This window comes from Corynebacterium sp. H128 (genome assembly GCF_037482625.1).
In the GTDB taxonomy this organism is placed as follows: Bacteria; Actinomycetota; Actinomycetes; order Mycobacteriales; family Mycobacteriaceae; genus Corynebacterium.
Genome location: NZ_JBBHKW010000001.1, coordinates 1 through 57,671 on the forward strand (window position 1 = coordinate 1; position 57,671 = coordinate 57,671).

Sequence of the window (57,671 nt, forward strand, 5' to 3'; positions counted from 1 at the left end):
GACCACAGTTACCCGTCGGCCGGCAAGCACCGAAGCCACCGCATGGTCCCTTATCTTCTGTGTTGATCGTTGAACCACCACGAACCACCTTTCTGGTTTGTGGTGCATTCACAGCTTGACACCGCCCAGGGGAGTTCGGCAACAATGGTTCGCTAGTCCCGGCGCCAACGCATGCCGTGCTGCAAAGAAACTCCGCACTCTGCTGGTAAAGTTTCCGACTATGACTGAACCAGCTGCACGCAAGCAAAAGAAAGAAACCCCGTGGTACATCGAGATCCCGCTCGTTGTCGTCATGACTTTTATCCTCATTGCGCTCGTGCAGACATTCATCGGACGCCTCTATGTGATCCCCAGCCAGTCGATGGAACCTACGCTGCACGGTTGCCCCGGGTGCACCGGTGACCGCATTTATGTGGACAAGATCGCCTATCGCATGAGCGAGCCGGAGCCAGGCGATGTGGTGGTTTTCAAAGCCCCTGATTCGTGGAATAGTTCTTTCCGTCAGCAGGACACAGGCGGTTTGTTGCGCGGCCTGCAGAACCTAGGTTCCTACGTGGGGCTGACCTCGCCCGATGAAAACGATATGGTCAAGCGTATTATCGCCACCGGCGGTCAGGAAGTTCAGTGCCTCGCAGGTGACGAGGGTATTAAGGTCAACGGTCAGCTTGTCGATTCTTCCTACCAGCTCCAGCCGCCGACCTACCCGGCGAATCCGCAGCGTGGCTCCGAGGCATGCAGTGGCGATTACTTTGGCCCTGTGAAAGTCCCGGAAGGCAATTACTTTGTCATGGGAGACAATCGCACTAATTCGGCCGACTCCCGCTTCCACCTCGCTGACGAGCTGCAGGGTACCGTTCCGCGCGACAATATTGTGGGCAAAGTACAGGCGATCGTGTTGCCGTTTGACCGCATCGGCGCGGTCGAGGATTTGGATATTCAATAGCGATCCGCACTAGCTCATGATCGAGCAAACGCTCATAGCGGCCGGTTTTGGCCCCGTTGCTGGGGTTGATGAAGCTGGTCGCGGTTCGTGTGCCGGACCAATCACTATCGCGGCCTGCATCTTGCCGACGACATTGCCGGAGGAACTGGCTGGGCTAGACGATTCCAAAAAGCTCAGCCCGGTGCGTCGCGCCCGGTTGTTTCCGCTTATCCAGAACTTGGCGCTTAGCTGGAGCATCGTGCATCTTCCCGCCACATTTGTGGACGAATGGGGCATCCAGCACGCAAACATCTCCGGCATGCGGCGCGCAGTAGCCAGGTTGGAGCTGCGGCCCGCCTACGCGCTTATCGACGGCTTTGGCGTACCCGGCCTCACTCAGCCTTCACTACCGATTATCGGGGGAGACGCTTACGCGCCGTGCATTTCCGCGGCCAGTATCCTTGCTAAGCACTCCCGCGATGTGCTGATGGCGGAGTACGCGCAGCAGTTTCCGGGCTATGGATTTGAGGCTCACAAGGGCTACGGGACGAAGGTGCACATGGACGCGGTGCGCCGCCAAGGTGCAAGCCCCATTCACCGCTATAGTTATGCCAACGTTGCTGCAGCACATGCACATTGGCTAGGTGAAAAGGAGACACGGTGAGCGCTGAAGAGCTGGAAAACTACGAGGCCGAAGTTGAGCTGTCGCTGTACCGCGAGTACCGCGATGTGGTGAGCCAGTTCTCTTATGTCGTCGAGACGGAGCGCCGGTTCTACCTGGCGAATGCAGTGGAGCTTATCCCGCACACTACTGGTGGCGATGTGTACTACGAAGTGCGCATGTCTGACTGCTGGGTGTGGGATATGTACCGCGCAGCCCGTTTCGTGCGTTTCGTCCGCGTGATCACCTTTAAGGATGTCAACATCGAGGAACTCGACAAGCCAGAAATGATCATCCCAGACTAGAACTAGGGGCAGGGGATACGATCCCAGTTTTCAAGTCCCTTGATCCGTACGCCGTCGATCTTGCATGTCGCTACATTACTGGGGAGCTCTCCGGTGATGATCTCATGCCGTGGCGGAAAGCACGCTGCGCCCTGAGCAAGATTGTGGAATCGGTGTGTACAGCCGAGCACCTGGGCTTCGGTTAGTGCGAAGCCACCGAAGTCTATGAGCCGATGATGGGGACGATGAATTAGTCAGCGTCAAGCGGGAGTATGCCCTAACGATGCGCAGCTGTGGATAGCGGGGGTCATCCACAGTTAGGCACGGCTCGCAGTCGTCCCTTGTTACTTCCTATGGAATCGTCCCAGGTGATATAGCACGATCACGTACTTGGGGGACACAGTGACAACAAAGCTCGGCAGTTTTGGGGAAGCACAGGCAGCTGACTACTTTCTTGACCGAGGTGGAATTATTCTCGGGCGCAACGTGCGCTACACCTGCGGTGAAATTGACCTTATCGTTCAATTGAACGGGCAGGTGGTGTTTGTTGAAGTCAAGACTCGGTCTACAGCTGACTTCGGGGCAGCAGAAGCAGTGACACCTCGAAAATTCTCGCGGCTCAAGCGCGCCGCCGCACGATGGTTGGAGGGGCAGCCCTACCGGGAAGTGCGCTTCGACGTCCTAGTGTTCCTCCTCGATGAAGGCACCGTGCAACACTTTGAGGGGATTGACTGTGGCGCTTGCTAAAACCAACTCCGCGACGATTGTAGGAGTCAGCGCGGTGCCCGTTGGAGTTGAGGCCAATATCGGCCCTGGGCTCCCCGGGATGTTCATCGTCGGTCTTGCGGGGGCGGCGCTGGCGGAATCCAAGGATCGCCTTAAGACTGCGATGCTTAACGTTGGACTTCCATGGCCCAAAACCAAACTCGTGGTCAATTTGTCTCCCGCAGATATTAGAAAGTCGGGGAGCCATTTCGATCTGGCCATATGCGCGGCGGTGCTCTCCGCAACCACTCAGATCGACCTTTCAGAGATCATGATCCTGGGTGAGGTGGGGCTAGATGGCTCGGTAAAGCCTGTGCCCGGAGTTCTTCCAGCGTTGATCGCCGCTCGAGAAAGCGGGATGTCTCTTGCCATGGTACCGGCAGGTAATGAGGCTGAGGCAGCGTTGCTAGCGGGACTAAATATCCTCTTGGTTTCGCATCTGCAAGAGCTAGCCGAATGGATGATGGGGATGCCGGCCCTGCAGCGGCCGCAGCTGTTAAACGAAACAGCTCCTGAACAGCCGGACATGGTGGATGTGGTGGGGCAGCCCGACGCCAGGCTCGGTGCTGAAATCGCAGCGGCAGGCGGGCATCATTTGTTCTTGGTGGGCCCTCCAGGATCGGGAAAATCGATGATCGCTGCTCGTCTGCCGGGGCTCCTGCCGCCGTTGGGTCCAGAACAGGTTATTGAGGCCACAGCCGTGCATTCGGTGTCCGGTTTGAGTTTCAACGGGCCGGTTACAGCAGCTCCCTTCGTGGCACCACATCACAGTGTGTCGCAGTCAGCGTTGCTCGGTGGTGGTTCCGGACACCCTGTGCCGGGCGCTGTCAGCTTGGCACATCATGGGGTGTTGTTTCTGGACGAAGTCAGCGAGATTCCCGCGCAGGTGCTTGATAGCTTGCGCGTCCCACTAGAAGCCGGCCAAGTCCGATTGTTGCGCCAGCATCGCGAGGTGGTGTTTCCAGCGCAATTGCAACTAGTCCTTGCAGCTAATCCCTGCCGGTGTGGCGCAGAAGAGGCGCCCGCCTGTACTTGTAGCGCTAGTACGCGTCGTCGCTATTTGAGCAACGTTTCCGGCCCGCTGCGTGATCGCATTGATTTATGCGTTCGTACCTATTCGCAGGGGTCAGTGTTGGGCGGGGAGGCAGAACCAACGGCCTGCATCGCGGAACGGGTGCAGGCAGCGCGGGAGCGGGCGCAGCATCGGTGGGGTGTGTTGAATGCGCGCATTGATCCGCGCCGGCTGCGACGGGATTTTGTGGCCGATGACGTCGCCATGGCGTATCTGTCTGCGCTGCTTGCCGACGGCAGCATCAGCCAGCGCGGAGTGGACAGATCCCTCAAAGTGGCGTGGACGTTGGCCGATCTCGCGGGTACGCCTTGTCCCGGACTTGATGAAGTGACACGTGCTATCGAATTGCATTCCGGTGGATTGGAGGCAGCATGACGACACGGGCGCAGGCATGGGCCTATCTGTCACGGTGTTTGGAAGGTCCTAACCGGACACTCCAGAGACTTCTTGCTCAAGGCCGGGATGTGGAGGCCATTGCACAGGCGATAAAGCGTCGAGAGTCATGGATTGGGGACCTGTTGGGACAAACACAGGCACGATACGCTTTGGATCAATCAGCCCAGGACTTGGCGCATATCCAGCAACTAGGTGGGCGTCTGCTCACTCCGGAATGTCAGGAATGGCCGTCCACAGAATTTGCGCAGTCTTTCGGTTTCGCTGCCTCCGGTAGGAGTGACTGTGCGCGCTCGGTGCAGGAGGACGCAGTTCCGCCGCATGCCCTGTGGGTGCGGGGAAGCAACGTGAGTGAATTGCTTGCGCAGTCTGTAGCAGTGGTGGGCACCCGCGCGCACTCGCGTTATGGAGCGGAGGCTACTCGCCAGTTGGTTTCGGGGTTGTCGTCTCATCAGTGGACGATTGTTTCGGGCGGCGCTTTGGGCATCGATGCGTTGGCGCACAACGCTGCTCTTTCCGCAGGAGGAAAAACTGTAGTGGTTGCGGCTTGCGGGTTGGATCGAAACTATCCGCAGGCGAACTCTGCGATGTTCGATCGTGTAGCAGGCGACGGTGCGATTATTAGTGAGTATCCGCCTGGTACTCCGCCGGCGCGACACCGCTTCCTTACGCGAAATCGTTTGGTCGCAGCGATGACTGCGGGGACTGTAGTGGTAGAGGCCGCGTGGCGTTCGGGAGCGTTGAATACGTTGACCTGGGCGGAAGGTTTTGGTCGGGTAACAATGGCCGTTCCAGGACCGATCACCACCGCTGGCTCGCTAGGGTGTCATGATCGAATCCGCAATGGTCACGCGCAGTTGGTGGTCAGTGCGGATGAAATCCGGCAGCTGCTATCGGCGGTGGGGAAGCTAGACGTTGAAGCACAGTATGAAATTCAGTTTGCAGCTGACAAGATTCAAACCCTGTCAAGGAATGAAATGCGTGTGTTTGACGCGATGTCTGAAACTGCGCTCAAGGCAGAGGACATAGCTGTGAATGCGGGATTGAGTATTCAACTTACCGTCCATTTGCTCGTTGACCTGGCTAAACGTGGGGTAGTAGAGCGGGAGGGGAGCCAGTGGAGGCGCGCGGAATAATCTCGCAGAAAAATAACACAACAAAAACCTTGCGTAATTAGAAACGGCAACCTAACATAGGTTAGGCAAGCCTAAGTGAAGGAGTTGTAGTTCGGGCTGGTTCTGCAACTCCGACCATTCCTACTAGTTGTGGGCAGTGTGGCACCTCCAACCACCTGCACGCGACGCGCGCTAAGGTTATGCATTATGGGTGAGTTCAAGGTAGTGGCGGTACGACAAAAAGTCGTGCCGCCACTTGCTTTTGGAGTGTCATGGCTGCATTAATACCGCTTATCGACGACTATTGCGAAGCGCTCCACTTGGTCGCAGGAAAATCCCCGGCCACAGTCAAGGGTTACCGTAGCGATCTGACACTCCTGGCAGAGGTTGTGCCCTCAACCGCAGAATTTCAGCTCGTTGCTTTGCGTGCCTGGCTTGGACAAGCCGTGGCCGAAGGGAAAGCCAGATCTACTCTTGCCCGTCGGACAGCTGCAGTGAAGGGGTTTTCTTCCTGGCTGGTCAAACATGGAGAGATTGAAACTGACGTTGCAGCTCGCCTCGTGAGTCCGAAGCCGGGTCGTCATCTTCCGCGGGTCTTGGCTGCCAAGGAAGCAGGGGAGCTGATGGGGAATGCGGCCTCGCGCTCAGAGGCTGAATTCCTGCGCGATTCTGCCATTTTGGAACTCATGTATGCCGCAGGCATCCGCGTTGGAGAGCTTGTGGGCCTCGATGTGGATGACTTGAGCCTGAGCTCAAAAACCGCACGGGTAACAGGTAAGGGGAACAAGCAGCGCGTCGTGCCCTTTGGTGCTGCGGCTGCTGATGCCCTGGGGCAATGGTTGGGATCGGGCAGGAAAGAGTTAGCGGCTGCCGGGGAAGCTGCTCTCTTTGTCGGGGTGCGGGGAAAACGGATTGACCCACGTCAGGTGCGAAGAGTAGTAGAACAGGCTGCTGCAGTATCCGGGATTTCTGGACTCACCCCGCACGGACTGCGACATTCCTCCGCGACTCACTTGTTGGACGGAGGAGCCGACCTGCGTGTAGTTCAGGAAATGTTGGGACATTCCTCTTTGCAAACCACCCAGATTTACACCCACGTCAGCGCCGATCGGCTCAAAGCGGCTTTTGATCAGGCGCATCCACGGGCTTGAGCCGGATCGTTGGGGCATCAAGTAGCGAGAGCGGATTGATGTAGTCATCCTTCGCCTTCAGCGCGCCCCAATGCAGCCCCTCTGAGCCTGCTAGTGTGCCGATGACTTGGCCGCTGCCCACCGACATTCCTGCCGCAACATGTGGGTGTACAGGCTGATATGTAGTTCGGATGCCGTCCCCATGCTGAATGGATATGGTGGGTTTGCCGGCGATGCTTCCCGCAAACACGACTTCCCCTGTTTCCGCGGCTCGGATTGGGCTGCCAGGCGGAGCGGCGAGGTCTACTCCTCGATGCCCTGGCAACCAATTGCGTTCCGGTTTGTCAAAAGGGCGCTGGATCCCTTGGACAAATGCAGCGCCGGTGGTGGGGGAAACATAAGCATGGGCAGGATCTGGCAACGCGAAAACTAGCAGCAGTCCTACCAGGAACCAGGAGAGTCTCATGGCTAGTAGGGTGATGGGTTGAGTGGGCGTCGACAAGCGTTGTGGCGCCAAAGCTGTGGAAGATGGTGCGTTTGGGGCTAAAGTCGCCTGACCTGTGGAGAACCGGTCGTGTTCATTTGGAAAAGCCGGTGCCAACCGCTAAAGTGATCCCTAGCAGTGTGTCCGCACATTGACTACGCGCGTCCAAACACAGTCTTGCGCAACGAGGTCCCTGTGGATTTTCACCGGGTGTTGTGCTGCGGCTTGGTCGCTAGGAGCAGGAGAAAAACCTGCACAACTTTTAAAACCGAAACTTCTACTTGAAAGGAAGCACCCATGGCAGTTGTAACCATGCGCGAGCTTCTCGACGCTGGCGTCCACTTCGGACACCAGACCCGTCGTTGGAACCCAAAAATGCGCCGTTTCATCTTCACCGATCGTAACGGTATCTACATCATCGATCTCCAGCAGACGCTGACCTACATCGATCAGGCCTTCGAGTTTGTCAAGGAAACCGTTGCACACGGTGGCACCATCCTTTTCGTTGGCACCAAGAAGCAGGCTCAGGAAGCTGTTTCTACCGAGGCTGATCGCGTCGGTATGCCATACGTGAACCACCGTTGGCTCGGCGGTATGCTGACCAACTTCCAGACCGTCTCCAAGCGTCTGCACCGCATGAAGGAACTGCAGGCCATGGACGCAGCCGAGAATGGCTACGAGGGTCGCACCAAGAAGGAAATCCTCATGCTCACCCGTGAGCGCACCAAGCTGGAGCGTGTACTCGGTGGCATCGCGGAAATGAGCAAGCTTCCTTCCGCAATGTGGGTTATCGACACCAACAAAGAGCACATCGCCATCAGCGAAGCTCACAAGCTGTCCATCCCTGTGGTAGCTATCCTGGACACCAACTGTGACCCAGACGTAGTTGACTTCCCAATCCCAGGCAACGACGACGCTATCCGCGCCACCGCACTGCTTTCCCGCGTCATCTCCACCGCTGTGGAAGAGGGCAAGAAGGCTCGCGAAGAGCGTCAGCTCGCCGCAGCCAAGGATGCCGCAGGCGAGAAGGAAGAGCCTGCAGCAAAGGAAGAGCCTGCTGCAAAGGAAGAGCCTGCTGCAAAGGTAGAGGTCGCCGCTAAGGTTGAGGCAACCGAAGAAGTAGCTGAAGAAAAGGCTGCTGAGTAAAACAGTACTTTCAAATCCCCTTGTGCTTACGGGCGCAAGGGGATTTTTCGCGTTCTGCGCTGTAAATCGGATTAGGGAAGTCGGATTTCGGGGCGAAAAGTGAATAAAACAATCAGGTTGACAGATCTGCGCCCTAATTCCGACTTCCATAATCCGACAAAGACGTTCGCCAGGCCCAAATGAGATTTGTGCAAAGGACTGTGCCGGGCCCGAACTCAGACCGTAATCCCTGTTAGACCGAAAGGGTTCGTACACCACTCCACCGGACTTGACCCTCTGTCAAGGGCGACGGAAGTAAAAGCGTTGTTTCTGCGATTTAAAAACCCAGAACTTTCTGAGAATCCAGCCACAGGCAATTGCCGCATAGCGAGAAAAACTAGCCGGCGATCATTTGCTGGACGGCTAGTTGGTGCACCTGGAGATTACCCCGCCCCATGCTTTACTTGTCAAAATGTACCTAGAGGGTGACGAAAACCATGGGCGTTATCATTGACCCTGTATTCTATGGGGTGGGGGTAGATCTCTTTCGAGACGTGGTATGAATTTTCCTATTTGAACTCACTGCTATGCGTTACCAAGTAAGCTGTAGTCCCAATGATAAACATGGCAGCGATGATACTTGCTATGCGGCTTAGAATGGTTTCTGGATGAAAGACTGCGTAGACGCAGAATCCGACAGAAACTAGCCCCCAAAGAACTAAGAGCTTCTTTTTCAATCCCTTTCATCCTCTCACTTGGTTACTGAGACCAGCACATTCCAGTGGGGAACAGCCGAATTCCATTGCCCCAAGCGCCACAAATGCCTACTAGGGAAGCCTCTGCAGCGAGAGCGGTTGCCACCGGCGTGGCAACCACAATGGAAACACCAGTACTGTCTTGGGTTGACAGTCGTCAGACTATGCGCGGAAGCCAAGTGAAATTCATTTCAATGTGATAACAACTCCGACGATCGTGGACGCAGGGTGACGTATTATTTTGAGGAAGTAGCTTCACAAGGCTGCTTCGAAGATAGTTGGTTATACAAGACGTGCTTTTGTTCAGTAGTTCTGGCTCGTTTTTGACCACCCGCTGCGCGCACTTTTCCGAACTCTAAGCTAGACTTCAACAAGGAAAATTTCTTCTAAAATCAAGGAGGATCGCCCCAACATGGCGAACTACACTGCTGCAGATGTCAAGAAGCTGCGCGAAATGACCGGCGCTGGCATGATGGACAGCAAGAAGGCTCTCGAAGAAACCGCTGGTGACTTCGAGAAGGCTGTCGAGCTGCTCCGTATCAAGGGCGCTAAGGACGTCGGCAAGCGTGCAGAGCGCACTGCTGCTGAGGGCCTGGTCGCTGTTTCCGGTAACACCATGGTCGAGATCAACTCTGAGACCGACTTCGTTGCTAAGAACGCTGAGTTCAAGGACTTCTGCGCCAAGATCGCTGACGCTGCTGCTGCAGTGAAGGCAAACTCCGCTGAAGAACTTGCAGCCGCTGAGGTTGACGGCATGACCGCTGCAGAGGCTATCCAGCAGCTGTCCGCAAAGATCGGCGAGAAGCTCGAGCTGCGTCGCGCCGTTACCCTCGAGGGCGAGAAGATCGCCGTCTACCTGCACCACCGTGCATCTGACCTGCCACCAGCAGTTGGTGTCATGGTTGCTTACACCGGTGATGATGAGGCCGCTGCTAAGGCTGCTGCCATGCAGGTTGCTGCGATGAAAGCACAGTACCTCTCTCGTGAAGACGTCCCGGCTGACGTTGTTGAGAAGGAGCGCGCAACTCAGGAGAAGATCACCCGCGAAGAAGGCAAGCCAGAGGCAGCCGTCGCAAAGATCGTGGAAGGCCGCATGAACGGCTTCTACAAGGATGTCACCCTGCTCGAGCAGGCTTCTGTTTCTGACAACAAGAAGACCGTGAAGCAGCTCATGGACGAAGCCGGAGTTACTTTGACTTCCTTCGCCCGCTTCGAGGTTGGCCAGCACTAATCCAGTGCTCAATCAAAGCGTTCCGTACCAAGCGTGCGGGGCGCTTTTTTCGTGTGTAAACCATGTAAACTGTTCCTAGTTAAACGCCCAAAAGGAAGGTAGAACATTCATGTCGGAGGATTCCGCAACCAAGCGCCAAGGATACAAGCGAGTGATGCTGAAACTTGGCGGTGAAATGTTCGGCGGCGGAAACGTTGGTATTGACCCAGACGTGGTGCAAAACGTCGCGCGGCAGATCGCTGAGATCGCGCAAGCAGGCACCGAAGTGTGTGTAGTCATCGGCGGCGGAAACTTCTTCCGTGGCGCGCAGCTACAGCAGCGTGGCATGGATCGCGCGCGCTCGGACTACATGGGCATGCTCGGTACCGTCATGAACTGTCTCGCTCTGCAGGACTTCCTGGAAAAGCAGGGCGTAGAGACGCGCGTGCAGACTGCCATCAACATGGCCCAAGTTTCCGAACCTTATTTACCACTGCGGGCAAAGCGTCACCTTGAAAAGGGCCGAGTAGTCATCTTCGGTGCGGGCATGGGAATGCCATACTTTTCTACGGATACCACCGCTGCGCAGCGCGCCCTCGAAATCGACTGTGAGGTGCTGCTCATGGCGAAAGGCGTGGATGGCGTCTACTCCGATGATCCTCGCACCAACCCTGAGGCCACCATGTACACCGAAATCACGCCACAGGAAGTCATTGAAAAGGGCTTGAAGGTGGCTGATTCCACTGCTTTCAGCTTGTGCATGGATAACAAGATGCCGATTCTGGTGTTCAACCTGCTCACTGACGGCAACATCGCCCGGGCGGTACGCGGCGAGAGTATCGGAACCTTGGTTCGTTCCTGATATCTTAAAACACTAGCGCTAACTAACGACGAGACTTGAGGAACAGCATGATTGACGAAATCCTTTTTGAATCCGAAGAACGCATGAACGTTTCGGTCGAGCACACCCGTGAGGATCTGACCACCATCCGCACCGGTCGTGCAAACCCTGCAATGTTTAATGGCGTCATGGCGGAGTACTACGGCACCTTGACCCCGATCACTCAGATGGCCACTATCGCAGTACCAGAGCCACGCATGCTGCTGATTAAGCCATATGAGATGTCTGTGATGAACGAGATTGAGAATGCGATTCGTAACTCGGATCTCGGCGTCAACCCAACCAATGATGGTCAGGTACTGCGCGTCACTATCCCGCAGCTCACTGAGGAGCGTCGTAAAGACATGGTGAAGCTGGCTAAGAGCAAGGGTGAAGACGGTAAGATCGCCATCCGCAACATTCGCCGTAAGGGCATGGAGCAGCTCAAGAAGCTGCAAAAGGACGGCGACGCAGGCGAGGACGAAGTTGTCGCAGCCGAAAAGGAACTGGATAAGGTAACCCAGAAGTACGTCGCACAAATGGACGATCTGGTAGCCGCCAAGGAAAAGGAGCTCATGGAGGTTTAGTCCTACCTGCCATGAACCATTGCGCTGTTAATCATGCAGCGCTTTTCTTATGTAGGAGCGAACGTGGAGCATATTCGACCCAAAAACTCGGCTGGTCGAGACTTAAAACAGGCCATCGGGGTAGGCGTGGGTTTGGCAACCCTCGTTTTGCTGTCGATATTTGTCAGCACGTTCGCGTGGTACCCGCTCGTGGCTGCGGCTGTGTTCGTGGCTACCTGGGAAGTTCATGCGCGACTTAAAGAACACGGCTATGTCCTGCAGCGCGCTGTGCTCCTCATCGGGGGACAAGCAATGGTGTGGCTTTCCTGGCCCTTCGGTACCACCGGATTAGTGGCCGGTTTTGTTACTAGTGTGTTGGCGCTGATGTTCGGTCGACTGTTTCATCACGGTCATAACACCGCCCCCCAAAACTACTTGCGCGATATGTCGCTGGGAATCTTCGTGCTGACGTGGATCCCGTTCTTCGGCTCCTTCGCCGCGATGCTCTCCCTCATCGAGCGGCCCGGCGTGCCTTATGGCATGGTCATCATCACTTTTATGCTGTGCGTCATCGCCTCGGACGTTGGCGGCTACATTGCAGGCGTGATGTTTGGCACGCACCCAATGGCTCCGGCAGTGAGCCCCAAGAAGTCCTGGGAAGGCTTCGCCGGATCCATCATTCTAGGCAGCATCGCGGGGGTACTATCGGTGCATTTTCTGCTGGGCGCGCAAGCGTGGCTCGGGTTGCTGCTTGGCATTGGCCTCGTGGTATGCGCGACGCTTGGAGACTTGGTGGAAAGTCAGTTTAAACGAGAGCTAGGGATTAAAGACATGTCCGCCATGCTTCCAGGGCACGGCGGACTAATGGATCGATTGGACGGCATGTTGCCATCCGCAATGGTCACATGGCTGATTCTCAGCCTGACCTAGGACTTTAGGACTTATAAGCCTTCTTAACCTGGCGACGCAGCTCAAGCATGCGCACACCGCCGACCAGCGCCATGATCAGGGCACCGGAAATCGCGGAGAGCAGGAACCCGATACCAGCCGGGAACTGGAAGGTCCACATAAACAGGTTCAGATCAACTTTCTGCTGATTCTGCATGATGAAAACCAGCAGCAGGATAAGTAGCAGCGCACCGAAGATTAACGCGACCCACGTGCCTCCTGCGAGCGAGCTGTTGACCTTGGTTGGTTTAGTCTGCTTTGGTTCTACGCGCTTTTCGACGTCCGTTGCGGGCGCACTCTGTGGCTGCGAAGCGTCGTCCGGTTGAGCGTCATACTGAGTTAAGTCATCGTTGTTCGGAGTAGTCATGCCTTATATTGAACGCGGTGTGGCGGAAAATCGCCAATTGGCGCTCAGCGGGATACGTGGAAAGATGGGGGCTACTATGGCTGAAATCCCTCTCGTATTTAACGCCCCAAAGCGTGGCATGCCGCCGAAACACTTCGCTGACCTCACTGCTGAGGAGCGCATTGCGGCGGTGCAGGAACTTGGACTTCCGAAGTTCCGTGTTGATCAAATTGCACGTCACTACTATGGGCGGCTAGAAGCCGATCCAATGACGATGACAGATCTCCCGGAAGCAGCTCGCGCCAAGGTGAAGGAAGCACTCTTCCCAACACTGATGACATCGGTTCGAGAGATCTCCACTGACAATGGTGAGACCACCAAAACCCTGTGGAAGTTGCATGACGGCACACTTCTAGAATCTGTGCTGATGCGCTACAAGGACCGCGCTACCTTGTGTATCTCCTCCCAAGCAGGTTGCGGTATGGCGTGTCCATTTTGTGCTACCGGCCAAGGGGGCTTGGATCGAAACCTATCTTGCGCGGAGATCGTCGACCAAGTGCGCGCCGCTGCGGCGACGATGCAGGCCGAAGGGAGTCGACTTTCCAACATCGTGTTCATGGGGATGGGGGAGCCGCTGGCCAACTATAAGCGCGTGGTTTCTGCGGTACGTCAGATTACCTCGCCTGCCCCACAGGGCTTTGGTATTTCCCAGCGCAATGTCACCGTATCCACAGTCGGACTCGCGCCAGCGATTCGCAAACTTGCTGATGAAGAGCTCTCCGTCACCCTCGCTGTTTCTCTTCACACCCCTGATGATGAGCTGCGCGATACCCTCGTGCCGGTGAATAATCGTTGGACTGTCACTGAGGTGTTGGACGCTGCCCGCTATTATGCGGACAAGTCGGGACGCCGCGTCTCCATCGAGTATGCGCTGATCCGAGACATCAACGACCAGGGCTGGCGCGCAGACATGCTGGGGAAGAAGCTCCACAAGGCGCTCGGCCCCCTCGTCCATGTCAACCTGATTCCGTTGAACCCAACCCCTGGTTCTAAATGGGATGCCTCGCCGAGGGACCGCCAGGACGAATTCGTTCGGCGGGTCAGTGAACAAGGTGTGCCGTGTACCGTGCGCAACACCCGCGGCCAGGAGATCGCTGCGGCCTGTGGCCAGTTGGCAGCTGAAGAACGATAATTTCATTAGGCTGTAGCCTATGACTGAGGCTACATTTGAAGTTCGCAATTTAAGAAAGAGCTTTGGCACCCAGGTCGCGGTAAATGACCTGAGCCTCAAAGTTCCCCGGGGCAGCATTTACGGCCTAGTTGGGCCTAACGGCTCCGGAAAGACCACAATGATTTCCATGGCCACCGGATTGCTACGTCCAGATGCTGGTACCGCCAGTATCTGTGGCTTCGACATCTGGGAACAGGGTATGGAAGCCAAGCAACGGTTTGGGTTGCTTGCGGACGGAATGCCCGTGTTCGATCGGCTCACAGGACGCGAATTCTTGGAGTACTTGGGCAGTCTCCGGCGTATGCCGCCAGAAGTTACCCAGCAACGCGCCACCGAGTTGTTGGCCGCGCTCGGGCTCACCCCGGCGGCAGACAAACAAATCGTGGACTATTCCGCGGGCATGACTAAGAAAATCCTGCTGGCGTCGGCACTGCTGCACAACCCGCCGCTGCTCATCCTTGATGAGCCATTGGAGGCGGTGGACCCGGCTTCTGCACAAGTGATCCAGCAGATTCTGCGACGCTATGTTGCCGCTGGCGGAACGGTGTTGTTGTCTTCCCACGTGATGGAGCTCGTGGAAGGACTGTGCGATCACGTCGCCATCATCAAGGATGGTCAAGTACTGCGGCAAGGACACGTTGCGGAAGTACGGGGAGATTCCACCCTCACACAAGTCTTTGTCCAGCTCGTCGGCGGAGGTGACCTCGCAGCGGAGGCCTTGGGGTGGTTGAAGAGCGATGACTAAGACCCTATTGAAACTCCAATCAACCCTGTGGCGACGCAACCTCAAACACAACCCACGCCAGGCTTTCATGATCATCCTGGTCACGGTCTACGCCGTGGGCGGGGCCATCGGGATCTATCTGGCGACGGCCGCTAACCTACACGAGGGCGTGGTGACCGCGTTTCCCGCTCTCTTAGGAATCGGCTGTCTGTCATATCTGCTGGCGGGCTTCGCCATGCCGAGCGCAGAGGATAATCTCATCCCAGAGAGCTTTTCCGTGCTGCCACTGCCGGCAAAGGATCTGATCCAAGCCTGTGCCATAGCCACCCTGATGCAAAGTCGCGGGGTACTTGCTTTGTCATTCACCATCATTTCGATGGTGTTTGGGGCAGCGATGTTGGGTTTTGGCTGGGTAGTGGTGCCAATGCTCGTGCTGCAGCTTGCGATCACGCTCTTTGCAGGGCAGCTGGTGACGGGGTTGCTTTCGGCAGGTGGCGGACGCCGGAGCCAGGAACGCTCAGGGATGATCTCAGCAGTGCTCGGCTTTGTCTTTATCATCGGCTATAGCCTTGTTATGCAGATGTTGCCGGAGGATGGTGTGTTCCCGCTTGGTCCCTTCGGTGAAATAGCGCAGTGGACCCCCATCGCGGCAGCGCCAGCCGTGGTTTCTTCGATGGCAGCGGGCAAATATGGCGCCGCCGGGGTGCAGCTGTTGATTGCAGTGCTCAGCCTGGTAGGGATTTGGTGGGCGTGGCAGCGCACCATCGCCCGTCGATTAGCAGCACCGATCGTTGCGGAACAGGGAGCGGCGGACTTCAAGCCTTCCGAGACCTTGTTGATGCCTTGGGCGCCGCGCACGCAGGGTGGCATGATCTACTCCCGCGCCTTCCGCTATGTGCGCAGAGACGCGAAGCTGACCGCTTCTTTGGCGATCTTCCCGCTTTTCGCCGCTGTCTTCCTGATCCAGGGGGTGACGATCGGTCCGTCTCAGCTCTATGTCGGGGCTTTTCTCATGGCCTATTTCGGCGCTGCGGTGAGTTCAAATGATTTTGGTTATGACGGCCCCGCTAACTGGGTGCATATCGTTACTGGGCTGTCGGCGAAGACGCTGCTTGTCAGCAGGCATCTTGCGATGGCTGGAATCGTCTGGGTAGCGGTGGCAGTCTATTGCGCCATCATGTTAGTCATCGCCAAGGGGGACAGCATCGCCTGGTGGGTCTCTGGTGCTGCTGTAGCTGCTGCATTGAATGGCGCAGCCTTTGGCCTGATTTTCAGTGTGCATAATCCCTTCGCCACTGCGAAACCAGGCACTAATCCTTGGCAGGATAAGTCCGGATACTCCAGCGCTGCTTTCGCATCCAGCTTTGGTGCATTGTTGCTCGGATGGATACCGCTAGTCCCTGGTGCCGGCTTGTTGATCGCGGGCTTTGTCATGGAGAATATGCTGCTGAAAGTCGCCGGTCTAGTTCTGATGCTGGCGCTCGCGGTGGTGTTCTACCTAGTCACTATCCACCTGACTTCGCGCAAGCTAGCAAACAGCTATCCAGAGATTTTCCAGAAGGTTAAGGCCTGGGTGAACTGATACTGGGCAGAAAAAATCCCCACTTCACCGGAAACGGGGAGTGGGGATTTAGCTGAAGAATTAGGCGCGAAGCTCGCCCTTAACGCTCACAGGATCCACGTTGAGCGCACGCATCTGAGATTCAGAAAGGCCAGCGTAAGTGCCGGTCATGGCGTGCTGATCGTAGGTCCAGTGTGGCTCTACGTGATCCTGTGGCTTGTTGTGTGCGGTAACGGTGCGCACCTGAGAGAGCTTTGGCTGGAAAAGCTGGAGGAGCAGTCCAATGGCGATCAGTGCAGCAATTGCGATCAACCAGATAGTCTCCACGTGGCCACGGTGGTTACCAAAGTTCATGCCGAGCAGGAATGCCACGGAGATCCAACCAGCGATTTGGATTGGGCGACGTCCGATGTTGTGCCAGCCCCACGCTGCCGATGGCTCGTCTAGGGTAGACACGCCATTGTGAACCTCAGGCTCAATCTTGTGAGAACCAGCCACGCTCATAGCTCCTTCAGTGAGAAAACGTTTTTAATATCTTCGCATATTGTAGGGCCCGCAGCCCATAAACTCGACAACGACCCTGTCCTTTCGCAGCGACGCTACACCCAAAAGTGGTCAACTTCATGTTTGAGCGGTTCATCCGGGTGCAACAATGGAGGGCGTGAAAAAGCGCATCGTGGTTTTGGGGAGCACCGGATCAATCGGCACGCAGGCCCTGGAGGTGGTGGCGGAGAATCCGGATAAATTCGAGATCGTCGGCATCGCTGCCGGAGGTGCGCATCCAGAGGGCGTCGTTAAGCAGGCGCGAGAGTTGGGGCTGAGTGCATCGCAGGTCTGTGTTGCGCGTCCCGAAGCTGCAGCACAGGTGTCTGAGGCACTCGGCGGCCGGGTGCTGGAGCATGCCCATGAGCTTGTCGACGCCATCGATTGCGATACCGTCCTGAACGCACTCGTCGGTTCGATGGGACTGCGTTCGACCTTGGCGGCCCTGGATCGGGGTGCCACCCTGGCGTTGGCAAACAAAGAGTCTTTGGTCGCCGGTGGACACATTGTGCTGGAGCGTGCGCAGCCTGGGCAGTTAGTACCAGTGGACTCCGAGCACTCGGCGATGGCGCAGTGCTTGATGAGTGGGCGCCGGGACGAGGTGGCGCGTTTTGTACTTACCGCCTCCGGAGGCCCGTTTCGCGGATGGAATCGCGAAGAAATGTGGGAGATTACTCCGGAACAGGCTGCGCAGCATCCGACCTGGTCGATGGGGCAGATGAACACGCTGAATTCGGCGACACTGATTAATAAAGGTCTGGAACTGATTGAGGCCAGCCTGTTGTTCGGGGTGGATCCAGCGCTCATTGACGTCACTGTGCATCCGCAGTCCATTATCCATTCGATGGTGACCTTCCATGATGGTGCCACCATCGCGCAAGCCTCGCCCCCCTCCATGAAACTCCCAATTTCCATGGCATTGGATTGGCCAAACCGAGTAGCAGGGGCGCAACCCGCGCTTGATTTCACGGATGCAATGAATTGGACCTTCGAGCCCGTCGACGATGCGGCTTTTCCGGCGGTCCAACTGGCTAGGGAGGCCGTCGGCGCGGGCGGCACATTCCCAGCCGTATACAACGCGGCGAATGAAGAGGCAGCGGCGGCCTTCCTTGCTGGGCGAATTAAGTTCCCACACATCGTGGACACTGTTGCTGCGGTACTTTCAGCTGCCGATCAGTTCGCTGGTGTACCGTCAAACGTCGACGATGTCATCGCGACGGAAACCGAAGCCCGGCGAAGGGCAAACGAGGTCGTGGACAGCTTGGACACATAATTAGGGAGAACACTTAAGTGAGCTATTTTGCGGGAGTATTCCTGTTTGCTCTTGGTATTGCCGTGACCATTGCCCTGCACGAGCTCGGCCACCTGGGGGTTGCGCGGGCTTGTGGGATGCGAGTGCGTCGTTACTTCATCGGGTTCGGCCCTACTGTCTTCCAATTCACTAAAGGCCACACTAGTTATGGCCTGAAAGCAGTTCCGCTAGGCGGTTTCTGCGACATTGCGGGAATGACTGCCATTGATGAGGTCACCCCGGAAGAAAAGCCTTACGCAATGGTTGATAAGCCCTGGTGGGCGCGCATCGCGACGCTGCTTGGTGGTGTGGCAATGAACATGCTCATCGGGCTAGTGGTGCTGTACGCCGTGGCGGTCGGCTCTGGGCTGCCCAACCCGAAGGCTGATTTCAGCCCGGTTGTGGGGGAGACTACCTGCGTCACACCGGAGTGCACGGATGCAGGTCCCGCTGCGGCTGCCGGCATCAAGGTGGGGGATAAGATCTTGGCTGTCGACGGCCAGTCAGTACCGACCTTCATGGACGTACGCAAGATCGTGATGGACAAGCCGGGGCAAAGCGTTGCGGTTGATATTGAGCGCGCCGGAGAACGCCAGCACATCACGGTCGTGGTGCCGGCTGTGGAGCGGGAAACCCAGGACGGCCAGAAAATCACTGTCGGTGTCATGGGAGTGACCGCGGCTCCTATCAAAGACGACATCAAAAAATACGACCCACTAGCTGCGGTTCCAGCGACTTTTGCATTCACCGGTGAATTGATCTCCGCAACCGTGCATGGATTAGCTGCCATGCCAGCACAAATCCCCGGAGTGCTCGCATCGATTTTCGGCGCTGAGCGCGCGGACACCAGCCCGATGAGCGTGGTCGGTGCCTCCCGCGTCGGCGGCGAAATGGCAGAGCGTGCCCAGTGGGCGATATTCCTGTTGATGCTGGCCAGCCTGAACTTCTTCTTGGCTCTGTTCAATCTGATTCCACTGCCGCCTCTGGACGGCGGACATATTGCCGTCGTGTTGTGGGAGAAGCTCCGGGACTGGGTGCGCGGACTGCGGGGCCTGGCTCCAGCGGGCCCTGCGGACTACACCAAGCTCATGCCTTTGACAGTCGTCATGACGGGCACCTTGTTGGTTTTAGGCGTAGTGGTGATCGTGGCGGATATCGTCAATCCGGTTCGCTTATTTGGCTAGTTGCGTCGCGGATGTCTGCTGGCCCGGTGGTAGAGTAGTGACCACTTAATTCTTGTGTTTTTCAAAGGAGCACCTCACGTGTCAACCCCAATCGGCCTCGGAATTCCAGATGCACCGCTGCCAACCCTCGCACCGCGCCGCAAGACGCGCCAGTTGATGGTCGGCAAGGTGGGTGTCGGATCCGATCACCCGATCTCGGTGCAGTCCATGACCACCACGAAAACGCACGATATCAATGCCACCCTGCAGCAGATCGCTCAGCTGACGGCCTCGGGTTGTGACATCGTGCGTGTTGCATGCCCGAAGACGGTGGATGCTGAGGCGTTGCCGATCATTGCTAAGAAGTCTCCGATCCCAGTGATCGCAGATATCCACTTCCAGCCGAAGTACATCTTCGCCGCGATTGATGCCGGATGCGCCGCAGTGCGTGTTAACCCGGGCAACATCAAGGAGTTCGATGGCCGAGTGCAGGAAGTAGCCAAGGCCGCCGGCGATGCGGGCATCCCCATTCGCATTGGCGTCAACGCTGGTTCGCTGGATAAGCGCATCATGGACAAGTACGGGAAGGCTACCCCAGAGGCGCTTGTCGAATCCGCACTATGGGAAGCCGGGCTTTTCGAAGAGCATGGCTACGGAGACATCGCGATTTCGGTTAAGCACAATGATCCGGTGATCATGGTCGAGGCTTACCGGCAACTTGCGGCGAAGTCTGATTACCCGTTGCACTTGGGCGTTACCGAAGCAGGTCCTGCTTTCCAGGGCACCATCAAGTCCTCAGTGGCCTTTGGTGCGCTGCTCGCAGAAGGTATCGGCGATACCATCCGCGTCTCGCTGTCTGCGGATCCGAAGGAAGAAATCAAGGTAGGCGACCAGATCCTGCAGTCGCTGAACCTACGTCCTCGCAAATTAGAAATCGTCTCTTGCCCGTCCTGTGGTCGTGCCCAGGTGGACGTGTACAAGCTGGCTGAAGAAGTCTCCGCTGGCCTCGAGGGGATGGAAGTCCCACTGCGTGTTGCTGTGATGGGGTGCGTAGTTAACGGTCCAGGTGAGGCTCGCGATGCTGACTTGGGTGTTGCTTCCGGCAACGGCAAGGGCCAGATCTTTGTTAAGGGCGAGGTTATTAAGACCGTCCCTGAGTCCCAGATCGTGGAAACCCTGATTGAAGAGGCAATGAAGATTGCAGAAACCATGGAAGACACCACGGTGACTGGCGCTCCTACGGTGAGCATCACCAAGTAACAGACTCTGTGTACTCGGCCGAAGTGGATGAAATCCGTCGGCCGAGTTTTTCTGTGTCATGCTACGAAAGCGGGGGATCTTCCGATACACGCCGTAGAGGTACCCAAACAACCTAAAAGAGCCTGTTAGATTCGTTTTTATGAAGAAGCTTTCCGTACTGGTGGTTGGGGCTTTGGTGGCTGCGTCGATGTCTTCGTGCACCCCAAAACCGAATGTTGCCGACCCCGTTGCGGAAGACTTCGTGGCTGCCGTCGAGCGTGGCGACGTTGAGTCGGCGGCGGCGCTGACAGATAACCCCGAACAAACACGACAGCTGCTCAAAGCCACTATCGACGGCATGCAGGCGGAAGGCCTCGATGCTGCTGTGACGTCGGTAACGAATCAAGACACCATCGCGAACGCGAATATCCACATGGACTGGCGGCTCCCGCGCGAAAGAAACTTCACTTATGATGCCCCGATGACCCTCACCAAGGTCAAAGAGGAATGGAAAGTTCGATTCCTCCCCACGGTGATCCATCCGAAGCTAGGCAACAACCAGCACCTCGAGCTGCGAGCCCTCGAAGCGGAGAAATCCCGCGTGGTCAGTGCAGACGGAGCCGACGTTCTCAAGCCTGGGAGCGTCCAGCGCATCCTGATCAACACTGATGAAGCCGGGAACCTTACCGGCGCTGCCGCTCGTGTGGCCACTGCAATCAATAATGCACACGCACAAAACAAGGCGGTGCCGAAGATTGACCAGCAAGAACTGTCCAAGAACCTTGCAGATCACAAGGGTAGGTATTCCGTTGCCGTCATTGGTGGGCCGGAGGGCAAAGCTGTCGCAGACGACCTCCGTGGTATCCCCGGGGTGATTGTGAACGAAGAGGCCGCGATGGTGCGCACCGACCCCACCTTTGCGCCGGAAATCATGTCCCGCGTGGAGAAAATCGTGTCCGATGATTTACAAGGCGCCAACGGCTGGCAGATCGCAGTGGTGAACCAAAACGGCGCCGCCATTGAGTCGCTTGAACGCCACGAGCCACAGCTCGCCCCCGCCGTGAAGATCAGCCTGGATCATCGCATGCAACAAGCAGCGCAGGAATCGGTTGACCTCCGCCAAGGGATGAAGGCGATGATGGTGGCCATCCGGCCGTCGACAGGCGAGATCCTCGCGGTGGCGCAAACCCGTGCCGCTGATGAGGACGGTGACCCTGCACTGATGGGCCAGTATCCGCCCGGCTCGACGTTTAAGATCATCACGGCGTCGGCAGGCATGGCGCACCAAGGGGCCACCCCGGGGACGACGGTGCCCTGTCCGGGCAGTATGGAAGTCGGGCCGCGCATCGTGACCAACTACAACAGTTTCTCTCGCGGTAATACTTCGCTTGAGGACGCATTCGCGCAGTCTTGCAACACCACCTTTGCTGACATGTCTTCCCGTCTTGCGCCGGGAGAACTTGAGAATATGGCCAAGAGCTTCGGGCTCGGCTTGGATTACCACATCTCGGGTTTGGACACCATGACAGGTAGCGTGCCGCGTGGTGATGAGTTCATGGAGCGCGTTGACGAAGGCTACGGCCAGGGCAAAGACCTGGCGAGCCCCTTCGGCATGGCGCTCGTCGCCGCGACCGCAGCTGCAGGAAAGACGCCACTGCCACAGCTGATCTCTGGACATGAGACGACCGTGGACCAGCAAGTTTCACCACCGGACCCCGGAGTGCTGGACAACCTAAGGTCTATGATGCGTTCCGTGGTTACCTCTGGTACCGCTCGCGGCATGGGCCAAACGGGTGGCAATATTTATGCCAAGACCGGTGAAGCGGAGTTCAGCGGAGGATCGCATGCGTGGTTCGCCGGCTATCGCGAAGATGATGTTGCCTTTGCCACCCTCATCGTTAACGGCGGCGGATCTGAGTCCGCGGTGGCGTTGACCGACCACTTCTTCAAAACCGTCGACGGCGGTGACAAGCCATAACTGGGATCGCGCTAGCATGTATTACATGAGTACGCGCGGAAAATTAACCCCAGGACAATCAACCCCCATCCGGACCGTTCCGAACCACATCGCACGACCGGAATATGCTTGGAAGTCCGAAGTCCAAGAGGCAATGGGGGAGCCTCTCATCCAGACCCCAGAGGTAATCGAGGCCATGCGGGAAGCCTCCAAGATCGCTGCGAATGCGCTAGTGCTGGCAGGGCGGGCAGTGCAGCCAGGGGTCACTACCGACGAAGTCGACCGCGTAGCGCACGAGTACATGTGCGACCACGGTGCTTACCCATCAACCTTGGGCTACCGGGGATACACCAAGTCTTGCTGTGTTTCCCTCAACGAGATTGTTTGCCATGGAATTCCCGATACCACGGTGATTCAAGAGGGGGACATCGTCAACATCGATGTCACCGCTTTCAAAAATGGTGTCCACGGAGATACCAACGCCACCTTCCTGGCCGGCGAGGTTTCGGAGGAGCATCGGCTGTTGGTCGAACGCACCAAGGAAGCCACAATGCGCGGCATTAAAGCGGCGAAACCAGGCCGGCAGGTCAACGTGATCGGACGAGTCATCGAGTCCTATGCCAAGCGCTTCGGCTACAACGTAGTGCGTGACTTCACCGGTCACGGTGTCGGCCCAACGTTCCACAACGGGCTGGTGGTGCTGCACTACGACTCCGACGTCTACACCGATCTCCTTGAACCAGGAATGACACTGACCATCGAACCGATGATCAACCTGGGCTCCCTGGATTACGACATCTGGGATGATGACTGGACGGTGCAGAACCGCGATGGCAAGTTCACCGCGCAGTTCGAGCACACCATCGTCATTACCGACGAGGGCAACGAAATTCTGACCCTCCCAGACGAAGACATCTAAGTGTCTGCGCTCCTCATCGCCGGTACCACCTCCGACGCGGGTAAATCGGTAGTCGTGGCTGGTTTGTGCCGCGCCCTTGCCCGACGTGGAATCCGAGTCGCGCCATTCAAGGCGCAGAACATGTCCAACAACTCGGTGGTGTGCCCTGATGGGGGAGAAATCGGCCGTGCCCAAGGACTGCAGGCGCTGGCCTGCGGATTAGAGCCCTCCGTAGATTTCAACCCGGTGCTGCTCAAACCGGGTTCGGATCGGACGTCGCAACTGGTGGTGCGCGGACAAGCGCGCGGCAGCGTGAGCGCACGAAACTACATCGAACACCGTGCCCACCTGCGCAAAGTCTCGGCGGATTGTCTCGCGGATTTGGAACGACGCTTTGAGCTAGTGATCTGTGAGGGGGCGGGATCCCCTGCGGAAATCAATCTGCGTGAGACTGACGTAGCTAACTTCGGGCTCGCTGAAGCCGCTAACTTGCCGGTTTATATCGTTGGCGATATCGATCGCGGGGGAGTACTCGCGCACCTCTACGGCACTTACTTCATTTCCGCGCCCCGGGATCGAGAACGCATCAAAGGCTTTGTGATCAACAAATTCCGTGGCGATCAAAGCATCCTCGACCCAGGGCTGGTACAGCTGGAAGACCTGACCAGCGTGCCGACCGTCGCGGTGCTGCCTTTTATCGAAGGCCTGTGGATCGATGCCGAGGATTCCCTGCAATCGGTCATCGGTACCAGCGTCGGTCCCCAGACCCGTGCACTGGGCAGCCAACACCTGCGTGTAGCAGCGGTCCGGCTGCCGCGGGTATCCAATGCCACGGACATTGAGGCATTGGCCTGTGAACCGGGCGTCAGCGTCACCTGGTCTGCGGATCCGGACTTCATCGCGGATGCCGATCTCGTCGTCCTACCAGGCTCCAAAGCCACCGTCTCTGACCTACAGTGGTTGCGCTCGACAGGGATTGCGGAGGCCGTGACCAGCCGTACCCTCCCGACCCTGGGCATCTGCGGCGGGTTTCAAATGATGTGCACGCTTATCGACGACCCAGTCGAATCTTCCTCCACCACCGCAGGCCTCGGGCTGTTTGATATCGATATTGCCTTTGCTCTCGAAAAGACACTGATCAAGCACGATGGAGGCGCCTACGAGGTACATCATGGGCAAGTAGCACGCTCTACAGAGAAACCATGGATTGGTTCAGAAGGCGCCGCCCGGGGGTCGCTGCGCGGAACCCACCGCCATGGCCAGCTGGAAAACGATGCCTTCCGACGGGAATTCTTGGAATGGGTGGCCGCTGCAGCCGCCAAACCCGGGTTCCAGGTTGCCCCAGACGTGTCCTTCCAAGCCGAGCGGCTACGGCAGCTGGATCTGATCGCGGATGCTCTTGAGGCGGCGTGGGATTTGGATGAGCTGCTGAAAGTGGCTGGGTCTAAAAGCTAAACACAGTTGATACTGCAGCGGGACCGGCTTCGGAATACGCTGAGATGATATCTAAGTCACTGGCAGGGAAGGCAAACGATGAGCATCGTTGAATGCGCCGATGTGTGGCGAAGTGCGCGCAGCGAGCAAGCGAATTCGCTGTGGGCAAAGTCAGGTCGGGAAGATGCCTACCTGCGACTGCCACAGCACCTTATTGATGCCGCATGCGTCGCGGAATGGCTGTGGGAAAATTGGGTGGCTGGATCCCTAAAGAACACGCTAAGCGCACGTTGGAAGCTGAGCCAAGAGCAAGTAGGCCGACTCTACTGCTTCTATGCCGGTACCCATGACGTCGGCAAAGCCACATTGTCGTTTCAACGACTATCCGATTCTAGCTACCTATTGGCTCCAGTGGAGGCCGCTGGGCTTCCTCTTAATTGGGCTCTGGGAGAAGGGGAGAATATCAAATTCCCACACGGCACGGCCTCGGCTCTGATAATGGCTTCCTGGCTCGAGCGATGGGGAATGAGCAGACTACGTAGCATGCGGATAGCTTCAGTAGTGGATGCGCATCACGGTTTCACGTCTAGTTCGGATTTGCTTAGAAGTCACGTTGAAACAATTGCAGAATACCCGCCGGCTTGGTCAGCGATTCACACCGAGTTGTTGGACTCAATGGCTGAACTCATCGGGGTTAATGATGTGTTAGATCAGCTGGACCAATTGCGAGGTCCTTATCCAGAGGCGCTTCAGCTATTAACTGGTCTGGTGATTATGGCGGATTGGATTGCCTCCAATGAAGACGCCTTTCCGTATGATTTCGTGCACCCGCAACGACAACGGCTAGATCAAGCGATGGCTGTTATCGATCTGCCTTCTCCATGGGCGCCAATTGATGTCTCTAGCAGTCTTGAAGAACTATTTCGATACACCTTTGGTTGGCCTGAGGATTTTGAAGTCAGGCCGGTACAAGAAACCGCGGTGGCAGCCGCCCACGCGGCTCCTGGCCCAACCTTGATGATTATCGAGGCCCCCACTGGAGAAGGGAAAACCGAGGCAGGCTTAGCCTGCGCACATGTGCTTGGAGCGAATACCGGTGCACAAGGAGTCTTCTTAGCCGCCCCAACGATGGCAACAGCTAATGGCTTGTTCGAGCGAACCGTCGATTGGGCTCAGCGAACCTCGGTTGGTGGGGAGGTGGCCTCGATGTTCCTGGCGCATTCCAAGAACCAGCTATCCAAGCCCTATCGGGCATTAAGGTATTCCTCAATTGGAGCGGACACGACTAAGTATGGTTCTGTGATTGCTTCGCAATGGCTCAGTGGGCGCAATAGGGGAATTCTTGCTGACTTCGTTGTCGGAACTGTAGATCAAGTCCTGATGATGGCGCTGCAAACCCGGTTCTCCATGCTTCGCCATGTTGGCTTGGCTGGAAAGGTCATCATTATCGATGAAGTGCACGCTTATGATGCCTACATGTCGCAGTATCTCTATTGCACACTTGAGTGGTTGGCGCGCTATGGGGTGAATGTGATCCTGATGTCGGCGACACTTCCGCCTCAGCAGCGCAAGAAATTGGCGGCAGCTTATGCATCAGAGCTTGCGAGTGAAGCCGAAATGAAAGCCTTGGACAGCGCTGCATATCCGCTAGTGAGCGTGGTAAACGCCGAGGGAGTCCAAGCCATCCAGGTTCCGCCGCGTCCGACTGATCTCATAGCGACCGTAGAACGCATCGAAGACGAATTGCCTACCCTGTGCGGAGAGGTATCTGCACTGCTTATCGACGGCGGCATTGCTCTCCTCATTTGCAATACCATCAAGCGAGCGCAAGAAACATTTGATGCGTTGATCGAGGTTTATCCGGGAGAGGTTGAGCTGCACCATGCGGCCTTTATCGCTTCTCAACGCAGCGACAAAGAAGACACGTTGCGTGCGAAGTTAGGGCCGAAGGAGCGCCGTGGCGCGAATCGACCATTGCGCCAAGTCGTAGTGGCTACACAGGTAGCTGAGCAGAGTCTGGATATTGACGCAGACGTGTTAGTGACAGATATTGCTCCAATCGACTTGTTGATTCAGCGCGCCGGCAGATTGCACCGGCACCAGCGCCCCAACACCGATCGGCCAAAACTCGTGCAGCAACCTAAGATTTTTATTCGCGGTGTTGAAAGAGTCGAGCCAACGCCGGTATTTGAGGCCGGTGCAGTTGCGATTTATGGAGAGAAGCTGTTGTTAGCGACGCTGGCTAACTTGCCGTCTGTTTTTCAGCGTCCCGATGATGTGTCACCCCTAGTTCACAAGGTGTATTCCTCGATGCCTGGGATTCCAAAAGAATGGCAACAATCATGGCAGCAAGCGTGCGATTTGGATCAAGCCAAATGCGACAGTGCTGAACGTCGAGCGCGAACTTTTAGGTTTCCCGCTCCTAGTCAGGCTTCTGATTTTAACTCCCTCTTTACAGAACTGCATTCTGTTTCCGAGCGCGGTTCAGATAATGAAGAGCGAGGCTGCGCTCAAGTTCGAGATGCTGAACTCACCGTTGATGTAGTAGCTATACAAAACACCCAATACGGGTATATCCCTCTTGGCGGTGAGTCGGAGGTACTTGAAGGAACGGAACCGACCTGGAAACAAGCACAAGGATTAGCAGGGAACACCGTAAGGTTGCCTGCACGCATGACGCGAAGAGAAAGGGACTTTGAGGAAATTATCGGTGAATTGGAGCAGCAAACACCATTCGAATGGCGGAATTCTGGGATGCTCAAAGGGCAAGTTGCGTTGCGTTTTGATTCCGATGGGGAAGCCTCAATCGGACGTTTCGTGGTGCGGTACACCGACGTGCGTGGACTTGAAGTGCTAGATAATGCCACCTGATTGAAAGAGGTTAACCTAAAGCCATGTTGGACAACCTTTTAGGCATTGCTGATGACGTCGCGCTGGCGCGGGAAGAAGAAAGGCTGACTAAACTGCGCGCGGTTGAGCTCTTCGATGACAACCTGCTGAAGCAGTGGGCGCCTGGTACTTTTGGGACCTTGGCTGCTATTCATCATCAGTTGTTCCAAGATATTTATGCTTTCGCTGGCCAAATGCGCACTGAAGATATCTCCAAAGGCAACTTTCGTTTCGCCTCCGTTATGTATCTGCCTGCCGCACTAGATTCAATCGACGAGATGCCACAGAAGACGTTTGCAGAGATCGTTGCAAAGTACGTTGAAATGAACATCGCGCATCCTTTTCGAGAAGGGAACGGACGCAGCACTCGGATCTGGTTGGATCACATAATGAGTAGTTCCCTTGGGAAAGCCATCGATTGGACGCAAATTTCAAAAGAGGACTATCTGCTTGCAATGGAGCGAAGCCCCGTTAAAGACATTGAAATTAAGTCGCTGTTGCAGGCGGCGTTATCAGAACAAGCACTTGAACGCGCAAGTTTCATGAAGGGCATCGATGCTAGCTACAAGTACGAAGGATATGCTGCTTACACTGCGGAGGGACTATCTGGGAATGGTGGACTATAGAATCGAAATAAAAAGCCCCGCTAGTGCGGGGAAAGATACTCGATCTATGAGTACATGGGCTCATCCCTGATACAGGGAACGTTGCCTAGCATACGAGGCCATTTTCAGCATTCCAAATCCATCGAGTGACGTAAGCGCCTTGTACAGACGTCTAGCTCTGTTACCCCAAAGGCTACCCCCATAAAATAAATGAGGAATATGTATTCATATATCTGGCGAAGAAGTCTATACTTGAAAGGTATTACAAGAACAAACTAAAGGAGTCGGTAGTGTTTTCGCTCATTGATGACCCCTGGATTCTGGCCCTTGATCTTAAAGGTAATCAGATTTCAGTCGGGTTGGGAGATATATTCGCGGGGGAGGTGAGGATCGCGGCGTTACAGGGGGATTCGCCTGCACAGGACTATGCGGTCATGAGGCTACTCTTGGCAGCGTTTTGGAAGGCGCATGCCCCGGAAAGCCTAGTTAAAGCTGGCGAAACATTCGATTTTGCGATGTGGTTTGAAGACTCTCGTAATAGGCTGCGGCGTAACGGTTCGGACCCCTTGGTTCTCGACTACCTGGCAAGATTCCGCGATCGCTTTGAGTTGTTCGACAAGGAATACCCCTTCATGCAGGTTGCAGATTTGCATGTAGCTTCGGGGGAGTTAAAGCACATCACGACCATCGTGCCGGAATCGCAGGATTCCTATTTTTCGATGCGAGCTGGTAGTAAGCGAGATTCCCTTTCTTACGAAGAGGCAGCGCGTTGGCTAATTTATGCCCAGGCTTTTGATTACTCGGGAATTAAGTCTGGAATGGTAGGAGATTCTCGTAACAAGGGTGGTAAGGGCTATCCAATCGGTACTGGTTGGACCGGAATGACGGGTGGCACGCTCGTGAAGGGGGCTGATCTGCTTGAGACCCTACTGCTCAACACAACCCTAGAATCGCTTACTCGCGCTGGAGATCTCCCTGTATGGGAACGGCCTCCGGATGGTCCTGATTCACGTGTCGCCATGGGGGGAAACCCCGAGCCTCAAGGACCTGCAGATCTGGCTACGTGGCAGTCACGGCGTATCCGTCTCGTTGCAGAAGGAAACGAAGTTGTGGGTGTCGTTTTGGGTAACGGTGACAAAATCCCGGATGCTGGCGCCAACGTCATGGATGATCCTATGACGCCCTACAGGTTTTCCACCAACAAATCGAAAAAGGGCCTTGATGTATATTACCCGCGCCCTTATGACGTTGAGCGCACGATGTGGAAAGCTCTGGATGCACTTGTAGTAGCCGAAACCGACGGTGGTTTTAGCGACAAGGAAAAGGCGCCCAAGCGGCCTAAGAACCTCGACAGCCTAGCTCAACTTTCCGCATTGGGAGTGGACGTACCTGCGGTGCTCAACGTCGACTTAGTTTCCATCGAATACGGTCCACAGGCTTCGTCTGTTGCGACGACCTATGCCACTCAGATGAGCATGCCAGTCGTGTTGCTCCTTACTGACGCTAAGCACCTGCGAAGCAAGGTCAGGGAAGCGGCAAAGGCTACAACGAATTGTGCTATTGCCCTCGGTAGATTCGCAGGACAGCTTTTGGATGCAGCAGGAGGCTCTTATGAATTCCAGCCTCCGGCTACAGACCGAGTGCTGGCAGAACTAGAGCCTAGATTCAACGCATGGCTTGACAGTTTGAGCGCGATTTCCAAAGAACAAGCCAAAAACGAGCAGTCGCCGCTCGGCCCGCTACTCGAAGCATGGCAGAAAACGGTACGGGAGGTCATCGGTGAACATGCTCGGATTTTGCTTCGTGGCGCAGGTCCGAAAGCCTTTGCCGGGAGGATCCAACGTAAGGATGCGGAAGACAAGAAGGGGCGTGTGGTATCTGCTGCCAGCTACTACCGCATGCTTCTGCACACTTTAGATCAGGAGCTTCCACTGACTGTGAATAATGAAAAGAAGGTTACGGTATGACCGAGAAGAACGATGCTCTACGAAGCGCCGTGGGGTCGACGTGTCATAGATTGCAAAAGGACTATTTGAGCGATCCACAGTCGTCTGCGCATCACAGTGCACGTGCGACACTAGCGGAACTGCGCCGCGGATCAAGCCTCGACTTTCGAAAAGACCCACTGTGCCTAGGGAAAGTCCTCTTTGCAATGCAAGGCGAGTTTTCTGACCGGCTTTCAGGCAAAGGCGACGCCCCGTCGCCATCAGAGGAAGCCGCATACATAGCACTGACCCTGTTTGGAATCCACATGCAATCTGCCGCGGAAGGGATGCATCAACCAGGAACCAGTTTCGCTGCTGCCTGCGGTAAATTGCACGCTCAAGAAGTCTCAGAGTCAATTAAGCCACGAATCGACGCCATGCTACTTGCCCATGATGAACGCGCAAGGCTGACGCACATTCGATCGCTGGTTACATTGCTGCGATCTAAAAAGATCGGGTTTGATTACGGTCTGCTTGCACGCGATCTGCGGGCGCTCGGCGATTCGAAGACGCGATCTGGGATCCAACTGCGGTGGGGGCGTGAATTCGCCACTGGGCATTTTCGCAGCTCTAAAGACACTGAAGCTCTTGAAAACAACTCAAACAAATAATGAAAGGCAACTGAAGTCATGACTCTCGTCGTAGATATCCACGCATTGCAAACCATTCCGCCAAGCCTCATCAACCGTGATGACATGGGCGCGCCAAAAACTGCTATTTTCGGCGGTGTGCCACGTCAGCGCGTCTCCTCCCAGTCGTGGAAACGTGCAGTCCGAAAGTACTTCGAAACAGAAGTCGACGCCAGCACAGTTGGCCTGCGCTCCCGTGAACTTCCAGAATTGATCGCCGGGAAAGTCAATGAAATCGCGCCCGAAATGACTGCAGAACAGGCACTCGATGGAGTCCGGGCGCTTTTCAAAGCCACTGGTAAGGACGGCATCAAGCTGGTAGAGCCAAAGGCACCTAAGAAGGGTGAAGAAGCACCAGAAGGTATGCAGTATCCAACTACTGGCTACCTGTTGTTCTTAAGCCCGCATCAGATTGAACGAGCAGCACAGGCCATAGTCGAAAAGGACGGGGAGAAGTTCTCCAAGAACGAAGCGAATGACATTTTGGATACAAAGCATTCGGTAGATATGGCTATGTTTGGACGCATGCTTGCCGACGCCCCCGCGTACAACGTCGATGCGTCCGTGCAAGTCGCTCATGCGATCAGTGTCCATGAATCGCAGCCTGAGTTTGACTACTTTACCGCGGTAGATGACGTAATTGAAGATGCTGAAGAAAGTGGTGCCGGAATGATCGGTACCACGCAAATGATGTCCTCAACCTTGTACCGGTTCGCTACGGTCAACGTAGAAGGACTTACTGCTAACCTTGGGGATGCTGGAATTGCACAAGAGGCTACGGGAATGTTCATCAAAGCATTTGCGGAATCGATGCCAACTGGAAAGCAAAATTCGTATGCGAATAACACACTCCCGGAGCTTGTGTACGTTGCCGTACGCGACACTCGATCAATTTCGCTTGTCAACGCATTTGAAGATGTCATTGAGGGCACAGGCGGAAGCCGTCGACAAGCAGCGGTAGCGGCGCTTGCTAAGGAAGCCAATGATGTTGAAAAGGCTTATGGTATGAAGCCAATCGCGGCGTACGTGGTTGCTCTCGGTGACCTTGGAAGCCAATTCGAAGGCATCGCAGAACCAGTAACTATCGCCGAACTGACAGCGAAAGTCACTGAGACGATTGCTAATCAGAAAGCAGAGTAGGGCATATGTCGTATTCCCTTCTTCTGCTGCTCAAAGGACCATTGCAGTCTTGGGGTGACGAGTCTCGCTACAGTACGCGCGCCACTGGCAGTACTCCAAGCAAATCGGGCGTGATCGGACTTCTAGCTGCTGCACAAGGACGGCAGCGCACTGATCCGATCGAGGATCTTGTAGAACTCGACTATGCCGTTCGTGTCGACCAATCCGGTTCTTTGTTGCGCGACTATCAGACTGCGCAGCCTTGGCAAAAGGACCCTGGGGCGAATGCGAAGCTCGTCACCCGGCATTTCTTAAGCGACGCCGCGTTCGTTGCGGCAATCGGTTCCGAAGATAAAGGGCTGCTCGAGGGGTTTCAAAAGCAACTTCGGCAGCCAGCCTATCCGCTATTCCTAGGACGTCGTTCTTGTCCAGCACCAATCAACTTGGATCTGGGGATTATCGATTTGCCTGTCGTGGAAGCCTTGAGAGCGCACGAAACTTGGCATGCAACATCCGTTCACAAGCAGGAACGAGCCACAACCGTCGAACTCCCAATCTACCGAGATGGAAAGCCCGGCGAGAAAGGCGAGCCCCGTCAAGATGTGCCTATTTCATTTGCTCAAGAACATCGACGCTATGGATGGAGAACCGTGGTCTATGCCGGTTCTAAGACAGTCCAAAACGAAAAAGGAACGAACAGTGACCCATTCTTTGAGGCGGTGCTCTCATAAATGACAACGTTCACGAAAGTGCTCATAAACCCAGCTCGTAGGAAAGGGCGCAGCTATCTGACCAACCCTCACACGCTTCACGCTGCAGTGATGAGCTCTTTTCCCCCTGATATGGATCTCAGCACTGAACGGGTGCTGTGGCGGTTAGATAAGCGTGACCACGAGCACATCCTGTATCTAGTTGGGCCAGAGAAACCCACTGCAGCTCACATCGTTGATGAAGCAGGCTGGGATGTGCGCCCTCAACAGACTGCTGATTACGATCGTTTGCTTTCTCAACTAGTCAAAGGCCAACGATGGAGCTTCGAGCTCGTCGCGAACCCCACCTACAGCGAGACCGTCGCGAACAAAGAGCGGGGAAAAGTCAAAGCACATGTCAGTGCGCCGAAGCAACTGGAATGGTTGCACAAAAAGGCGGAATACATGGGCGTTAGCTTCGGGCCTTTGGGGGAAAGTAGCGCTCAGGTTGTGGGAAGAAAGACACTCGATTTCAACCGAACCCGGCCAGATGGAACTCGTGGGAATCGGGTCCACCTCGTAACTGCACGCTTTGCTGGGCAGCTCGAGGTTACGGACGTCGAAAAGCTGCGGCGCACTCTCGTAACAGGCATCGGGCGAGGCAAGGGGTACGGCTGTGGCCTACTAACCCTTGCGCGCGGACAGTAGCTGCAATGTCTGGAACCGCGGGGCGAACTCCTATCGATCGGCTTTTGCTGACCCGCATGGAGGAACGACTCTCGTTTCTCTATGTGGAACGGGCGGTGCTTAATCGAGAAGGAAACGCGTTAACGATTCAAGACTCACGAGGCATCGCACACGTACCGGCAACTCAACTCGCAGTAGTGCTTTTGGGGCCCGGGACAAAGGTAACTTACGCGGCAATGGCATTGCTTGGCGACGCCGGTGCATCAGCCGTCTGGGTGGGTGAAAAGGGCGTGCGATACTATGCCCACGGTCGCCCACCGGCGAAAACGTCTCGTTTTGCCGAAGCTCATGCAAAGCTTTGGAGCAACCAACGCACTCGACTGCGCTGTGCACGACGTATGTACGAAATGCGCTTCCCAGGTGAGGACGTTTCAGGCCTGACAATGTCTCAGCTTCGCGGCAGGGAAGGCGCAAGGATGAAAAAGATATATGCTGCAGAAGCTAAGAGAACTGGGGTGGTTTGGACTAAACGCAACTACGACCCGAAAGACTTCGACTCTGGTGACCCCATAAACCGAGCCCTGACCGAAGGCTCGGCAGCCCTTTACGGCATCGCACATGCTGTGATCGTTGGACTCGGTTTCAATCCAGCGCTGGGGATTGTTCACACGGGTACCGATAGAGCATTTGTTTATGACATCGCAGATCTCTATAAGGCTGATATCTCAATTCCTGCAGCATTCGATGCAGTAGCTGCTGTACCGAGCGGTGATGAATTGAACGTACGCAAACTAATCAGAGACAAAGTTGTTACCACCAGCCTCATGCAGCGAATGGTGCGAGATCTACAAGATCTTATGGAAATCCCAGAAAGAGATGCATACAAAGATGTCGACCTGATGTTGTGGAGTGAACTTGAGATCATCGCTGCAGGAGTCAACTGGTCTAGTGAACGGTTCGACGTGCAGTGATTGTCCTAGTAGTGACTGCAGTTCCCGCCGGACTTCGAGGAGATTTAACCAAGTGGCTAATGGAAATATCGCCGGGAGTATTTGTCGGAAACCCAAGCGCGAGAATCCGAGATTTGCTGTGGGAACGAACTACTGAACTCAGCAAAGACGGAAAAGCAATTCTCATCTACTCCTCCAATAACGAACAGGGCATGGAATTCAAAACTCATAAACATGACTGGAAGCCATCAGACTTCGACGGGTTGACGCTTATGATGCGACCAAGTGATCCGAATCAAAAACGAAGTGAACGACGCACTGGATGGTCTAACGCTAGGAACATTCGGAAGAACCGGAATCACAAATAAATCGCCCGGTGTGGGAGGAAATGATGAGAGAGACTCAGGCTTTCACCACGTCTGAACTTTTTGGATTCGAAGCAAGTCGTATCTAAAATGTGTAACCAGGCTCGAAAAGCCCATATGGGCAAGTGTTTTCCCCGCGCAAGCAGGGATGAGCCCGTACCGAGGAACAAGTTGCTCCTGAAGAGGAGGTTTTCCCCGCGCAAGCAGGGATGAGCCGTCCGCGGTGAATTTCAGCGTCGGGAAGATGAAGTTTTCCCCGCGCAAGCAGGGATGAGCCCAGACGCAATACGACGCAGATCATCGGAACTAAGTTTTCCCCGCGCAAGCAGGGATGAGCCCACAACGAAGACCTTCTCCGGCATGCTGTCCTCGTTTTCCCCGCGCAAGCAGGGATGAGCCCATGACCCACATGGCTGGTCAGACCAGCGCCGAGTTTTCCCCGCGCAAGCAGGGATGAGCCCGGACATTCACGATTTCTGGTCGCCGACTGCCGGTTTTCCCCGCGCAAGCAGGGATGAGCCGTTGCCAAGGCTTACGTCGCGTTCGTCCACAAGGTTTTCCCCGCGCAAGCAGGGATGAGCCGTCGCCTCCATCAAGCCCGCCATCGAAGAAATTGTTTTCCCCGCGCAAGCAGGGATGAGCCGGCCGGGGAGTTCCCCTCCGACAGCAACGAGCCGTTTTCCCCGCGCAAGCAGGGATGAGCCGCGCGGCGGTGACACGCTGGCAGTGCTGCGGGCGTTTTCCCCGCGCAAGCAGGGATGAGCCCTGGACAGTTTTGATGAGTCTGGGCAGCTCGAGGTTTTCCCCGCGCAAGCAGGGATGAGCCGAAGGCTGCGGACGATGCAGCCACAGTATTGATGTTTTCCCCGCGCAAGCAGGGATGAGCCTTTGAATCAGCTGGCACACTCGTTCAATAGCTTGTTTTCCCCGCGCAAGCAGGGATGAGCCGTAATTGACGAGAAGGCGCCGGACAGTCGCGAGGTTTTCCCCGCGCAAGCAGGGATGAGCCCGCCAGCAAGGCGCATCGCATCGCTGCCGAAGAGTTTTCCCCGCGCAAGCAGGGATGAGCCCCAGCCGTCGCATTCACATCAGCCAAAACCCCAGTTTTCCCCGCGCAAGCAGGGATGAGCCGCGGATTGATTCTGTCCAGCCCGGACCGGCGAGGTTTTCCCCGCGCAAGCAGGGATGAGCCGCAAGAGAATGAGATTTCGACGCTGAAAAGCCAGTTTTCCCCGCGCAAGCAGGGATGAGCCCCCCCCAACACACACCCAGCCAACGGATGCTCACGTTTTCCCCGCGCAAGCAGGGATGAGCCGAAGGGCTGTTGCAGGTGTGGGAATTCGCCCATGTTTTCCCCGCGCAAGCAGGGATGAGCCCGCTGATGGAGCCGCAAGCCCGCATCATCTACCGTTTTCCCCGCGCAAGCAGGGATGAGCCCAAACTCGAGGAGCGGCTAGATGCCGAGGAGCGGTTTTCCCCGCGCAAGCAGGGATGAGCCCATCGGTACTGAACCGAATCCTCAAGAACCGGCGTTTTCCCCGCGCAAGCAGGGATGAGCCCACCATGAATGCCGCATGCGAGCGCGTGAAAGAGTTTTCCCCGCGCAAGCAGGGATGAGCCCTCGGTATTTCTGGCATCGACGTTTGAGTAGCGGTTTTCCCCGCGCAAGCAGGGATGAGCCCTCTCCACGCCGCCGGGCGTGTTGCGACGGCGGGTTTTCCCCGCGCAAGCAGGGATGAGCCGTTTCTTCCCTGCGTGAAACGATTTCAACGCTTGTTTTCCCCGCGCAAGCAGGGATGAGCCCACATGTTTGACCAAACTGGCAAAGCGATTAAGGTTTTCCCCGCGCAAGCAGGGATGAGCCCCTGAACACACACAGCCTCAGCAAAAGCATCAAGTTTTCCCCGCGCAAGCAGGGATGAGCCGTATCGTGCCGGTTTGCGTGAGTTGTTTACAAAGTTTTCCCCGCGCAAGCAGGGATGAGCCCTGGCAGGGGTTCCGGCGAGAACTGTTGAGCTTGTTTTCCCCGCGCAAGCAGGGATGAGCCCAGTGATCCAGGTTTTACTACGATCGGCCACTCGTTTTCCCCGCGCAAGCAGGGATGAGCCGTCCGGGCGCTACAGCGAGACCGGTGCTGGCACGTTTTCCCCGCGCAAGCAGGGATGAGCCCCTCATCGATGAAGATGAGACTATTGTGCCTAAGTTTTCCCCGCGCAAGCAGGGATGAGCCCAGATTCCGGTGGTACTGCTGTCGGCCAGCAGTGTTTTCCCCGCGCAAGCAGGGATGAGCCGTCCATGCCAGCAGCAGTGATGCCCTTGAAAATGTTTTCCCCGCGCAAGCAGGGATGAGCCCTTGCCCTGGGCATCGTATACGGTCAGCCCAAGGTTTTCCCCGCGCAAGCAGGGATGAGCCCAAACTCAGATCGCCGGCAGTCGCACCACCACCGTTTTCCCCGCGCAAGCAGGGATGAGCCTCAGCTGTAGCCATCAGCCACGTATTGGAGCTAGTTTTCCCCGCGCAAGCAGGGATGAGCCGCCGGGGATGCTGCTAGTCGCACCGACAAGCTAGTTTTCCCCGCGCAAGCAGGGATGAGCCCTCTATCAGTGCCACCAAGAAAACGGGGAGTTAGTTTTCCCCGCGCAAGCAGGGATGAGCCCTGAATCGCCGCAGGTAAGAACGGATTTGACCAGTTTTCCCCGCGCAAGCAGGGATGAGCCCGCTGGTACGCCGGGTACTGCCTCACTGGTGAGGTTTTCCCCGCGCAAGCAGGGATGAGCCCGGCACGCTGGTGATCGACATCGTGGACAAGTCGTTTTCCCCGCGCAAGCAGGGATGAGCCCTTGTAGCCGTCATTGCATGCATCTTCCACGCAGTTTTCCCCGCGCAAGCAGGGATGAGCCGTGAAGACACGCGCTTAGCGACCATAGCTGGCTGTTTTCCCCGCGCAAGCAGGGATGAGCCCCACACAAGAAAGAGTAAGAAAGATTCGCCCGAGTTTTCCCCGCGCAAGCAGGGATGAGCCGATGAATGGGTGGAGGAAAAGCTTGAGGTGATTGTTTTCCCCGCGCAAGCAGGGATGAGCCGTTGGTGGTCTCTATCGAAGAAGAGCTACCTGGGTTTTCCCCGCGCAAGCAGGGATGAGCCCGGCTTTCGTCTCAGCCGCGTTCCACTTCTCCTGTTTTCCCCGCGCAAGCAGGGATGAGCCCTTCGTCAAGACCGGTATCGGCGTGGTCAAGTCGTTTTCCCCGCGCAAGCAGGGATGAGCCGCCATGCCGTTTGAGAAGCCGTTTAAGCGGGTTGTTTTCCCCGCGCAAGCAGGGATGAGCCGCCGACGGGTACGAAGTGCAGATCACCCACCTAGTTTTCCCCGCGCAAGCAGGGATGAGCCCGGGTTGCGGTAATCCAGCACTCGAAGCTCAGGGTTTTCCCCGCGCAAGCAGGGATGAGCCCGGGTAGCGGACATGCGCGGCTCGAACGTAACGGTTTTCCCCGCGCAAGCAGGGATGAGCCGCACGGTTCAGAAAGATACTTGGAGAGTTTGTTGTTTTCCCCGCGCAAGCAGGGATGAGCCCGAAATTACGTGCAGACACAAGAACGGCAGCGAGTTTTCCCCGCGCAAGCAGGGATGAGCCCGTTGTTTCCGCTGCGTCGATCTCTGCCTGGTAGTTTTCCCCGCGCAAGCAGGGATGAGCCCACTTGGACGCGTTGTGCTGCTCTTAGGGGTTTGTTTTCCCCGCGCAAGCAGGGATGAGCCCTGTCGAAGATGGCTTAGGAGGCCAAAGTGGAGGTTTTCCCCGCGCAAGCAGGGATGAGCCCACCTCGAGGACGGCGCCGAGTTCTCGGTGTTCGTTTTCCCCGCGCAAGCAGGGATGAGCCTGACACCAATGACAAAAGCGTGAGTTGGGGAGGGTTTTCCCCGCGCAAGCAGGGATGAGCCCAGCCACGCCCTCCTGCGTGTCAGACGACCCGCGTTTTCCCCGCGCAAGCAGGGATGAGCCCCCGTGGTGCCTTATCGGCATGGCCTGGCTCGGGTTTTCCCCGCGCAAGCAGGGATGAGCCTGAGGGTGTTGAGGTCGGTAGGCGCGACAGGTTGTTTTCCCCGCGCAAGCAGGGATGAGCCCAACGTCCACTCGAGCGGGTGAGCCTCGGCCGGGTTTTCCCCGCGCAAGCAGGGATGAGCCGCTACCGACCAGACGCCCAGTGTGGCGCTCAAGGTTTTCCCCGCGCAAGCAGGGATGAGCCCTTCCCTACCTGATTTGCGTGATCGACGAGTACGTTTTCCCCGCGCAAGCAGGGATGAGCCCTTCATTATTGGCCTGCCTTTCATATGTGATTAGTTTTCCCCGCGCAAGCAGGGATGAGCCGTAGGGACAGCAATACCCCCCACAATAGGGCAAGTTTTCCCCGCGCAAGCAGGGATGAGCCCCTGATCTTCAGTCGTCGGGTAGTTCGCACGAAGTTTTCCCCGCGCAAGCAGGGATGAGCCCGGGTGCCCTTGCTGAAGACGGTTCGGGAAAGTGTTTTCCCCGCGCAAGCAGGGATGAGCCCTAAAGAGAGCTTGCTGCTCGCCTACATTTAGCGTTTTCCCCGCGCAAGCAGGGATGAGCCGGGATGTTGTCAGCCTGAACGGGGCGGTATTCGGTTTTCCCCGCGCAAGCAGGGATGAGCCCAAGAGGACGCTTACGCCGATGATATGAGCATCGTTTTCCCCGCGCAAGCAGGGATGAGCCTAAGCGCTTGCTTTTCCTTGATAACGTCTTCTTGTTTTCCCCGCGCAAGCAGGGATGAGCCCGTCCCGCGTGTGGTGACAAATTGATAGCGCGGGTTTTCCCCGCGCAAGCAGGGATGAGCCGATGATGTAGCCTGTACCTATTGCGGTCATGTAGTTTTCCCCGCGCAAGCAGGGATGAGCCCCAGGAAGTCATCAACCTGCTGGTTAGTGACCAGTTTTCCCCGCGCAAGCAGGGATGAGCCCAAGAAGCTTCTGACGCTGATTGATCGCCCTGAGTTTTCCCCGCGCAAGCAGGGATGAGCCCCCTATCAGCTCCACCAAGAAAACGGGGAGTTAGTTTTCCCCGCGCAAGCAGGGATGAGCCGACTCGGCCGCGGGTACCGCTTTGGGCGAGGTTGTTTTCCCCGCGCAAGCAGGGATGAGCCCGACAGTGATTTTGCTAACGGGTGGCCGATGCCGTTTTCCCCGCGCAAGCAGGGATGAGCCGTCCCGGCCGGGCACGTAGGGTCCCATGTCGTCGTTTTCCCCGCGCAAGCAGGGATGAGCCGTCTACGCCTAGCTAAATGATACCCCTTGCCGAGTTTTCCCCGCGCAAGCAGGGATGAGCCCAAAACTAAAGCGACCAATGCTGTTAGCCACAAGTTTTCCCCGCGCAAGCAGGGATGAGCCCCGTTGTGTTCATAGCTGTTATCCCATTCCCCTGTTTTCCCCGCGCAAGCAGGGATGAGCCGCGACGCGGTTACGTCGTGGAGGCTGAATTGCAGTTTTCCCCGCGCAAGCAGGGATGAGCCCCCATTCATGAAGCCGATCAAGGGGAACCGAACGTTTTCCCCGCGCAAGCAGGGATGAGCCGAAAAACGAGAGAAAAGGAAAAAGGAAATGAGTGTTTTCCCCGCGCAAGCAGGGATGAGCCCCCGCATACGAATTTCCCAAATTCGTGAGCAAGGTTTTCCCCGCGCAAGCAGGGATGAGCCCGTCACTGTGACGCTCATTGATTTTCAAGCGCCGTTTTCCCCGCGCAAGCAGGGATGAGCCGTCGAGAGAATGTGAATGGTCGGGCAGTTTAACGTTTTCCCCGCGCAAGCAGGGATGAGCCTGAGCAAAAAGAGCAGCTGTGGGTGGACGTGATGTTTTCCCCGCGCAAGCAGGGATGAGCCCCTCAAGAGCAACCGCAATCTCAGCCCTACCCGGTTTTCCCCGCGCAAGCAGGGATGAGCCCCGAGCCGGGCAGGTGGGTAGTGGACTGCGTGGGTTTTCCCCGCGCAAGCAGGGATGAGCCGAATCAAGTCCATCTCTCGTGTGTCGTGGAACGGTTTTCCCCGCGCAAGCAGGGATGAGCCGAGCAAATTGAGAATATGGCATGGGATCTTAGCGTTTTCCCCGCGCAAGCAGGGATGAGCCGTGTCCATGGCGGACAGCCCAGCGAGTGAGATCGTTTTCCCCGCGCAAGCAGGGATGAGCCGCAAAGGCCGATCTTGGTCGCTTCGAAACTCTAGTTTTCCCCGCGCAAGCAGGGATGAGCCCAAGCAGGTCAGCGAGCCACGGCATCGGCCACCGTTTTCCCCGCGCAAGCAGGGATGAGCCGGATTGGGAGGCGTGGGCGGCGTTGTCGTCGACGTTTTCCCCGCGCAAGCAGGGATGAGCCTGATGGAGGGTGCGCGGGTCAGCATCGGAGAATGTTTTCCCCGCGCAAGCAGGGATGAGCCGGAACCTGTTTATGGTGTGCTCCCAGCCGGAATGTTTTCCCCGCGCAAGCAGGGATGAGCCCGGTGACAACCATCTTCTTTTTCCTTTCTTTGTTTTCCCCGCGCAAGCAGGGATGAGCCGAGAAAATAGCGTAGCGGGCTAACGCTCAATAGGTTTTCCCCGCGCAAGCAGGGATGAGCCGAGAAAATAGCGTAGCGGGCTAACGCTCAATAGGTTTTCCCCGCGCAAGCAGGGATGAGCCGTGGTATCCGGCTAAGCGTTACGCGGATCACACGTTTTCCCCGCGCAAGCAGGGATGAGCCGCGACAATGAGAATGTAAATGAGAATACATATTGTTTTCCCCGCGCAAGCAGGGATGAGCCGGCGCGGTGGTACATGGACAAGCTTCTTGAGGAGTTTTCCCCGCGCAAGCAGGGATGAGCCTGTGCGGGGGCGTTGACCATGTCGGCCATATTCGTTTTCCCCGCGCAAGCAGGGATGAGCCCTGGGTGGCTGGCTGCTGCTGTTGAGGTGCTGCGTTTTCCCCGCGCAAGCAGGGATGAGCCGAAACGCTCAAATTGGCCTCTAAACGCCGTTTTGTTTTCCCCGCGCAAGCAGGGATGAGCCCATCTCCGCCTGTAACAAACTTGTTGTTGATTTGTTTTCCCCGCGCAAGCAGGGATGAGCCCATTAAATTCATCGTCAAAGTTGTTGACCCCCGGTTTTCCCCGCGCAAGCAGGGATGAGCCGTTTCTCGAATGAAGCGCGGCTCCCTCAAAATCGTTTTCCCCGCGCAAGCAGGGATGAGCCTCACCCTCAACGTTCCCGTGGAAAAAGGATAGAGTTTTCCCCGCGCAAGCAGGGATGAGCCGAAGTCCGCCAACAATGCCTTGAGGTGCGCGCCGTTTTCCCCGCGCAAGCAGGGATGAGCCCCTCCAAGAACTCGCAGAGGATCAAATCCTCGTGTTTTCCCCGCGCAAGCAGGGATGAGCCCGAGTGGGACACCACCACCGACGGAGAAGCTGTGTTTTCCCCGCGCAAGCAGGGATGAGCCCACGGCCAAGCTCATCATTCTTGCCCTCAAACAGTTTTCCCCGCGCAAGCAGGGATGAGCCCAACCCGGAAATCCTTCCGCGCATCATTGCGCCGTTTTCCCCGCGCAAGCAGGGATGAGCCCACGACCACGGGAACCATCAAAACCCAACGTGAGTTTTCCCCGCGCAAGCAGGGATGAGCCCGGCTGGTCAAATTACGATACGTGGTCTGCTATGTTTTCCCCGCGCAAGCAGGGATGAGCCCTCGCGTGGTGGTGACGGCCTTGACGCTTTCGCGTTTTCCCCGCGCAAGCAGGGATGAGCCCAACGTCATACAGGCCAGGCTTCGCAAAGCTGCGTTTTCCCCGCGCAAGCAGGGATGAGCCCACTTCTGAGTTGATGAGATGCTTCTTTGCTGTGTTTTCCCCGCGCAAGCAGGGATGAGCCCTTACCGTGTGGAGTCCACACATATATCACGTAGTTTTCCCCGCGCAAGCAGGGATGAGCCGATTTCGCCAACGCACCCGTGGGTACGATTATCGTTTTCCCCGCGCAAGCAGGGATGAGCCCCCTTTCTAACGTGTTTGCCGATGACCTGACCGGTTTTCCCCGCGCAAGCAGGGATGAGCCGAAGCACACTGTGAACTCGAAGCCCGTCAGTACGTTTTCCCCGCGCAAGCAGGGATGAGCCGCAGATCGGCATGGAGCTGGATAGATTCGATGTGTTTTCCCCGCGCAAGCAGGGATGAGCCCATGACCATGCAAATGATATCCAGGCTGGCCAAGTTTTCCCCGCGCAAGCAGGGATGAGCCGACTTTGAACCCCGGCCCCTCGTGATCCACCACGTTTTCCCCGCGCAAGCAGGGATGAGCCCTGGAACTTCAGCACAACAGAGTGCTCAGTGGTGTTTTCCCCGCGCAAGCAGGGATGAGCCGCTTAGTCTAGCTCTTGGGAGTTCTGCAACTTTGTTTTCCCCGCGCAAGCAGGGATGAGCCCCACACTGCAGCGCCTACAACAAAGCCCATGAAGTTTTCCCCGCGCAAGCAGGGATGAGCCGGGGTTCCAGCCCCCCAGGGATCAGAAGCCATGGTTTTCCCCGCGCAAGCAGGGATGAGCCCGAGGTACTGGACATACTAGCCACCATGTCGGTGTTTTCCCCGCGCAAGCAGGGATGAGCCCGTCAAAGGCACCTAATTGGCGAACGTGAACAAGTTTTCCCCGCGCAAGCAGGGATGAGTCCTGCCTGCGGGTGATCTTGCACTTCTGACATGCGTTTTCCCCGCGCAAGCAGGGATGAGCCGTCATCACAGGTGAAATCATTAAAATCTATCGGGTTTTCCCCGCGCAAGCAGGGATGAGCCGGTAGGGGGTATTTTTGTGCCCTAAGTCACATAGTTTTCCCGCGCAAGCAGGGATGAGCCCGAGGACGGCTAGCAGGCTTAGCGCAGACCAGAGTTTTCCCCGCGCAAGCAGGGATGAGCCCATCGCCTGCCACACCGCCGGATCAGTACCAAAGTTTTCCCCGCGCAAGCAGGGATGAGCCCCGCAATCGAGATCAAAGTGAGTCGCGCCGACGGTTTTCCCCGCGCAAGCAGGGATGAGCCCTCTCCCATAATCTCGCCGAATTCGGTGGCCACGTTTTCCCCGCGCAAGCAGGGATGAGCCGTACCCTGCGCGGGTCGCGCGCCTGCGAGCATTGTTTTCCCCGCGCAAGCAGGGATGAGCCCAACCTTGAGAATCTACATTGCCCCACACAAATGTTTTCCCCGCGCAAGCAGGGATGAGCCGTTCAGGTCGCACGCCTCGAAATCGGCGGCGAGGTTTTCCCCGCGCAAGCAGGGATGAGCCGGTCAGCGCGCCCCTCGTACTCGGCACCGCTGGGTTTTCCCCGCGCAAGCAGGGATGAGCCCATTCCGGGCTATATCGCGCAGCATCCCGAGCTGTTTTCCCCGCGCAAGCAGGGATGAGCCCAAATCGGAGATCGAGTGGCAGTGCGTCGGCGAGTTTTCCCCGCGCAAGCAGGGATGAGCCCACGCGGTAGCAACGCCGATCCAAAAACGGGCGGTTTTCCCCGCGCAAGCAGGGATGAGCCCTTGGCAGACCTCAGCTAGAAGCTGTAAGGATGGTTTTCCCCGCGCAAGCAGGGATGAGCCGCAGCAGGTAAGTGGACAACTTAACTGAACCTGGTTTTCCCCGCGCAAGCAGGGATGAGCCGCAGCAGGTAAGTGGACAACTTAACTGAACCTGGTTTTCCCCGCGCAAGCAGGGATGAGCCGTCGGGTAACTCTTACGTCCTCATTCCTCCTAGGTTTTCCCCGCGCAAGCAGGGATGAGCCGCACATGACACCAGGCGGTGAGGTGAGGCAGGAGCTTTCCCGCGCAAGCAGGGATGAGCCCATTATTGATATCACCGGTAAGCCGGTGGAGGAGTTTTCCCCGCGCAAGCAGGGATGAGCCGAACCTCATCGTCAAGAGTGAGGAAGCCAGGGCGTTTTCCCCGCGCAAGCAGGGATGAGCCCGACCTCGCGGGTGGCGCGGTCAAGCTCGATACGTTTTCCCCGCGCAAGCAGGGATGAGCCGAATGTCTTGCAGCATTTCGAGCACAGCAATCAGTTTTCCCCGCGCAAGCAGGGATGAGCCCTGGCCCGCATGATGGGCGACGAAGGTAAGGGCGTTTTCCCCGCGCAAGCAGGGATGAGCCCCCCAACCATGTGGGGGTTTAGAAGCCAAGCAGTTTTCCCCGCGCAAGCAGGGATGAGCCTATAGAGCTGCACGAAGACGGCAGGCTCTACGCGTTTTCCCCGCGCAAGCAGGAATGAGCCCGGTAAGTTCTGCACCAAAGCGTCCTGACACTGGTTTTCCCGCGCAAGTAGGGATGAGCCCTACAAACACCCACCCGCCACCGACGTCCAATTGTTTTCCCTGTGCAACCAGGGATGAGCCGGTTTACACGACCCGGCAATCCGACCACCACCGGTTTTCCCGCGCAAGTAGGGATGAGCCCCTTGGGTGGGGCGACTAAACATGACAGAGGTGAGTGCTCCCCGCGCAAGCGGGGTTAAGCGAGAGCGAAGCACCTCACGTAGGTGCCTGGCCAAAGTTTGAAATCCGCTCCTGTGCTCGCTGCCTCGGCCTTGTTAGGAAATTTGGAAAGTCACAACCAGCAGGACACTGGGTATGAGACAGGTACTAAGAGAGATTGAGCTGCAAGCAAAGCGCCACCGGATCTTTACTCGAATTCCAATCCGAGCAGCGCATTTTCAATCAGTTCCGGCAGGGCAGGGTGGATCCAATACTGCTTGGTGGCTACGTCTCGGCAGTCAAGATCGAAAGCCATCACGGTAATGAGCTGCTGGATCAGGGTGGATGCCTGCGGGCCGATGATGTGTGCGCCCAGTAAGCGTCCGGTGGTTCGGTCGGCAATCAGCTTGGCGAAGCTATCCGTATCCTCCATCGCCCAACCGTAGGCAACGTCTCCGTACTTCTGGATTTTGACGGTGATGTTGTCGTAGCGCTCGCGGGCCTGCGCCTCAGTGAGCCCAACAGTTGCGATTTGCGGGTTGCTAAATACCGCAGAAGGGACGTAGTCGTGGGGCATTTCCCGCAAGTCGTCGGGGTGTAACACGTTGTGGCGTACTGCGCGCATTTCTGCATTGGCAACGTGCTTGAGCTGGTAAGGAGAGGACACGTCGCCAAGCGCCCACACCCCTGGGGCACTCGTGCGTCCGAAGGCATCGACCTTGATGGCGGTACCGTTCATTTCGATCCCAGCGGCGCTGAGGTTCATTTGGTCACCGTTTGGCGTGCGCCCGGTAGCTACCAAGAGGACATCAGCTTCTAGGCTATTGCCGTCGTTAAGCTGCAACGTCAGGTTGCCTTCCTGGCCGCGTGCGCCGGTGATCTCGCAGTCATAGCGGACTTCCCATTGAGCTTCGGCGGCGCGGGAAAAGGCTGTGGCGATGTCTTCATCCATGCTGCGTAGCATGCGGTGGGAGCGCACCAATTGGGTGACTTCGACGCCGAGCGCGGAAAAGACGTGCGCGAACTCGCAGGCAATGAAGCCTGCACCAACGATGGTCATTCGACGTGGCAGCGAAGGCATGCGCATGATGTCTTCGTTGGTGTAAAAGCGCACTCCGGAGTTCGCGATTGCGGCCGGGATATGCGGGCGAGAGCCGGCTGCGATGATGATGGTGTCGCCGCTGATCTCGCATTCCATTTCGCCTTGGCCCGTCTTCAACCTGTTGGGGCCGGTGAAGGATGCGTGCCGATCGTACACATCAATATTCGGGGTTTCCGGGCCCCGACGGTACTGTTCACCACCTGCTGCGATGAGATCCACGCGTTGAGTGAAAACCCGCTCTACGATCGATGGCCAATCCACTGCCGTGCGGTGCGCCGCGATGCCATAGCGGTCAGCATGGTCGATGGCGCGAGCGATATCTGCTGCGTAGACGAACATCTTCGTAGGGATGCAGCCGACGTTGAGGCAAGTGCCACCGAAAGTGCCTTTTTCAATAATCGCGATGGACTTGTCATCAAACTCCGGGCCGGGGATGGAGTTGCCGGAACCAGTTCCGATAATGATGATGTCGTAATGCTTGCTCACGGAAGCTCCTTGTCTAGAACGCTAGCGCCACGCGTATCGACGGCTAGTTTCATGGGATTGTCTTGACCCAAGGTTATGCGACCCGTCTGGCATCTGGCCAAGACCTCCGGCGAAGAGGGAAAACTTCCCCGTGAATCAGATGTAGAACGCTGCTAACAGAAGAGTTTTCCGCGGTTTCAGGGGGCGCTTTTCCGGAATGGCGCTGGCGACTTTTGGGGGTGAAATTCGCCGCGAATAGCAGCAAACCTGAGCAAAGAACCAGCTCAAAATGTGAGCTAGAAACGGCGAATGGGGGAGAAATGGCGCCTAAAAACTTAGGTTTTATCCCGGTCTTTTCCCAATGACGCATTCTTTCGGCGTAAGGTTGAGGGTTAACGGACGAGTTGTCGGTCACAGGGAATCGGCAACGGGAATGGAAGTCCACCTTGGCATACCGGGTCCGCGGCAAGTAGAAGCTTAGGCGGATTTTCGGTGTTCCAGGTTCTAAATGAATTGCATAGTTGATGAAAGAAGTTGAGCTACAGTGTCCGAAGCAAAAGTAAGCGCAAAGGTAACTGACGAGGCAGATGTAGTCCTTATTGGCGCAGGTATCATGAGCGCCACGCTAGGGGCGATGCTTAAGCAGCTCGAGCCAACTTGGTCTCAGGTAATCTTTGAGCGCTTGGATCAGCCAGCGGAAGAGTCTTCCTCGCCGTGGAACAACGCAGGTACCGGCCACTCGGCACTCTGCGAGCTGAATTACACCCCACTGCAGCACGGCGAAGTGAACATCTCCAAGGCTGTGAACATCAATGAGAAGTTCCAGGTTTCGCGTCAGTTCTGGTCGCACCAGGTGGAAAACGACATTCTCACCGAGCCCCGCGAGTTCATCAACCCGGTTCCTCACGTTTCCTTCGGCCGTGGCGATGACCAAGTTAAGTACATCAAGATGCGCTACGAGAAGCTCTCCAAGCACACTTTGTTCGAGGGGATGGAATACTCCGAGGACGATGCTAAGTTCGCTGAGTTCCTGCCATTGATGGCAAAGGGCCGCGACTTCGAGGCCGAAAAGGTCAACATCTCTTGGTTCAACAACGGCACCGACATCAACTATGGTGCACAGGCCAAGCAGTTCCTCGCCGCCGCTGAAAAGGGCGGCACCGAAATCCGCTACGGGCACGAGGTGAAGGACATCAAGGCAGACGGCGCCAAGTGGCTCGTCACCGTCAAGAATGTCCACACCGGTGACCTGCAGACGGTGAAGGCGAACTTCGTCTTCGTCGGCGCTGGCGGAATGGCGCTGCCACTGCTGCAGAAGTCCGGCATCAAGGAAATCAAGGGCTACGGTGGCTTCCCAGTTTCCGGCGCTTGGCTGCGCTGTACCAACGAGGAACTCATCGAGCAGCACGCCGCCAAGGTCTACGGTCAGGCATCCGTTGGCACCCCACCAATGTCTGTCCCACACTTGGACACCCGCGTTATCGACGGCAAGAAGGGCTTGCTCTTTGGCCCATATGCCGGGTGGACCCCTAAGTTCCTCAAGGCGGGTTCCTACTTGGATCTGTTTAAGTCGATGCGTCCGGGCAACCTGCCTTCCTACATGGGCGTCGGCGTGCAGGAAATGGGCTTGACCAAGTACCTCGTCACCGAGGTCATGAAGGACGAGGCAGCTCGCCTGGAGTCCCTCCGCGAGTACATGCCAACCGCTAAGGCCGAGGATTGGGAGTTGGTCATCGCTGGTCAGCGCGTCCAGATCATCAAGCCAGCTGGCTTCCCTAAGTTCGGCTCCCTCGAGTTCGGCACCGCCCTGATCAACAACTCCGACGGCACTATTGCTGGCCTGCTCGGCGCATCTCCAGGAGCTTCCATCGCACCATCCGCGATGATCGAGGTCCTAGAGCGATGCTTCGGCAACCGCATGATCGAGTGGGGACCAAAGCTCAAGGAAATGGTCCCGACCTATGGCGTATCGCTTTCCGGCGATAAGCAGCTCTTCCAGGAAGTCTGGCAGCGCACGCAGAAGACTCTCAAGCTGGAGGACTAAATACCTTGACTGTCGCCCCCAATCCGGGCTTTCCGTTCGCTGCGGTAGTAGGACAAGAGCAACTCAAACTCGCTCTCATCCTCAACGCGATTTCGCCCCGGATTGGGGGCGTCGTCGTGCGTGGCGAAAAGGGAACCGCCAAAACCACCACCGTTCGTGCCTTCGCAGCGCTTCTCGGTGACGCACCACTGATCAACCTGCCCTTGGGTGCTACCGAGGACCGTGTGATTGGCTCCATTGACGTCGAAAAGGTGCTCACCACCGGCAAAGCCGAGTACCAGCCGGGTCTGCTCGCGCAGGCACACGGTGGCGTGTTGTACGTCGACGAGGTCAACCTGCTGGCGGACCACCTGATCGACGCCTTGCTTGATTCCGCGGCCACCGGCCACGTCAGTATCGAGCGCGACGGTATCTCCTATTCTTCTCCGGCATCCTTTGTGCTGGTAGGGACGATGAACCCGGAGGAGGGGGAGCTTCGGCCACAGTTGTTGGACCGCTTCGGCTTCGCAGTGGAAGTTGCGGCCAGCCGTGAGGTGGACACGCGCACGGAAATCATGCGCCGTCGCTTGGCTTTCGAAGAGGACCCAGCCGGTTTCTCGCAGCAATGGGCGGAGCACACAGCCGAGATCAGTGCCCGGATCCAGACTGCACGGGATCGGGTCGGCGAGATCGAATTGGACATCGAGGCACTGCGCGCGATTGCTAGTGTGTGTGCGAGCTTCGACGTCGATGGCATGCGCGCTGACCTGGTGATTGCGCGCGCGGCCGTCGCTCATGCAGCTTGGCGCAATGCTGTGAGCGTGAGCGAGGAAGATATTCGGGTGGCGGCGCAGCTGGCGTTGCCACACCGGAAGCGTCGCAATCCTTTTGACGAGCCGGGTGTAGACGAACAGCAGCTCGACGATGCATTAAACGATGCGCTCAATGAAGAGCTGCCGGATGACCCAAGTGAGCCTGCAGAGCCCACTGAAGGAAACGTGCCAGAGACGCCGGATGCGGATGGAAAGGCAGGTAGCGCCGACACCGGCGCCCAGTTTCGCTCCTAAAGTACTGCGGCGTCGTTCGCTCAGTGAGATAGGTGCGCCGGGGCGTCGATCAGCGGCGTGGTCGACCGTGGGCTCCAGCGTGCGCGCGCGTCGCGACGGCCATGGGTTACACCTCATCGGCAGCGTCTTCGCCGCCGCCGAACGGGGCGCCCGGATTCACGGCGAGATAATCGATTTTCGCCCGGGAGACCTGCGTGGACAGCTCCGGCGCGGCAAACGTTCGAATCTTATCGTCTTCCTCGTGGATGCCTCTGGGTCCATGGCGGGCCGAGATCGCCTCGCTGCGGTGACAGGAGCGGTCCTCTCGCTGCTCTCGGATGCATACCAGCGTCGCGATAAAGTGGCAGTCATTAGCGTGCGCGGCAACACCCCGGAGCTGATTCTGCCTCCGACCAGCTCGATTGATGTTGCTGTCCGCAGATTGAGCGATGTTGCTACTGGTGGCCGCACCCCATTGGGAGAGGGACTGCTCATGGCGTATGACCTCATCGAGCGGGAGTACCGCAGGGATCCCGGCAAGGAGCCTATTCTGGTCGTGCTCTCCGACGGCCGGGCGACCGGTGCTTCCGGAGACAGCGGCATGCGCCAGGCTGCGGGCATCATCGCACAGCGTGGTATTGCAGCGTCCGTGGTCGTTGACTGCGAGCAGGGCGGTCGCATTCGGCTGGGCCTCGCTCGGACATTGGCGCAGGATTTGGGTGCGGTGTGCATCACCCTCGATGAACTCAATGCGGACTCCGTCGCCGGCATCATCGATGCCATTTAGTCGGTAGCCTCAGTACTATGCAGAAGATCATCCCCAACATTTGGTGTGACGGCAATGCCCGGGAGATGGCGGAGTTCTACACCGGTGTTTTCCGCTCGGCCAGAATCTGCGGTTCGCAGAGCTACCCCACGGAAGGCCTACCTGATTTTCAGCAACACCTTGCGGGGCAGGACCTCATTGTGGATATGGAGATCGGTGGCTTGCAGCTATCGCTGATCAATGCGGATGATCATTACCGCCCGAACCCGGCAGTGAATTTCATGGTCAACGTCGACCCGGCTGAGTTCACGGATGCCGAGCAGTACATCGACCAATTGTGGTCTGCCTTGGCGCGGGAAGGCCGGATCCTCATGGATATCGGCGAGTACCCCTTCAGCCAGCGTTATGGCTGGGTTGAGGACAAATACGGCCTAAATTGGCAGCTCATCCTCACCCGTCCAGAGAACGAGCCCCGGCCACATATCATCCCCGCGCTGATGTTCTGTGGTGCCGCCCAAGGGCACTGTGCAGAGGCCGTCGATTACTACTGCGAGCTCATTGCTGATTCCGCAGTAGGACGTCGTGTCAGCTACCCAGACGACCCGCACCAGGTCATGTTTTCCGAGTTTCAGCTGGCAGGGCAGTGGTTCACCGCCATGGATTCCGGCGTCCCGCAGGATTTCACTTTTGATGGTGGCATCTCCTTCCTTATCCAGGCCAAGGATCAAACGGAGATTGATCAGCTGTGGGACGGCCTCGCCGCGCAAGAACAACCGTGCGGTTGGTGCGTGGATCGTTTTGGTCTGGTGTGGCAGGTTATCCCGGCGAACTTCGGGGAGCTGATGAGTGCCCCGCATGCTTATGAGACCATGATGAGGATGACCAAGATAATAGTCGCCGAGTTCGGTGGCCGCACGGGGCCGAGCTAGCGCCTTAGCCTGCATCTTCACGTTCTAACTTGGAAAACCAGAGAGGACCCCATGCCCCAAGGAAAAGTTGACCCCGCAAACATTCCTGATGACGGCTTGACCACCCGCCAGCGTCGAAACCTGCCTGTCACCGCGGTGCATACCGGCCCGGGAAAGGGCAAGTCCACGGCAGCTTTCGGCATGGCGCTGCGCGCATGGAACCAAGGCATGAAAGTGGGCGTGTTCCAGTTCGTGAAGTCCGCGAAGTGGAAAGTTGGCGAAGAATCGGTGTTTAAGCGACTCGGCGAATTGGAACCAGGTAGCGTCCAGTGGCACAAGATGGGCGAGGGCTGGTCCTGGTCCAAGAAACAGGGGACCGACGAGGATCATGCGCGCGATGCCCGCGAGGGCTGGGAGGAAGTCAAGCGCCGCATACAAGCCGAAGAACATGACTTCTATGTGCTCGACGAGTTCACCTACCCGATCAAATGGGGATGGGTTGATGTAGACGACGTGGTGGAAACCCTGGCCAACCGGCCAGGAAAACAGCACGTGGTGATTACTGGGCGCGATGCGGATCCTAAGCTCATCGAGGCCGCTGACTTGGTCACCGAGATGAGCAAGATCAAGCACCCGATGGATGCAGGACGCAAGGGACAAAAGGGCATCGAGTGGTAACTCCTGGCCTGGTCATCGCGGCTTCAGCTTCGGGGACCGGGAAGACGACGATCGCCACGGGGCTCATGGCGGCGCTGGCTCGACGCATGAAAGTCGCCCCCTTCAAAGTCGGCCCGGACTATATCGACCCTGGTTATCACGGCTTGGCCACCGGCTTGCCAGGCCGCAATTTGGATTCCGTCATGTGCCCAGGACTCATTGGTCCGCTGTACGCGCATGGCGCATCGGGGGCTGACATCGCCGTGGTCGAAGGCGTGATGGGGCTTTTCGACGGCCGCATCACCGACTCCCACTCGGACATCCCAGCTGGTTCCACGGCAGAAATCGCCTCCGAATTAGGGCTGCCCGTGGTACTGATCGTGGACGTGCGTGGAATGAGCCAATCCGTAGGCGCACTGGTGCATGGTTTTGCTAGCTTCTCCGACAGGGTGCGGGTTGCTGGCGTGATTCTGAACCAAGTAGGCAGCGAGCGCCACGAGGCGGTGTGCCGCGAGGCTATCGAGGCTCGAGGTCTACAGGTACTCGGAGCCTTGCCTCGCTTTGAGAAGATCGAGGTGCCATCCCGGCATCTGGGCCTGGTTACTGCCACAGAACACGGACAAGCAGCTCGGGATGCTGTCGAGCGGATGGCGGAGCTGGTAGAGCAGCATTGTGACTTGGACGCTCTGATTGAATTGGCGCGTTGCAGTTATGACGGCGAGGCATGGTCGCCGGAATCGGCAGTGGCCCCGCAAACTCCGGTCCGCGTGGCACTGACAGGCGGACCCGCGTTCACTTTCGCCTATGCCGAGCATCGTGAGTTGCTGGCGGCCGCAGGAGCCACGGTCGTCGATTTCGATCCATTGCAAGATCCCCTGCCAGAATGCGAAGGACTAGTCATTCCGGGGGGTTTCCCGGAAGAGCATGTGGAGCTGTTGGCGTCGAGAAGCGAACTGCGCGCCGCGGTGCGTGCCCACGTCGCGGCCGGCAAACCCGTCCACGCCGAGTGCGCCGGGCTGTTGTGGCTGGCAGATTCGCTAGATGCACACCCGATGCTCGGCGTGATTCCTGTCCATGCTGCGATGCGCAGGAGGCTAGTGCTCGGATATCGCGAGGCAGTGGTGTTGGCGGACAGCGTGCTGTACCGGGCAGGGGAGCGGATCATTGGTCACGAGTTTCACCACACGGCGCTGGTCTCCGCTTTGGCCGAAGGGTTTTCACAGGCGTGGGGGTGGAAAGCATGGGATGGGTCGCTGCGGCGGGAAGGATTCGTGCAAGGCAACGTTCACGCTTCTTACCTGCATGTTCACCCGGCAGCTGTGCCACAAGCGGTGGAGCGTTTCCTAGCTGCGTGTAGCGAACCTACTAAAGTAGTTGTCCATGACTGATTCGCCCTTAGTTTCTCTGGTTGGTGGCGGCCCAGGTGCGTGGGATTTGATTACCGTGCGCGGGATGCACCGGCTGCAGGCAGCCGACGTGATCCTCGCGGACCATCTTGGGCCTACCTCCGAGCTGAAGCAGCTGTGTGACATCTCCACTAAAGAGGTAGTTGATTGTTCCAAGCTGCCTTATGGGCGACAGATGGCGCAGGAAAAGATCAATGAGCTAATTGTCTCTTATGCTGCCGCTGGGCGTCGGGTTGTTCGGCTCAAGGGCGGCGATTCCTTTGTATTCGGCCGCGGATTTGAAGAAGTCCAAGCATGCGCCGAGGCCGGCCTTACCTGCGAGGTTGTTCCGGGCGTGACATCCGCGATTTCTGTACCCGCAGTATTTGGCATCCCCGTCACGCAACGTGGCATGGTGCATTCCTTCACCGTTGTTTCCGGCCACGTTCCGCCTGGCCACCCGAGCTCACTGAACAACTGGTCAGCGCTCGCCCAGACGGGGGGCACGCTCGTGGTGATCATGGGGGTCAAGAACGGTGGGGCGATCGCTGCCGCGCTTATCGACGCCGGTCGCGCTGCCAGCACTGCTGCCGCGGTGATTCAGGAAGGCACCACTGCTGCTGAGACCGGGTTCCGGACCACCCTGGGGTCATTGGGAGCTGCGTTGGTCGACAACGGCGTGAAGCCGCCCGCTGTGATCGTCATTGGTGAAGTCGTAGGACTAGGGGAGTAGTCCTTTTTCAGGCAATGGCTGGTGATTGAGCGCGATTCACCTTGGCTGGCCACCAGAACTTATCACCCATCTTGGTAACGATCGCCGGCATAACCACGGTACGAACGAGCAGCGTATCAATGAGCACGCCTATGAAGATCACCACGCCCATCTGGGCGAGTGCGATTAGTGGCAGCACCCCAAGCGCTGCGAATACTGCAGCCAACAAAATGCCAGCGGAGGTGATCACACCGCCTGTTGCAGACAAAGCTTTCAATACACCTTCTTGGGTACCAATGCGATCGGCTTCCTCGCGGGCACGGGTGATCAAGAAGATGTTGTAATCCACGCCCAAAGCGACAAGGAAGACGAAAGCATACAGCGGGGTAGTTTCCGCGATGGCGCTGAAACCAAAGATCTGGGTGAACAGCACCCACGATATGCCCATTGCGGAGAAATACGTCAATATCACGGTGGCAACCATGATGATCGGCGCTGTGATTGAACGGATGAGGACGCTGAGCGCAAGGGTCACCAGCAAAGCAAGAAGCGGGAACACTACCCGTTGATCACGTTTGGCGCTGGCAATGCTATCGATGTTTTCCGCCTCGGGGCCTCCCACTTTGGCTTTGCTTAGCGTGCTGCGTAGATCTTCAGGTCCGGGACCAGAAACCATGAGGATTTCGTAGCCATCACCGGACCTGGTGCTCATTACTCGCCCACCGAGACCTTCAATTTCCTTTGTGGTTCTTTCCGGATCCTGGGTCCAGACATTTGCCGGTGTGGCATCGGCACCGAATTTTGTTTCCAAAGTAGCGGAGGCCTGTATAGATTCTGGAGTATCCAGGAACTGCTCGGTCGTGGAGAGACCGACGCGGGCACCGATCAGCAAAGTGCCAGCGGCAACTAACAGTAGGATCGCGATGCTCATGACCGCGTAAGCGCGCTTGCGCACTAAGCCACCAACCTTGTCCCAGACGGCGCCGTGTTGAACCTCGGTGCCGTTGCGAGGCACTCTAGGCCAAAAGATCCAGCGATCGAAGAGGACGAGCATGCCTGGCAATGCGAAAATCGCAAACAAGGCAGCTACGACGATGCCGTATGCGCAGGCGAGGCCAAGGCCACGAGTTGCTGGTACCAACGAAAGCAACAGGCAAAGCATCCCCAACATCACTGTCGACGCGCTGGCAACAATCGACTTGGTGGTCGGCCACCAGGATGCCTGCATGGCGGCGAATCGGTTTGCGTGATTGTGCAGTTCATCGCGATAACGAGAAATCAGCAGCAGTGCGTAGTCAGTGCCCGCGCCAAACACAAGCACCGACAAAATTCCTGAGGTGGATTCGTCGGCAATTGCGCCGCTCGCATGCAACAGATGCGTAGAGGTCACAGTGGCAAAGCGGTCTGCAATACCGATGATGAGGAGAGGCAACAACCACAGGAATGGGGAACGGTAAGTGACGATCAACAACACCGCCACAATCGTGGCCGTCACCGCCAGTAGCATGAAGTTCGCGCCAGAAAACACATTGGCCAGATCCGCGCTGATAGCAACCGGCCCGGTGACCTGGGAACTCACTCCCTCAGGCAGCTTGCTAGTGAGGTTGGCGCGGAATTCCTCGATGGTTTGCTTATCTGCCGCGTTCGTACCGTCTGGGACTTCGAAAGGAATCATGGCGGCGGTGCCGTCTTGCGCCGGGATCACCGGGCCGCCGAGTTCATTCGCCAAGGGTTGAAGGCTGGCAAGTGTTGCGGGGTCCTCAAAGCTGAGAACTGCAATAGCGGCAGAGGTCTCGTCACCTGGAATTTTGGCCATTTCACGGGCAACGAAGGTTGAGTCGAATCCCTCTGGCAAACGATCTACTGAACTAGAGGTGGATTCATTCGCTCCGAAACCGATTCCGGCAATGCCGATCAAAAGCGTGATGAGGAACCATAACCGAAATCGGTGCGATGAAGTTGCAGTCATAGTGCAGTAGTTTAATTGTGACATCTACACAATCAAACATAACTCCCAGTGAGAGCGGCGTTCAACACTCATACCAGCAGCTTCTAGAACCGCTATAACCTGCTCCACGGAATGAGAAGGCTCTGCCAAAACCAACTCCCGCGCCACTAGCCCGCGGTAGTGCTTATTAAAGTGGCTGACTACCTTGCCGTCCTTTTCCACGCGCACAGTGACTGCGTCCTTTACGGGGCCGAGCTGCTGGTATGTGCCACTGCGCAGATCGACGATCAGTCCCTTTTCTGCGGACAGCGCCGTTGTGATGCGGGTCCCCCAGCGCGCTTTCATTGTTTTGGTGGAGCGGGGGAGTTTGCTACCGCCAGAAAGACGATAGTGGGGGATCATGTCGTTGGCGCGCACGAGGCCGAAGAGTGCAGAACCGACGGCGAGCTTGTCGAGGGCACTTGGCGGGAGGGATTCGGCGCACAGGGCGTCGTAAAGCACGCCGGTGTAGCGCAGGATCGCCGGCATCGTGGGAGAGGAGAGTAGCTCGCGATTCGCGACGGCCTCGGCCAGCTGCTTTTCTGACAGGCCAAGATTCTTCATAGCCTGCGCATCCGTCATGTGCGAGAGGATCCGCAGCAAGTCTCGACGCACGGTGTTCAGTTCGGGGAAGCTGAGCTTATCGACGTCCAACGCCGGGCCATCCCCGCCCCAGGCTTTCGTCTCCGAAGGAGGCAACACGATCAACATGGGTCATACTGTAGTAGGAGGTGGTCTGCTTGAAGGCTTCAGGCCCGCGGGAGCAAATCCCGGTGGTTGTGGAGATTGTTATGGCTGTGGCTTTAACAATCTGCCTGGTGTTCCTGTTCTATGAAGCAAGTGTCCCAGGAGGCGCGCATGCGTTTTGGTTCATTGGCCTCATGTTGGCTTTCCCGGTTTTCGGAGTGCTCTATCTAACCGTGATCGTGGTTTCGATTGCGGGGAAGCGAATCTATCGATCACTGATATGGCCCTTGCTCGTGCTAGCTTTTGCTGCGCTCGTGCTAGGCCTCGGCATCTCGGAGAGGATCCACTGGCCTGTCATCAAGGCCGACTTGGAACACGCTATAGCCGCAGGCCAATGCCCCAGTACCGCCGGCCTAACCAGGGATATCTATTGCACAGATGTGGCAGGTAACCCGGCCTTCGATTTAGGGGGCGGATTCGTAGACTCCTACTACGTCGTACACGCACCAGGCGGGCTTGAGGTGCCGCAGCATATGGAGTTACGACGCGACCTGGGAGATTCTTGGTATCTCGTGTTCGTTCCCTTTGACTAGCGCGGTATATTTATCAACCATGATCACTCGTATGTCCACGCTCTTCCTGCGCACCTTGCGTGAGGATCCAGCAGATGCTGAAGTCCCTAGCCACAAGCTCCTCGTCCGCGCCGGATACATCCGCCGCGTCGCCCCGGGAGTCTACTCGTGGTTGCCGCTGGGCCTGCGAGTCCTCCGCAACATTGAAACGGTTGTCCGCGAGGAGATGAACGCTATTGGCGCGCAGGAGCTGTCCTTCCCGGCACTGCT

At 57.1% G+C, this 57,671-nt stretch carries 45 protein-coding genes and 1 CRISPR repeat array (1 of these 46 running past the window's edge); of the genes, 39 read left to right on the forward strand and 6 right to left on the reverse strand.

What is annotated here, in order from left to right; all coding sequences use genetic code 11:
- Nucleotides 1–220 precede the first annotated feature (220 nt).
- From lepB to WG915_RS00035, 7 genes are all read left to right on the forward strand, one after another.
- Nucleotides 221–943: a signal peptidase I gene (gene lepB, locus WG915_RS00005; RefSeq protein WP_339563310.1), complete on the forward strand. Its 723-nt coding sequence runs from the start codon at nt 221–223 to the stop codon at nt 941–943.
- Nucleotides 944–959: 16 nt separating this feature from the next.
- On the forward strand, nt 960–1,586 hold the full coding sequence (locus WG915_RS00010) for a ribonuclease HII (RefSeq protein ID WP_339563311.1): 627 nt from the start codon (nt 960–962) through the stop codon (nt 1,584–1,586).
- Nucleotides 1,583–1,888: a DUF2469 domain-containing protein gene (locus WG915_RS00015; RefSeq protein WP_339563312.1), complete on the forward strand. Its 306-nt coding sequence runs from the start codon at nt 1,583–1,585 to the stop codon at nt 1,886–1,888. Before WG915_RS00010 ends, WG915_RS00015 begins: the two co-directional genes overlap by 4 nt.
- Nucleotides 1,889–2,269: 381 nt before the next feature.
- Nucleotides 2,270–2,614, forward strand: coding sequence for a YraN family protein (locus tag WG915_RS00020; RefSeq protein ID WP_339563313.1), 345 nt, complete (start codon nt 2,270–2,272; stop codon nt 2,612–2,614).
- The gene (locus WG915_RS00025; protein ID WP_339563314.1) at nt 2,601–4,079 is read left to right on the forward strand and encodes a YifB family Mg chelatase-like AAA ATPase; all 1,479 of its coding nucleotides are present in this window, start codon (nt 2,601–2,603) and stop codon (nt 4,077–4,079) included. The genes WG915_RS00020 and WG915_RS00025 overlap by 14 nt, the downstream gene beginning before the upstream one ends.
- A complete protein-coding gene (gene dprA / locus WG915_RS00030) occupies nt 4,076–5,233 on the forward strand; it encodes a DNA-processing protein DprA (RefSeq protein ID WP_339563315.1) in 1,158 nt (385 codons plus the stop codon). Before WG915_RS00025 ends, dprA begins: the two co-directional genes overlap by 4 nt.
- A gap of 251 nt (nt 5,234–5,484) precedes the next feature.
- A complete protein-coding gene (locus WG915_RS00035; RefSeq protein ID WP_339563316.1) occupies nt 5,485–6,363 on the forward strand; it encodes a tyrosine recombinase XerC in 879 nt (292 codons plus the stop codon).
- Here WG915_RS00035 and WG915_RS00040 read toward each other — a convergent pair.
- Entirely contained in the window at nt 6,326–6,808 is a 483-nt protein-coding gene (locus WG915_RS00040; protein WP_339563317.1) for a M23 family metallopeptidase, read from the reverse strand. The two genes, WG915_RS00035 and WG915_RS00040, sit on opposite strands and share 38 nt — an antisense overlap.
- Nucleotides 6,809–7,123: 315 nt before the next feature.
- On the opposite strand from WG915_RS00040, the gene rpsB reads away from it, so the two are divergent.
- From rpsB to WG915_RS00065, 5 genes are all read left to right on the forward strand, one after another.
- Nucleotides 7,124–7,972: a 30S ribosomal protein S2 gene (gene rpsB, locus WG915_RS00045; protein WP_339563318.1), complete on the forward strand. Its 849-nt coding sequence runs from the start codon at nt 7,124–7,126 to the stop codon at nt 7,970–7,972.
- Nucleotides 7,973–9,118: 1,146 nt separating this feature from the next.
- On the forward strand, nt 9,119–9,937 hold the full coding sequence (gene tsf, locus WG915_RS00050; RefSeq protein WP_339563319.1) for a translation elongation factor Ts: 819 nt from the start codon (nt 9,119–9,121) through the stop codon (nt 9,935–9,937).
- Nucleotides 9,938–10,046: 109 nt separating this feature from the next.
- Complete coding sequence (gene pyrH, locus WG915_RS00055) at nt 10,047–10,778, forward strand: UMP kinase (RefSeq protein WP_339563320.1); 732 nt, start codon at nt 10,047–10,049, stop codon at nt 10,776–10,778.
- Between the two features lie 47 nt (nt 10,779–10,825).
- On the forward strand, nt 10,826–11,383 hold the full coding sequence (gene frr, locus WG915_RS00060) for a ribosome recycling factor (protein WP_339563321.1): 558 nt from the start codon (nt 10,826–10,828) through the stop codon (nt 11,381–11,383).
- A gap of 63 nt (nt 11,384–11,446) precedes the next feature.
- On the forward strand, nt 11,447–12,292 hold the full coding sequence (locus tag WG915_RS00065) for a phosphatidate cytidylyltransferase (RefSeq protein WP_339563322.1): 846 nt from the start codon (nt 11,447–11,449) through the stop codon (nt 12,290–12,292).
- Nucleotides 12,293–12,296: 4 nt separating this feature from the next.
- Here WG915_RS00065 and WG915_RS00070 read toward each other — a convergent pair whose 3' ends face one another.
- The gene (locus WG915_RS00070; RefSeq protein WP_339563323.1) at nt 12,297–12,677 is read right to left on the reverse strand and encodes a LapA family protein; all 381 of its coding nucleotides are present in this window, start codon (nt 12,675–12,677) and stop codon (nt 12,297–12,299) included.
- 76 nt (nt 12,678–12,753) lie between these two features.
- Here WG915_RS00070 and rlmN point away from each other — a divergent pair, with 76 nt between their 5' ends.
- The 3 genes from rlmN to WG915_RS00085 are packed head-to-tail and all read left to right on the forward strand — an operon-like array spanning nt 12,754 to nt 16,193.
- Nucleotides 12,754–13,848, forward strand: coding sequence for a 23S rRNA (adenine(2503)-C(2))-methyltransferase RlmN (rlmN, locus tag WG915_RS00075; RefSeq protein WP_339563653.1), 1,095 nt, complete (start codon nt 12,754–12,756; stop codon nt 13,846–13,848).
- Between the two features lie 19 nt (nt 13,849–13,867).
- Nucleotides 13,868–14,632: an ABC transporter ATP-binding protein gene (locus WG915_RS00080; RefSeq protein ID WP_339563324.1), complete on the forward strand. Its 765-nt coding sequence runs from the start codon at nt 13,868–13,870 to the stop codon at nt 14,630–14,632.
- Nucleotides 14,625–16,193 (forward strand): hypothetical protein, encoded by a 1,569-nt coding sequence (locus WG915_RS00085; RefSeq protein WP_339563325.1) that lies wholly within the window; start codon nt 14,625–14,627, stop codon nt 16,191–16,193. The genes WG915_RS00080 and WG915_RS00085 overlap by 8 nt, the downstream gene beginning before the upstream one ends.
- A 60-nt stretch (nt 16,194–16,253) precedes the next feature.
- On the opposite strand, the gene WG915_RS00090 is transcribed toward WG915_RS00085, so the two are convergent.
- Nucleotides 16,254–16,670 (reverse strand): DUF2631 domain-containing protein, encoded by a 417-nt coding sequence (locus WG915_RS00090; RefSeq protein ID WP_339563326.1) that lies wholly within the window; start codon nt 16,668–16,670, stop codon nt 16,254–16,256.
- Between the two features lie 154 nt (nt 16,671–16,824).
- On the opposite strand from WG915_RS00090, the gene dxr reads away from it, so the two are divergent.
- The 15 genes from dxr (at nt 16,825) to cas2e (ending at nt 34,618) form a co-directional block, all read left to right on the forward strand.
- Nucleotides 16,825–17,988 carry a 1-deoxy-D-xylulose-5-phosphate reductoisomerase gene (dxr, locus tag WG915_RS00095; RefSeq protein WP_339563327.1) on the forward strand — a complete coding sequence of 388 codons (1,164 nt, stop codon included), beginning with the start codon at nt 16,825–16,827 and terminating at the stop codon, nt 17,986–17,988.
- 17 nt (nt 17,989–18,005) lie between these two features.
- Nucleotides 18,006–19,190, forward strand: coding sequence for a M50 family metallopeptidase (locus tag WG915_RS00100; protein WP_339563328.1), 1,185 nt, complete (start codon nt 18,006–18,008; stop codon nt 19,188–19,190).
- Between the two features lie 78 nt (nt 19,191–19,268).
- Nucleotides 19,269–20,429: a flavodoxin-dependent (E)-4-hydroxy-3-methylbut-2-enyl-diphosphate synthase gene (ispG, locus tag WG915_RS00105; protein ID WP_339563329.1), complete on the forward strand. Its 1,161-nt coding sequence runs from the start codon at nt 19,269–19,271 to the stop codon at nt 20,427–20,429.
- A 139-nt stretch (nt 20,430–20,568) separates the two neighbouring features.
- Nucleotides 20,569–22,386 carry a penicillin-binding transpeptidase domain-containing protein gene (locus tag WG915_RS00110; protein WP_339563330.1) on the forward strand — a complete coding sequence of 606 codons (1,818 nt, stop codon included), beginning with the start codon at nt 20,569–20,571 and terminating at the stop codon, nt 22,384–22,386.
- 25 nt (nt 22,387–22,411) lie between these two features.
- A complete protein-coding gene (gene map / locus WG915_RS00115; protein ID WP_339563331.1) occupies nt 22,412–23,284 on the forward strand; it encodes a type I methionyl aminopeptidase in 873 nt (290 codons plus the stop codon).
- Entirely contained in the window at nt 23,285–24,718 is a 1,434-nt protein-coding gene (locus tag WG915_RS00120) for a cobyric acid synthase (protein ID WP_339563332.1), read from the forward strand.
- A 78-nt stretch (nt 24,719–24,796) separates the two neighbouring features.
- Nucleotides 24,797–27,568, forward strand: a complete 2,772-nt coding sequence (cas3, locus tag WG915_RS00125; RefSeq protein WP_339563333.1) for a CRISPR-associated helicase Cas3' — start codon at nt 24,797–24,799, stop codon at nt 27,566–27,568.
- Nucleotides 27,569–27,591: 23 nt separating this feature from the next.
- Complete coding sequence (gene fic / locus WG915_RS00130) at nt 27,592–28,212, forward strand: protein adenylyltransferase Fic (RefSeq protein WP_339563334.1); 621 nt, start codon at nt 27,592–27,594, stop codon at nt 28,210–28,212.
- A 269-nt stretch (nt 28,213–28,481) separates the two neighbouring features.
- On the forward strand, nt 28,482–30,158 hold the full coding sequence (gene casA, locus WG915_RS00135; RefSeq protein WP_339563335.1) for a type I-E CRISPR-associated protein Cse1/CasA: 1,677 nt from the start codon (nt 28,482–28,484) through the stop codon (nt 30,156–30,158).
- Nucleotides 30,155–30,787, forward strand: coding sequence for a type I-E CRISPR-associated protein Cse2/CasB (gene casB / locus WG915_RS00140; RefSeq protein ID WP_339563336.1), 633 nt, complete (start codon nt 30,155–30,157; stop codon nt 30,785–30,787). The genes casA and casB overlap by 4 nt, the downstream gene beginning before the upstream one ends.
- Nucleotides 30,788–30,805: 18 nt before the next feature.
- Nucleotides 30,806–31,945 (forward strand): type I-E CRISPR-associated protein Cas7/Cse4/CasC, encoded by a 1,140-nt coding sequence (gene cas7e / locus WG915_RS00145; RefSeq protein WP_339563337.1) that lies wholly within the window; start codon nt 30,806–30,808, stop codon nt 31,943–31,945.
- Nucleotides 31,946–31,950: 5 nt separating this feature from the next.
- Entirely contained in the window at nt 31,951–32,655 is a 705-nt protein-coding gene (gene cas5e / locus WG915_RS00150) for a type I-E CRISPR-associated protein Cas5/CasD (RefSeq protein WP_339563338.1), read from the forward strand.
- A complete protein-coding gene (gene cas6e, locus WG915_RS00155; protein WP_339563339.1) occupies nt 32,656–33,321 on the forward strand; it encodes a type I-E CRISPR-associated protein Cas6/Cse3/CasE in 666 nt (221 codons plus the stop codon). It abuts the gene before it with no gap.
- Nucleotides 33,322–33,377: 56 nt separating this feature from the next.
- A complete protein-coding gene (gene cas1e, locus WG915_RS00160; RefSeq protein WP_445227747.1) occupies nt 33,378–34,271 on the forward strand; it encodes a type I-E CRISPR-associated endonuclease Cas1e in 894 nt (297 codons plus the stop codon).
- Entirely contained in the window at nt 34,268–34,618 is a 351-nt protein-coding gene (gene cas2e / locus WG915_RS00165) for a type I-E CRISPR-associated endoribonuclease Cas2e (RefSeq protein WP_339563341.1), read from the forward strand. The genes cas1e and cas2e overlap by 4 nt, the downstream gene beginning before the upstream one ends.
- A 124-nt stretch (nt 34,619–34,742) precedes the next feature.
- Nucleotides 34,743–45,073: a CRISPR direct-repeat array (repeat unit 28 nt; unit sequence GTTTTCCCCGCGCAAGCAGGGATGAGCC).
- A 226-nt stretch (nt 45,074–45,299) separates the two neighbouring features.
- Here the strand turns inward: cas2e and mtr are convergent.
- Nucleotides 45,300–46,679, reverse strand: a complete 1,380-nt coding sequence (mtr, locus tag WG915_RS00170; RefSeq protein WP_339563342.1) for a mycothione reductase — start codon at nt 46,677–46,679, stop codon at nt 45,300–45,302.
- Nucleotides 46,680–47,202: 523 nt separating this feature from the next.
- On the opposite strand from mtr, the gene mqo reads away from it, so the two are divergent.
- The 7 genes from mqo to cobA are packed head-to-tail and all read left to right on the forward strand — an operon-like array spanning nt 47,203 to nt 54,176.
- On the forward strand, nt 47,203–48,702 hold the full coding sequence (gene mqo, locus WG915_RS00175) for a malate dehydrogenase (quinone) (RefSeq protein WP_339563343.1): 1,500 nt from the start codon (nt 47,203–47,205) through the stop codon (nt 48,700–48,702).
- A gap of 5 nt (nt 48,703–48,707) precedes the next feature.
- On the forward strand, nt 48,708–49,748 hold the full coding sequence (locus WG915_RS00180; RefSeq protein ID WP_339563344.1) for an ATP-binding protein: 1,041 nt from the start codon (nt 48,708–48,710) through the stop codon (nt 49,746–49,748).
- A complete protein-coding gene (locus tag WG915_RS00185; RefSeq protein WP_339563345.1) occupies nt 49,702–50,514 on the forward strand; it encodes a vWA domain-containing protein in 813 nt (270 codons plus the stop codon). Before WG915_RS00180 ends, WG915_RS00185 begins: the two co-directional genes overlap by 47 nt.
- Before the next feature lie 17 nt (nt 50,515–50,531).
- Nucleotides 50,532–51,422 carry a VOC family protein gene (locus tag WG915_RS00190; protein ID WP_339563346.1) on the forward strand — a complete coding sequence of 297 codons (891 nt, stop codon included), beginning with the start codon at nt 50,532–50,534 and terminating at the stop codon, nt 51,420–51,422.
- A gap of 51 nt (nt 51,423–51,473) precedes the next feature.
- Nucleotides 51,474–52,079 carry a cob(I)yrinic acid a,c-diamide adenosyltransferase gene (gene cobO, locus WG915_RS00195; RefSeq protein ID WP_339563347.1) on the forward strand — a complete coding sequence of 202 codons (606 nt, stop codon included), beginning with the start codon at nt 51,474–51,476 and terminating at the stop codon, nt 52,077–52,079.
- Complete coding sequence (locus WG915_RS00200) at nt 52,073–53,446, forward strand: cobyrinate a,c-diamide synthase (RefSeq protein ID WP_339563348.1); 1,374 nt, start codon at nt 52,073–52,075, stop codon at nt 53,444–53,446. Before cobO ends, WG915_RS00200 begins: the two co-directional genes overlap by 7 nt.
- A complete protein-coding gene (cobA, locus tag WG915_RS00205; RefSeq protein WP_339563349.1) occupies nt 53,439–54,176 on the forward strand; it encodes a uroporphyrinogen-III C-methyltransferase in 738 nt (245 codons plus the stop codon). Before WG915_RS00200 ends, cobA begins: the two co-directional genes overlap by 8 nt.
- A gap of 7 nt (nt 54,177–54,183) precedes the next feature.
- On the opposite strand, the gene WG915_RS00210 is transcribed toward cobA, so the two are convergent.
- Together WG915_RS00210 and yaaA are read right to left on the reverse strand one after the other, a co-directional pair.
- A complete protein-coding gene (locus WG915_RS00210; RefSeq protein WP_339563350.1) occupies nt 54,184–56,124 on the reverse strand; it encodes an MMPL family transporter in 1,941 nt (646 codons plus the stop codon).
- A 24-nt stretch (nt 56,125–56,148) separates the two neighbouring features.
- Nucleotides 56,149–56,853, reverse strand: a complete 705-nt coding sequence (yaaA, locus tag WG915_RS00215) for a peroxide stress protein YaaA (protein WP_339563351.1) — start codon at nt 56,851–56,853, stop codon at nt 56,149–56,151.
- 29 nt (nt 56,854–56,882) lie between these two features.
- On the opposite strand from yaaA, the gene WG915_RS00220 reads away from it, so the two are divergent.
- Together WG915_RS00220 and WG915_RS00225 are read left to right on the forward strand one after the other, a co-directional pair.
- Nucleotides 56,883–57,422 carry a hypothetical protein gene (locus tag WG915_RS00220; protein WP_339563352.1) on the forward strand — a complete coding sequence of 180 codons (540 nt, stop codon included), beginning with the start codon at nt 56,883–56,885 and terminating at the stop codon, nt 57,420–57,422.
- Between the two features lie 19 nt (nt 57,423–57,441).
- On the forward strand, nt 57,442–57,671 hold the beginning of the coding sequence (locus tag WG915_RS00225) for a proline--tRNA ligase (protein WP_339563353.1). 1,507 nt of this gene lie beyond the right edge of the window; only the first 230 of its 1,737 coding nucleotides appear in the window; its start codon is at nt 57,442–57,444; its stop codon lies beyond the right edge, outside the window.

Bases quoted from the DNA above. Each gene is read 5' to 3' on its own strand.
- yaaA (WP_339563351.1), bottom strand. From the start codon at position 56,853: ATGTTGATCGTGTTGCCTCCTTCGGAGACGAAAGCCTGGGGCGGGGAT.
- casB (WP_339563336.1), top strand. From the start codon at position 30,155: ATGACCGAGAAGAACGATGCTCTACGAAGCGCCGTGGGGTCGACGTGT.
- cas3 (WP_339563333.1), top strand. From the start codon at position 24,797: ATGAGCATCGTTGAATGCGCCGATGTGTGGCGAAGTGCGCGCAGCGAG.
- WG915_RS00210 (WP_339563350.1), bottom strand. From the start codon at position 56,124: ATGACTGCAACTTCATCGCACCGATTTCGGTTATGGTTCCTCATCACG.
- dprA (WP_339563315.1), top strand. From the start codon at position 4,076: ATGACGACACGGGCGCAGGCATGGGCCTATCTGTCACGGTGTTTGGAA.
- frr (WP_339563321.1), top strand. From the start codon at position 10,826: ATGATTGACGAAATCCTTTTTGAATCCGAAGAACGCATGAACGTTTCG.
- cas6e (WP_339563339.1), top strand. From the start codon at position 32,656: ATGACAACGTTCACGAAAGTGCTCATAAACCCAGCTCGTAGGAAAGGG.
- cobA (WP_339563349.1), top strand. From the start codon at position 53,439: ATGACTGATTCGCCCTTAGTTTCTCTGGTTGGTGGCGGCCCAGGTGCG.
- tsf (WP_339563319.1), top strand. From the start codon at position 9,119: ATGGCGAACTACACTGCTGCAGATGTCAAGAAGCTGCGCGAAATGACC.
- lepB (WP_339563310.1), top strand. From the start codon at position 221: ATGACTGAACCAGCTGCACGCAAGCAAAAGAAAGAAACCCCGTGGTAC.
- WG915_RS00010 (WP_339563311.1), top strand. From the start codon at position 960: ATGATCGAGCAAACGCTCATAGCGGCCGGTTTTGGCCCCGTTGCTGGG.
- map (WP_339563331.1), top strand. From the start codon at position 22,412: ATGAGTACGCGCGGAAAATTAACCCCAGGACAATCAACCCCCATCCGG.
- pyrH (WP_339563320.1), top strand. From the start codon at position 10,047: ATGTCGGAGGATTCCGCAACCAAGCGCCAAGGATACAAGCGAGTGATG.
- cas1e (WP_445227747.1), top strand. From the start codon at position 33,378: ATGGAGGAACGACTCTCGTTTCTCTATGTGGAACGGGCGGTGCTTAAT.
- WG915_RS00035 (WP_339563316.1), top strand. From the start codon at position 5,485: ATGGCTGCATTAATACCGCTTATCGACGACTATTGCGAAGCGCTCCAC.
- WG915_RS00085 (WP_339563325.1), top strand. From the start codon at position 14,625: ATGACTAAGACCCTATTGAAACTCCAATCAACCCTGTGGCGACGCAAC.
- WG915_RS00185 (WP_339563345.1), top strand. From the start codon at position 49,702: ATGGAAAGGCAGGTAGCGCCGACACCGGCGCCCAGTTTCGCTCCTAAA.
- fic (WP_339563334.1), top strand. From the start codon at position 27,592: ATGTTGGACAACCTTTTAGGCATTGCTGATGACGTCGCGCTGGCGCGG.
- cas7e (WP_339563337.1), top strand. From the start codon at position 30,806: ATGACTCTCGTCGTAGATATCCACGCATTGCAAACCATTCCGCCAAGC.
- rlmN (WP_339563653.1), top strand. From the start codon at position 12,754: ATGGCTGAAATCCCTCTCGTATTTAACGCCCCAAAGCGTGGCATGCCG.
- WG915_RS00040 (WP_339563317.1), bottom strand. From the start codon at position 6,808: ATGAGACTCTCCTGGTTCCTGGTAGGACTGCTGCTAGTTTTCGCGTTG.
- WG915_RS00190 (WP_339563346.1), top strand. From the start codon at position 50,532: ATGCAGAAGATCATCCCCAACATTTGGTGTGACGGCAATGCCCGGGAG.
- dxr (WP_339563327.1), top strand. From the start codon at position 16,825: ATGGAGGGCGTGAAAAAGCGCATCGTGGTTTTGGGGAGCACCGGATCA.
- WG915_RS00110 (WP_339563330.1), top strand. From the start codon at position 20,569: ATGAAGAAGCTTTCCGTACTGGTGGTTGGGGCTTTGGTGGCTGCGTCG.
- cobO (WP_339563347.1), top strand. From the start codon at position 51,474: ATGCCCCAAGGAAAAGTTGACCCCGCAAACATTCCTGATGACGGCTTG.
- rpsB (WP_339563318.1), top strand. From the start codon at position 7,124: ATGGCAGTTGTAACCATGCGCGAGCTTCTCGACGCTGGCGTCCACTTC.
- WG915_RS00080 (WP_339563324.1), top strand. From the start codon at position 13,868: ATGACTGAGGCTACATTTGAAGTTCGCAATTTAAGAAAGAGCTTTGGC.
- WG915_RS00070 (WP_339563323.1), bottom strand. From the start codon at position 12,677: ATGACTACTCCGAACAACGATGACTTAACTCAGTATGACGCTCAACCG.
- cas5e (WP_339563338.1), top strand. From the start codon at position 31,951: ATGTCGTATTCCCTTCTTCTGCTGCTCAAAGGACCATTGCAGTCTTGG.